The organism is Mesorhizobium sp. P2_B11, from assembly GCF_056404855.1.
The window spans coordinates 107,810-154,748 of sequence record NZ_JBFUDF010000010.1 but is presented as its reverse complement, the minus strand read 5'-3'; the positions used below and the strand labels follow the sequence as shown (position 1 = coordinate 154,748).

Annotated in this window: 51 protein-coding genes (1 of these 51 only partly in view); 23 read left to right on the top strand and 28 right to left on the bottom strand. The window is 63.8% G+C overall.

The genetic code is table 11. From position 1 onward, the window contains the following. The 5 genes from AC1DYJ_RS28685 to AC1DYJ_RS28665 form a co-directional block, all read right to left on the bottom strand. Positions 1-168 (bottom strand): helix-turn-helix domain-containing protein (locus AC1DYJ_RS28685; protein WP_477426028.1); only part of this gene is annotated, 168 nt, incomplete at its 3' end. A 172-nt stretch (positions 169-340) separates the two neighbouring features. Next, positions 341-832 (bottom strand): MarR family winged helix-turn-helix transcriptional regulator, encoded by a 492-nt coding sequence (locus tag AC1DYJ_RS28680; protein ID WP_477287276.1) that lies wholly within the window; start codon positions 830-832, stop codon positions 341-343. Between the two features lie 470 nt (positions 833-1,302). Further along, positions 1,303-2,742: a GMC oxidoreductase gene (locus tag AC1DYJ_RS28675; protein WP_477287274.1), complete on the bottom strand. Its 1,440-nt coding sequence runs from the start codon at positions 2,740-2,742 to the stop codon at positions 1,303-1,305. Further along, positions 2,739-2,909, bottom strand: a complete 171-nt coding sequence (locus AC1DYJ_RS28670; RefSeq protein ID WP_477287272.1) for a hypothetical protein — start codon at positions 2,907-2,909, stop codon at positions 2,739-2,741. The genes AC1DYJ_RS28675 and AC1DYJ_RS28670 overlap by 4 nt, the downstream gene beginning before the upstream one ends. Before the next feature lie 177 nt (positions 2,910-3,086). Further along, positions 3,087-3,848: a GGDEF domain-containing protein gene (locus AC1DYJ_RS28665; RefSeq protein WP_477287270.1), complete on the bottom strand. Its 762-nt coding sequence runs from the start codon at positions 3,846-3,848 to the stop codon at positions 3,087-3,089. Positions 3,849-4,023: 175 nt separating this feature from the next. Here AC1DYJ_RS28665 and AC1DYJ_RS28660 point away from each other — a divergent pair, with 175 nt between their 5' ends. Next, on the top strand, positions 4,024-4,731 hold the full coding sequence (locus AC1DYJ_RS28660) for a pyrimidine 5'-nucleotidase (RefSeq protein ID WP_477287268.1): 708 nt from the start codon (positions 4,024-4,026) through the stop codon (positions 4,729-4,731). Positions 4,732-4,802: 71 nt separating this feature from the next. Here AC1DYJ_RS28660 and AC1DYJ_RS28655 read toward each other — a convergent pair whose 3' ends face one another. Beyond that, positions 4,803-5,642, bottom strand: a complete 840-nt coding sequence (locus AC1DYJ_RS28655; RefSeq protein ID WP_477287266.1) for an LOG family protein — start codon at positions 5,640-5,642, stop codon at positions 4,803-4,805. A gap of 145 nt (positions 5,643-5,787) precedes the next feature. Here AC1DYJ_RS28655 and dapD point away from each other — a divergent pair, with 145 nt between their 5' ends. From dapD to AC1DYJ_RS28635, 4 genes are all read left to right on the top strand, one after another. Further along, complete coding sequence (gene dapD / locus AC1DYJ_RS28650) at positions 5,788-6,642, top strand: 2,3,4,5-tetrahydropyridine-2,6-dicarboxylate N-succinyltransferase (protein WP_477287264.1); 855 nt, start codon at positions 5,788-5,790, stop codon at positions 6,640-6,642. Between the two features lie 72 nt (positions 6,643-6,714). Further along, positions 6,715-7,068 (top strand): DUF805 domain-containing protein, encoded by a 354-nt coding sequence (locus AC1DYJ_RS28645; RefSeq protein WP_477287262.1) that lies wholly within the window; start codon positions 6,715-6,717, stop codon positions 7,066-7,068. Then, a complete protein-coding gene (locus AC1DYJ_RS28640) occupies positions 7,061-7,438 on the top strand; it encodes a DUF805 domain-containing protein (protein ID WP_477287260.1) in 378 nt (125 codons plus the stop codon). The genes AC1DYJ_RS28645 and AC1DYJ_RS28640 overlap by 8 nt, the downstream gene beginning before the upstream one ends. Positions 7,439-7,459: 21 nt before the next feature. Beyond that, positions 7,460-8,230 (top strand): hypothetical protein, encoded by a 771-nt coding sequence (locus tag AC1DYJ_RS28635; protein WP_477287258.1) that lies wholly within the window; start codon positions 7,460-7,462, stop codon positions 8,228-8,230. 74 nt (positions 8,231-8,304) lie between these two features. Here AC1DYJ_RS28635 and AC1DYJ_RS28630 read toward each other — a convergent pair whose 3' ends face one another. Next, positions 8,305-9,312, bottom strand: a complete 1,008-nt coding sequence (locus tag AC1DYJ_RS28630; RefSeq protein ID WP_477287256.1) for a 2-dehydropantoate 2-reductase — start codon at positions 9,310-9,312, stop codon at positions 8,305-8,307. A 115-nt stretch (positions 9,313-9,427) separates the two neighbouring features. On the opposite strand from AC1DYJ_RS28630, the gene dapE reads away from it, so the two are divergent. Beyond that, complete coding sequence (dapE, locus tag AC1DYJ_RS28625) at positions 9,428-10,621, top strand: succinyl-diaminopimelate desuccinylase (protein ID WP_477287254.1); 1,194 nt, start codon at positions 9,428-9,430, stop codon at positions 10,619-10,621. A 2-nt stretch (positions 10,622-10,623) separates the two neighbouring features. Next, complete coding sequence (locus AC1DYJ_RS28620; RefSeq protein ID WP_477287252.1) at positions 10,624-11,229, top strand: transporter; 606 nt, start codon at positions 10,624-10,626, stop codon at positions 11,227-11,229. On the opposite strand, the gene truA is transcribed toward AC1DYJ_RS28620, so the two are convergent. The 4 genes from truA to def are packed head-to-tail and all read right to left on the bottom strand — an operon-like array spanning position 11,226 to position 13,981. After that, on the bottom strand, positions 11,226-11,981 hold the full coding sequence (truA, locus tag AC1DYJ_RS28615; RefSeq protein WP_477287250.1) for a tRNA pseudouridine(38-40) synthase TruA: 756 nt from the start codon (positions 11,979-11,981) through the stop codon (positions 11,226-11,228). The genes AC1DYJ_RS28620 and truA overlap by 4 nt on opposite strands. 11 nt (positions 11,982-11,992) lie before the next feature. After that, complete coding sequence (locus AC1DYJ_RS28610; protein ID WP_477287248.1) at positions 11,993-12,499, bottom strand: GNAT family N-acetyltransferase; 507 nt, start codon at positions 12,497-12,499, stop codon at positions 11,993-11,995. Further along, the gene (gene fmt, locus AC1DYJ_RS28605; protein ID WP_477287246.1) at positions 12,496-13,446 is read right to left on the bottom strand and encodes a methionyl-tRNA formyltransferase; all 951 of its coding nucleotides are present in this window, start codon (positions 13,444-13,446) and stop codon (positions 12,496-12,498) included. Before fmt ends, AC1DYJ_RS28610 begins: the two co-directional genes overlap by 4 nt. A 4-nt stretch (positions 13,447-13,450) precedes the next feature. After that, positions 13,451-13,981: a peptide deformylase gene (gene def, locus AC1DYJ_RS28600; protein ID WP_477287244.1), complete on the bottom strand. Its 531-nt coding sequence runs from the start codon at positions 13,979-13,981 to the stop codon at positions 13,451-13,453. Positions 13,982-14,084: 103 nt separating this feature from the next. Here def and AC1DYJ_RS28595 point away from each other — a divergent pair, with 103 nt between their 5' ends. Then, on the top strand, positions 14,085-15,335 hold the full coding sequence (locus AC1DYJ_RS28595; protein ID WP_477287242.1) for a DNA recombination protein RmuC: 1,251 nt from the start codon (positions 14,085-14,087) through the stop codon (positions 15,333-15,335). 8 nt (positions 15,336-15,343) lie between these two features. On the opposite strand, the gene AC1DYJ_RS28590 is transcribed toward AC1DYJ_RS28595, so the two are convergent. The 4 genes from AC1DYJ_RS28590 to AC1DYJ_RS28575 form a co-directional block, all read right to left on the bottom strand. Beyond that, positions 15,344-16,156, bottom strand: a complete 813-nt coding sequence (locus AC1DYJ_RS28590; protein ID WP_477287282.1) for a class I SAM-dependent methyltransferase — start codon at positions 16,154-16,156, stop codon at positions 15,344-15,346. Positions 16,157-16,236: 80 nt separating this feature from the next. Beyond that, the gene (locus tag AC1DYJ_RS28585) at positions 16,237-16,641 is read right to left on the bottom strand and encodes a GFA family protein (protein WP_477287240.1); all 405 of its coding nucleotides are present in this window, start codon (positions 16,639-16,641) and stop codon (positions 16,237-16,239) included. Between the two features lie 85 nt (positions 16,642-16,726). Beyond that, complete coding sequence (locus AC1DYJ_RS28580) at positions 16,727-17,680, bottom strand: cation diffusion facilitator family transporter (RefSeq protein ID WP_477287238.1); 954 nt, start codon at positions 17,678-17,680, stop codon at positions 16,727-16,729. A gap of 111 nt (positions 17,681-17,791) precedes the next feature. After that, on the bottom strand, positions 17,792-18,601 hold the full coding sequence (locus AC1DYJ_RS28575) for a transglutaminase-like domain-containing protein (protein ID WP_477287236.1): 810 nt from the start codon (positions 18,599-18,601) through the stop codon (positions 17,792-17,794). 215 nt (positions 18,602-18,816) lie between these two features. Between AC1DYJ_RS28575 and AC1DYJ_RS28570 the strand changes: the two genes are divergently transcribed. Continuing rightward, positions 18,817-18,942, top strand: a complete 126-nt coding sequence (locus AC1DYJ_RS28570; protein WP_112559036.1) for a hypothetical protein — start codon at positions 18,817-18,819, stop codon at positions 18,940-18,942. A 213-nt stretch (positions 18,943-19,155) separates the two neighbouring features. After that, positions 19,156-19,470: a quaternary ammonium compound efflux SMR transporter SugE gene (gene sugE, locus AC1DYJ_RS28565; protein WP_477287234.1), complete on the top strand. Its 315-nt coding sequence runs from the start codon at positions 19,156-19,158 to the stop codon at positions 19,468-19,470. Positions 19,471-19,546: 76 nt separating this feature from the next. Here the strand turns inward: sugE and AC1DYJ_RS28560 are convergent, their stop codons facing one another. Further along, positions 19,547-19,975, bottom strand: a complete 429-nt coding sequence (locus tag AC1DYJ_RS28560) for a DUF6481 family protein (protein ID WP_477287232.1) — start codon at positions 19,973-19,975, stop codon at positions 19,547-19,549. A 243-nt stretch (positions 19,976-20,218) separates the two neighbouring features. Between AC1DYJ_RS28560 and AC1DYJ_RS28555 the strand changes: the two genes are divergently transcribed. Next, positions 20,219-21,277, top strand: a complete 1,059-nt coding sequence (locus AC1DYJ_RS28555; protein WP_477287230.1) for an LLM class flavin-dependent oxidoreductase — start codon at positions 20,219-20,221, stop codon at positions 21,275-21,277. Positions 21,278-21,352: 75 nt separating this feature from the next. Here the strand turns inward: AC1DYJ_RS28555 and AC1DYJ_RS28550 are convergent, their stop codons facing one another. Beyond that, complete coding sequence (locus AC1DYJ_RS28550) at positions 21,353-22,225, bottom strand: helix-turn-helix domain-containing protein (RefSeq protein WP_477287228.1); 873 nt, start codon at positions 22,223-22,225, stop codon at positions 21,353-21,355. Positions 22,226-22,342: 117 nt separating this feature from the next. Further along, on the bottom strand, positions 22,343-22,909 hold the full coding sequence (locus AC1DYJ_RS28545) for a carboxymuconolactone decarboxylase family protein (RefSeq protein WP_477287226.1): 567 nt from the start codon (positions 22,907-22,909) through the stop codon (positions 22,343-22,345). A 268-nt stretch (positions 22,910-23,177) separates the two neighbouring features. Here AC1DYJ_RS28545 and AC1DYJ_RS28540 point away from each other — a divergent pair, with 268 nt between their 5' ends. The 6 genes from AC1DYJ_RS28540 to AC1DYJ_RS28515 all read left to right on the top strand — a co-directional run bounded on the left by AC1DYJ_RS28540 (position 23,178) and on the right by AC1DYJ_RS28515 (position 29,780). After that, entirely contained in the window at positions 23,178-24,347 is a 1,170-nt protein-coding gene (locus tag AC1DYJ_RS28540) for an AI-2E family transporter (RefSeq protein ID WP_477287224.1), read from the top strand. Positions 24,348-24,428: 81 nt separating this feature from the next. After that, a complete protein-coding gene (locus AC1DYJ_RS28535; protein ID WP_477287222.1) occupies positions 24,429-25,256 on the top strand; it encodes an arylamine N-acetyltransferase family protein in 828 nt (275 codons plus the stop codon). A gap of 5 nt (positions 25,257-25,261) precedes the next feature. Continuing rightward, entirely contained in the window at positions 25,262-26,260 is a 999-nt protein-coding gene (locus AC1DYJ_RS28530) for an LLM class flavin-dependent oxidoreductase (RefSeq protein WP_477287220.1), read from the top strand. A 64-nt stretch (positions 26,261-26,324) separates the two neighbouring features. Then, positions 26,325-27,137 (top strand): inositol monophosphatase family protein, encoded by an 813-nt coding sequence (locus tag AC1DYJ_RS28525; RefSeq protein ID WP_477426322.1) that lies wholly within the window; start codon positions 26,325-26,327, stop codon positions 27,135-27,137. A 108-nt stretch (positions 27,138-27,245) separates the two neighbouring features. Next, complete coding sequence (locus AC1DYJ_RS28520) at positions 27,246-28,313, top strand: thioesterase domain-containing protein (protein ID WP_477426321.1); 1,068 nt, start codon at positions 27,246-27,248, stop codon at positions 28,311-28,313. Next, the gene (locus tag AC1DYJ_RS28515) at positions 28,314-29,780 is read left to right on the top strand and encodes a class I adenylate-forming enzyme family protein (protein WP_477287214.1); all 1,467 of its coding nucleotides are present in this window, start codon (positions 28,314-28,316) and stop codon (positions 29,778-29,780) included. A 17-nt stretch (positions 29,781-29,797) separates the two neighbouring features. Here the strand turns inward: AC1DYJ_RS28515 and AC1DYJ_RS28510 are convergent, their stop codons facing one another. The 3 genes from AC1DYJ_RS28510 to AC1DYJ_RS28500 form a co-directional block, all read right to left on the bottom strand. After that, positions 29,798-30,802, bottom strand: coding sequence for a Bug family tripartite tricarboxylate transporter substrate binding protein (locus AC1DYJ_RS28510; protein WP_477287212.1), 1,005 nt, complete (start codon positions 30,800-30,802; stop codon positions 29,798-29,800). 111 nt (positions 30,803-30,913) lie between these two features. Next, positions 30,914-32,884, bottom strand: coding sequence for a tripartite tricarboxylate transporter permease (locus tag AC1DYJ_RS28505; protein WP_477287210.1), 1,971 nt, complete (start codon positions 32,882-32,884; stop codon positions 30,914-30,916). A 7-nt stretch (positions 32,885-32,891) separates the two neighbouring features. After that, the gene (locus AC1DYJ_RS28500) at positions 32,892-33,875 is read right to left on the bottom strand and encodes a Bug family tripartite tricarboxylate transporter substrate binding protein (RefSeq protein WP_477287208.1); all 984 of its coding nucleotides are present in this window, start codon (positions 33,873-33,875) and stop codon (positions 32,892-32,894) included. A 305-nt stretch (positions 33,876-34,180) separates the two neighbouring features. Here AC1DYJ_RS28500 and dnaK point away from each other — a divergent pair, with 305 nt between their 5' ends. The 6 genes from dnaK to AC1DYJ_RS28470 all read left to right on the top strand — a co-directional run bounded on the left by dnaK (position 34,181) and on the right by AC1DYJ_RS28470 (position 39,843). Further along, on the top strand, positions 34,181-36,097 hold the full coding sequence (gene dnaK, locus AC1DYJ_RS28495) for a molecular chaperone DnaK (protein ID WP_477287206.1): 1,917 nt from the start codon (positions 34,181-34,183) through the stop codon (positions 36,095-36,097). 222 nt (positions 36,098-36,319) lie between these two features. Next, positions 36,320-37,450 carry a molecular chaperone DnaJ gene (gene dnaJ, locus AC1DYJ_RS28490; RefSeq protein ID WP_477287204.1) on the top strand — a complete coding sequence of 377 codons (1,131 nt, stop codon included), beginning with the start codon at positions 36,320-36,322 and terminating at the stop codon, positions 37,448-37,450. A 138-nt stretch (positions 37,451-37,588) separates the two neighbouring features. Further along, entirely contained in the window at positions 37,589-38,194 is a 606-nt protein-coding gene (pmtA, locus tag AC1DYJ_RS28485; RefSeq protein WP_477287202.1) for a phospholipid N-methyltransferase PmtA, read from the top strand. Between the two features lie 45 nt (positions 38,195-38,239). Continuing rightward, positions 38,240-38,830 carry an NADPH-dependent FMN reductase gene (locus tag AC1DYJ_RS28480; protein WP_477287200.1) on the top strand — a complete coding sequence of 197 codons (591 nt, stop codon included), beginning with the start codon at positions 38,240-38,242 and terminating at the stop codon, positions 38,828-38,830. Then, a complete protein-coding gene (gene pyrF, locus AC1DYJ_RS28475) occupies positions 38,827-39,528 on the top strand; it encodes an orotidine-5'-phosphate decarboxylase (RefSeq protein ID WP_477287199.1) in 702 nt (233 codons plus the stop codon). The genes AC1DYJ_RS28480 and pyrF overlap by 4 nt, the downstream gene beginning before the upstream one ends. A gap of 27 nt (positions 39,529-39,555) precedes the next feature. Beyond that, positions 39,556-39,843, top strand: a complete 288-nt coding sequence (locus AC1DYJ_RS28470; RefSeq protein ID WP_477287197.1) for a DUF1330 domain-containing protein — start codon at positions 39,556-39,558, stop codon at positions 39,841-39,843. Between the two features lie 15 nt (positions 39,844-39,858). Here the strand turns inward: AC1DYJ_RS28470 and AC1DYJ_RS28465 are convergent, their stop codons facing one another. The 7 genes from AC1DYJ_RS28465 to AC1DYJ_RS28435 form a co-directional block, all read right to left on the bottom strand. Next, a complete protein-coding gene (locus tag AC1DYJ_RS28465) occupies positions 39,859-41,103 on the bottom strand; it encodes a low temperature requirement protein A (protein WP_477287195.1) in 1,245 nt (414 codons plus the stop codon). Positions 41,104-41,193: 90 nt separating this feature from the next. Next, complete coding sequence (locus tag AC1DYJ_RS28460; RefSeq protein ID WP_477287193.1) at positions 41,194-42,261, bottom strand: D-alanine--D-alanine ligase family protein; 1,068 nt, start codon at positions 42,259-42,261, stop codon at positions 41,194-41,196. A gap of 120 nt (positions 42,262-42,381) precedes the next feature. After that, entirely contained in the window at positions 42,382-43,257 is an 876-nt protein-coding gene (locus AC1DYJ_RS28455) for an SMP-30/gluconolactonase/LRE family protein (protein WP_477287191.1), read from the bottom strand. Beyond that, on the bottom strand, positions 43,257-43,898 hold the full coding sequence (locus tag AC1DYJ_RS28450) for a 2-dehydro-3-deoxy-6-phosphogalactonate aldolase (protein WP_477287189.1): 642 nt from the start codon (positions 43,896-43,898) through the stop codon (positions 43,257-43,259). Before AC1DYJ_RS28450 ends, AC1DYJ_RS28455 begins: the two co-directional genes overlap by 1 nt. A 22-nt stretch (positions 43,899-43,920) precedes the next feature. Then, the gene (locus tag AC1DYJ_RS28445; RefSeq protein WP_477287187.1) at positions 43,921-44,871 is read right to left on the bottom strand and encodes a 2-dehydro-3-deoxygalactonokinase; all 951 of its coding nucleotides are present in this window, start codon (positions 44,869-44,871) and stop codon (positions 43,921-43,923) included. Next, positions 44,868-45,635 carry an SDR family NAD(P)-dependent oxidoreductase gene (locus tag AC1DYJ_RS28440; protein ID WP_477287185.1) on the bottom strand — a complete coding sequence of 256 codons (768 nt, stop codon included), beginning with the start codon at positions 45,633-45,635 and terminating at the stop codon, positions 44,868-44,870. Before AC1DYJ_RS28440 ends, AC1DYJ_RS28445 begins: the two co-directional genes overlap by 4 nt. A 147-nt stretch (positions 45,636-45,782) precedes the next feature. After that, positions 45,783-46,939, bottom strand: the 3' portion of a protein-coding gene (locus tag AC1DYJ_RS28435; protein WP_477287183.1) for a putative bifunctional diguanylate cyclase/phosphodiesterase. The gene runs 193 nt beyond the window's last position; only the last 1,157 of its 1,350 coding nucleotides appear in the window; its start codon lies off the right edge, out of view; the stop codon is at positions 45,783-45,785.

Genomic DNA, 46,939 nt, shown 5'->3' with positions numbered 1-46,939 from the left:
GACCAGGCCAGCCTCGCCATCGACCCGATAGCGCGAAAGCAGCTTGTGACCACAGGTCCGGCCAATGCCAAAACGCCGGCACAACGCACTCACATTCGCTCCCGGCGCCACCGCCAGACGAACAAACTCTTCCTTCTGTCTCATCGCGCTTCTGTCCTCGAATGGCATCCCGAACCTCCTCGCGCAAAAAGCGCAAAACTGTTCGCGATGTCCTCGCACACCTGTTCGCGATGTCCCCGGTCCAAACAGTGGGGAGGGTTAGGGTGGGGGTCCTCTTCGCAAAAAAATCATATCGTGCCCGTGCGAACGGTGTCGCGACAGCCGATTTCCAGCCTGCCCTTCAGGCGGCGTCCGCACCCTCGGCTTTCAGCCGCGCCAGCTGGTCGCGCTGCAGGTCGAGTGCGGCGTGGACGAAGCGCGATATGGTGGCCAGTTCCGCGTCGCTGAAGGTGGCGACGACTTTTTCGCCTTCGCGCGCGATGGCGCCGTAGTAGCGCGCCGACAGGTCTCGCGTCGCCTCGGTCGCCTCGATCACCACCTTGCGCCTGTCCTCGAGACTGCGCGTCCGGGTCAACAGCCCGCGCGCCTCCAGCCGGTCGATCAGCGCCGTCACCGCGGCCGGCGTCAGGCCGGTTGCGATCGCTATGGCGCCGGCCGATTGCGGGCCGCCGTAAAGCAGGCCGATGCAATGGCGCTCGGCCATGTTCAGCCCCAGCCTTGCCCCCACCGCTTCGTCATAGGCCTGCGTGGCGTCCTGCCACTGCATGATGGCCAGGCCGATGGCCGTCGTCATATCCGCACGATTCTGGCTTGACGAATTTATTTCGATCATCTAACTATCAATCTGCCTAACATTTAGACCATCGCATCAATATGCGGCTCCAGCCCGGACATAGCAAGGGCATGCCGCCGACAAGGAGTGAAAAATGAGCTTGATCCAACAGCGTGCGCCGCTCTCGCATGAGGAAGAGTACAAATACGCCGAGATGGCGATGAAATGGTAAGGCTGGGGCTCGCCCATCGGCCTCGGCATMTTGCTGGTGGCGCTGGCCGCCGCGGCGGTGCTGGTACGCATCGCCGTCTACGGTCTCTAGAGGCTGTTCCATCCCGATGGGCTCGGGATGGCTTTATCTCCCGCTTGAGCGTGATCCTTCTGAAAACCGGTTTTCAGGGATCCCGCTTCCGGCCAGATCAGAATCCACCCAAAGGCGCGCCAGGGCGGCGCCGGCAGCAATCCCGTCGGCGCCGTCCGCTTTTTGGCGGTCAGATGGGGGATGACTGCGTCACCCCGGGATGACTGCGTCACACCGTGATGACTTTGGTCAGATGGTCGCCAAGCCGGCAGGCAAGCGCTGTGATCGTCGTCGTCGGGTTGCATTCGCCCGAGGTGCAGAACACCGAGGAGCCGCCGACATAGAGATTTTCCATGCCGTGCACCTTGCAGTTGGCGTCGACCACGCTTTTGGTCACATCGGTGCCCATGCGGGTGCCGCCCATATGGTGGTGGCCGGCCAGTTCCTCGTCCGTCGGGTAGTCCTGGCCGTTGGCAAGCCAGTCCATGATGCGGACGCGGCCGAGGTCCTTCTCGATCAGCGTCTTACCGAACAGTTTGAGCCCCTCCAGAATGGTGCGGCGCTCCAGCGGCGACTTCTTCCAGTGCAGCTCGATGCGCGGCACGCCGGCATGGTCGACATCGGTCTTCGACAGCTCGATCTGGTTCGAAGCCAGCGGCGCCTGTTCCCAGGCGACATAGAGCTGGGCCGCGCAGCGTAGATTCTGGCTGAGCTGATAGGCGACCCACTCGGCAGCGTCGGGCGCGGTGCAGGCGAGGTCGGCAATCAGGCTCTTGACGCCGGCATAGGGCGTTTCGATCAGTCGGATGCCGAAATTCATGATCTGCAGCCGTTCCATGGCGGCAAGCGTCGGCGAGAAGAAGGCCTCGTTGACGGCGTCGACCTCGAACTCGCTGTAATCGGCCAGGATGGCATTGCCGCCCTCGAAAGTCGGATGTTCCATCCAGTAGCGGCCAAGCGCCGTGGCATTTGGCACCACGCCGCCGTTCGAGCGTTGGTTCGACCATAGAAGCAGCCGTGAATTCTCCAGCCCGCCGGTGCAGACGATGAAATAATCGGCGCTGAAGGCGCCGGCATCCTGGCCGTTCGACCACAGCTTGGCGCCTGTCACCCGCTTGCCGTCGCCGGCGAGTTCGGTGGCATAGGTGTTGAGGACGAGCGCGATGTTTCTGCTCTTGTCGAGCTCGTCGGCGAATTTCTCGCCAAAGCGCACGGCCGGGCTTTTGATCAGCTGCACCCAGCGTATGTCGTCCGAAATCGGCACATCGGGCTTGAAATCGGGAAGCTCGAGTATGTCATGCACCTCGGGCAGATAGGGCTCGATGTCGGCCCGGCTGATCGGCCAGCCGGTGTCCGGGGCCCAAGCCTTGGGCTCGAAGTCTTGGCTGTCGAGCACCCGGCACCAGCCGGCCCAGTGGTTCGACGAACCGCCCATGAAGCGCAGCCGGGTGATGTCGAGATCGAAATAGGGATCGCCGACCGTGGTGCCGCGGTAGAAATCCTGCGACTCGTCGCTGAATTCGCGCGAGCCGGCCTCCAGCACCACGACCGGAATGCCGGCGGCGCCAAGCTTCCTGGCGATGGTGGTGCCGGCAGGACCTGAGCCGAGAATGCAGACCTTGGGCTTGAAATCCGAGGCGCGATACGCCTCCAAACTGTCGAAGATCATGCCCGGTCGCTCCGCTTCAGGATCCAGCCATTGACCTCGACGATCTCGTCGGGATCGGCATGGGGGCGGTCGCTGTCAGGCAGCTTGCGAAACAGCTGCAACGCCGGCATCGCAATCAGCGCCTGCACGATGGTGCGGCGCGATATTTTCTTGATGAAGAAACTCATGACACGTCTCTCGATGGGGGCCTTCGATCCACGCATGGCGTTCCCTGAACGGCACACGTGCCGGCCAGACAGGCCATTTCCGTGCCAGTCCTAGCGGTAAACGGCTTACAACCGGGTAAACGGCGCGGTTGCGTAAAAACAATGTTAGCAAATCCCTAGCGAGCATGGGCGGGAGCCTCAGGCGGCCTCGGAAATGTCCCGATCCAGGATCGACAGATTGCGGCCACGGTGCTTGGCCTCGTAGAGCCGCAGATCGGCAGCGCGCATCAGTTCCGAAACATTGGCGTCCTCGCCGCAAGTGATGCCGCCAATGCTAACGGTCAGCGGCACCGTGCGCTCGTCGACCGGGCGGAAGCGGATCAGCTCGACTTCGCGGCGGATGCGCTCGGCAACGCGCCTGGCCTCCGCTTCCGTGGCGCCGACCAGGAAGGCGCCAAACTCCTCGCCGCCGATGCGGCCAAGCACGTCGCCGCTGCGCACGCCACGCTCGATGGCGCTGGCGATCAACAGCAGCGCATCATCCCCGGTCAGATGGCCAAAACTGTCGTTGATCGCCTTGAAATGGTCGGCGTCGATGATCAGCAGCGCGCCGCGATCGGATTTGCGCCGCGAGCCGTCGAGCGCGGCAAAGAAGCTCTCGCGGTTGAGCATGCCGGTCATGTCGTCTCGGCTTGCCTTCTCCGACAGGCGCCGGTGCGCGGCGGCAAGCTGGGCATGCGCGCGGGCAAGGTCGCGATGCGCGCCTTTCAGCCTGTCGCTCTGCCAGAAGGTGCTGGCGCAAGCGATCCAGGCGAGCGCCAGCGGACACACCGTCGACGTCAGCCAGATGGTGCGACTGACCGGAAAACCCATGGCCGGAACGATGATAAGCGTCAGCAAAAGCGAGACGGCTACCGAGCCGAACGCGACGGCGGCGGACTTTAAAACTATGCGACTCATCGCTGGCTCCCACTGAACCGTCTGTCTGCCAGCAAGCCCTGAAGGCCACCTTTCGGGGATGGCTAAAATTTGAATGGTGAGGCCATTTTTACAACTCTAGATGCACATAGGTTGTGGATAAGCCTGCCGTCAGAAAGGGGTTCGAACGGCCGATATTTCGTGCCATAAGGACGCCATGACCACGTCGCCCGATCCCGCCCGCTTCGCCCATGTCACCGACTGGGTGTTCGACCTCGACAACACGCTCTATCCGCACCATTCGAATCTGTTTTCGCAGATCGACGTCAAGATGACGGCCTATGTCGGAGAATTGCTGACGCTGCCGCGTGACGAGGCCCGCAAGCTGCAAAAGGAACTCTATCTCGAATATGGCACGACGCTGAACGGGCTGATGACGCGTCACGGCATCGACCCCGACGACTTCCTCGAAAAGGTGCACGACATCGACTATTCGTGGCTGGTGCCCGATCCGGTGCTCGGCACCGCCATCCGCCAGCTTCCGGGCCGCAAGTTCATCTTCACCAACGGCGACCGCAGGCATGCCGAGCGGACCGCGCGCCAGCTCGGCATCCTCGACCATTTCGACGACATATTCGATATCGTCGCCGCCGGCCTTAACCCCAAACCGGCGCGCCAGACCTACGAGAAGTTTGCCGAATTGCATGCCGTCACCGGCCACAATGCAGTGATGTTCGAAGATCTCGCCCGCAATCTGGAGGTGCCGAAATCGCTGGGCATGACCACGGTGCTGGTGGTGCCGCGCAATTTCGAGCCGACCTTTGCCGAGATCTGGGAACGCGACCCGGCCAATGAGGACGACGTCGATTTCGTAACCGACGACCTTGCCGGTTTTCTCACCGCAATCGTCGAGGTCGACGCCTGAAGCGTCTCACCTCCGTCGAGGAGCGGATCGATACCGCCGCTCATGGCGTGCTCGACCCGCTGCCGGCGCACTCAGAGCTTGTAGAACCGGCTGATGATCCCCCACGCCTCGTCGGCGGTGTCGACGAAGTCGATAATGTCCTGGTCGCCGGGCGTGATGGTGCCCTGTTCGGCCAGGAAATCGAGATTGATCGCCTTTTTCCAGAACGCCTTGCCGAACAGGATCACCGGCACGCGCTCCATGCGCCCGGTCTGGATCAGCGTCAGCGTCTCAAAGAACTCGTCCATGGTGCCGAAGCCGCCCGGAAACACCGCGACGGCCTTGGCGCGCATGACGAAATGCATCTTGCGGATGGCGAAATAGTGGAAGTTGAAGCACAGCTCCGGCGTCACATAGGCGTTCGGCGCCTGCTCGTGCGGCAGCACGATGTTGAGGCCGATCGACGGCGCGCCGACATCGTCGGCGCCGCGATTGCCCGCTTCCATGACGCCCGGCCCGCCGCCGGTGACGACGACGAATTCACGGTAGTAGGACGTCGCCGACTGCTGCGAGCAGAGGCGGGCGAATTTGCGCGCCTCCTCGTAATATTTGCTGTTTTCCTCGAGGTTCTTCTTCTGCGTCTCGTTCTTGGCCGCCCAGGCCTCACCGCCGGGTTCGGGAATGCGCGCGCCGCCGAACAGGATCACTGTCGAGCGGATGCCGCGTTCGGCCAGGATCATTTCGGGCTTCAACAGTTCAAGCTGCAATCGCACCGCGCGCAATTCGCGACGCGTCATGAAGTCGGGATCGTTCCAGGCCAGACGATAGGTGTCGGCGCGCGTCTGCGGCGTATCGGGTACGCTTTTCGAGCGCTCCAGATCCTCGTCCGAATGCGGCAGCGGCGTCCATCCCGCCTTTTCCATAGGAGTCATATGCTTTACCCGTCCCAACAGTTCACTTGCGCCGTCCCATGGCGCACGCGCGATTGACCCCCAATACGCCTTAACATAGGGTCCGCGCGATTTTCAAAACAAGGTTAAGGCGATGGCCTTAACAGCGCGGTAACGGAGCGAATTCATGTCGAAGCCTGATCTGGCGAGCCTCGAAAAGACCATCGAGAAGGCTTTCGAGGAGCGTGACACGATTTCGACCGCGACCCGAGGCGAAACGCGCGACGCTATCCAGTCCGCGCTCGACCTGCTCGACCGCGGCACCGTGCGCGTTGCTGAGCGCCAGGATGACGGCAAGTGGCATGTCAATCAGTGGCTGAAGAAGGCGGTGCTGCTGTCGTTCCGTCTCAACCCGATGGAGATCATCAAGGGTGGCCCGGGAGAAGCGGTGTGGTGGGACAAAGTGCCGTCGAAGTTCGACGGCTGGGGTGCCGTCGATTTCGAGAAGGCCGGCTTCCGCGCCGTGCCGTCGTCGATCGTGCGCCGTTCGGCCTATGTCGCGCCGGGCGCGGTGCTGATGCCGTCCTTCGTCAATGTCGGGGCCTATGTCGACAGCGGCACCATGGTCGACACCTGGGCCTCGGTCGGTTCCTGCGCCCAGATCGGCAAGAACGTGCATCTGTCGGGCGGCGTCGGCATTGGCGGCGTACTGGAGCCGATGCAGGCAGGCCCGACCATCATCGAGGACAATTGCTTCATCGGCGCGCGCTCGGAAGTGGTCGAGGGCTGCATCGTGCGCGAGGGCTCGGTGCTCGGCATGGGTGTGTTCATCGGCCAGTCGACCAAGATCGTCGACCGCGCCACCGGCGAGGTGTTTTACGGCGAAGTGCCGCCCAATTCCGTCGTCGTCGCCGGCTCGATGCCGGGCAAGGCCTTTCCGAACAACGAGCCAGGCCCTGGCCTCTACTGCGCCGTCATCGTCAAACGGGTCGACGCCAAGACCCGCTCCAAGACCTCGATCAACGAATTGCTGCGCGATTGATCTTTTCTGCAAACGGACGCACCTTCCGCCGGCGCGACATTCCGTCGCGCCGATTCAGCATGGAGGGGTGACATGGACTGGAAGTATCTTCTGACGAGCTATGAAGGCCGCATCAACCGCGCCAAATTCTGGGCTTGCGTCGGTGTCGTCTTCGCGGGCGCCATCGTGGCGTCGATCATCGACAACATCATCGGCACGACCTTCAACAACATGCCCTACGGTTTCGTTTATTTCCTTTATTTGCTCGCCTCACTCTATTCGGTCTTCGCCGTCTATGCCAAGCGCTGGCACGATCGCAACAAATCGGGCTGGTGGTCCCTGATCCTCCTGGTGCCGGCCGTCGGGGCGATCTGGCTCCTCATCGAATGCGGCATTCTCGAAGGCAACAGGGGCGCCAATCAATACGGACCGGATCCACTTGCCTGAAAAAATAGACTTCATCTGGTTTTTTCTGAAAACCTCGGGCCGCGTCAGTCGCGCGGCCTATTTTCTTGGGCAATTGCTGCTGTCCATCATACAGGCTTATCCCGTCTATCGCGCCACGGTGCTTCCCCAAGGCAGCCAGGAAAGCGATATCTGGTGGTTCTTTTCAGCTGTGGTCATTTTGGGCACCCTCTGGCCGATGATCGTGCTTGCGATAAAGCGTCTTCACGATCTCGACAGGCCCGGCGCCATTGTCCTGGTGCTGTTCGTGCCTGTGATCTCCATCATCGCATTCATTGTGCTGTGCCTGTTTCCGGGGCAAGCTGGCGCGAACCGCTACGGCAGGTACACCAATGCCTCGGCAGAACAATGAGAGCCGGTCAGACGTTTCGCCATGCGCTACCGCACGCTTGATCCGAAACTGATCATCGACACCGCCGAGCGGCTGGAAGGGCGCGTCGCCGAGCGTTTTCCCGAGGCCGGCCTGCGCGGCGTCGCCGCCGAACTGGTGTCGCTGTCGCGCGACCTGGCCAAGGCGGCGCAGACGCTCGAAGCGCCGATCTGGTGGCTGCGCGGCGCCATCGTCGCCGCCGTACTTGCCGGTGCGCTGATCTTCCTGTTCGTCGGCACCATCCTGCCGCTCATCCACATCTCGCAGGCCGACGACGCGGTGCAGTCGGTGCAAGGCATCGAAGCCACCATCAACATGATCATCCTTGCCGTGCTCGGCCTTTTGGCACTGATCCGCACCGAGGAGCGCATCAAGCGCAAGCGGGTGTTTCGCCAGCTGCATGGGCTGAGATCGCTGATCCATGTCATCGACATGCACCAGCTGACCAAGGATCCGGCCGCATTGTCTGCCAATTTCAGGCCGACCGCGCATTCGCCGGCGCGCATTACCAATGCCGCGGACCTGGCGCGTTACCTCGACTATTGCTCGGAAATGCTGTCGATCACCGGCAAGATCGCTGCGCTGTTCGCGCAGTCGGTCAATGACGATGTGGTCATCGACGGCGTCAACGACATCGAGAACCTGGCGTCCAACCTGTCGCGCAAGATCTGGCAGAAGATCACGCTGATCGAGAACCATCCGGCGGTGCAGCCGCTGCCGGCGCCACGTCCGGTGAGCAAGGCGCCAGCACCGAGGCGCGCGCCAAAGCTGTAACGCGGTAGTGCCGGCGTGCCTGCTTTTTTCCGGGCCCATGTGCGGGCCAAAGTCTGAGGCTTGCGGCGAGCCGTCTATCCAGCGACTGCTTCCGGCGTCAGCCCGGGTGACCCGCGCTTTTCCCGCTCGGCCTGCCGCACCAGCGCGGTGACCCGTTTCAGCAAAGGCGCCGGCGTGCCGGCCTTTTCGGCGAGGCTCAGGACCGTTCCCTGCAAATCGTCGATCTCGGTTGTCCGGCCGCGCTGGAGGTCGTCCCACATCGACGAGCGCGCCTGCGGATCGATGGCGAGCATGCGCCGCGCCACCAGCCGGAACAGCCAGTCCGGCAGCCGGAGCAGTTTCGGCAGCAGGCCGGGGCGCAGGCCGCCGATCCGCGCCGGGGCGATGTGCGATGCCTTCATCGCCGCCAGTGCCTCGTCGATCTGACCGGCAAGGATCAGCCGCCAGCGGCGGTCGGCAAGCTCGCTCGCCAGCGGCAGGCCGGACAGCGCGACGAGCGCATTGTTGAGGTTGATCAGCAGCTTGCCCCACTGCACTGCCTTGATGTCGGCATGGGTTTCGACAGCAAGGCCTTCGACATCGAGAAGGCCGGCAAGGCCGGGCGCTTCGATCATCACCTTGCCCTCGCTGGCGCGATGCACATGAAGCGGCAAGTCGCCTTCTGCCGACTGGACAACATTGAACGGCACCATGCCGGCGAGCACCGGTCGAGAGCCCAGCCCGACGCGCAACCGGTCGGCATTGCCGACCCCGTTCTGCAGGCTGACCACCACGACATCGGCGCGAGCGTGTGCGGCAACAAGCGCCGCCATCTCTTCAGTGGCGCCGTTCTTGACCGTCACCAGCACCACATCGGCATTGGCCAGGGCGGCGGCCGGGTCGGCGGTGACGGACACCGGCCTGATGGATCGGTCGCGACCGTCGAGGTCGGTGACGCGCAGCCCACCGCCCTGCAAGGCCTCGGCGATGTGCGTCCGCGCCAGAAACACCACCTTGCGTCCGGCCAGCGCCAGGCAGCCGCCGACATAGCAGCCGATGCTGCCGGCGCCGGCAATGACGATGGTCTTTTCGGCGTTGGCCATGCGATAATCCCGTGCTGGCCTGCACTATACGACATGAAAACCATAATGTCGGCGGCAGGACCGGTCATCATCTCTGACCGTGACAGGCCTTTCGCTTTCGATTATCGCTTTGCCCATGACATTGCCGACCGATCCCGCCGCCAACCTTGCGACCCTCATACGCTGCGCCTCCGTAACACCCGCCGAGGGCGGTGCGCTGGCCGCGCTGGAAGGCATGCTGAGGCCGCTCGGCTTTTCCGTCGAACGACCGGTGTTTTCCGAAGACGGCACGCCCGACATCGAGAACCTTTATGCGCGCCGCTCCGGCAATGGGCCGCATCTGATGTTTGCCGGTCATACCGACGTGGTGCCGGTGGGCGATGAGGCGTCATGGACGCATCCGCCCTTCGCCGCCGAAATCGCCAAGGGCGAGATGTATGGCCGCGGCGCCGTCGACATGAAGGGCGGCATCGCCTGTTTCATCGCCGCCATTGCGCGCCATGTCGAGACAAAGGGCGGCCCGAAAGGCTCGGTATCGCTGCTGATCACCGGTGACGAAGAGGGCCCAGCCATCAACGGCACGACAAAACTGCTCGACTGGGCGGCGGCCAAGGGCGAAAAATGGGATGCCTCGATCGTCGGTGAGCCGACCAATCCGGACGCGCTCGGCGACATGATCAAGATCGGCCGGCGTGGCTCGATGTCGGGCAGCGTCACCGTCAATGGCCGCCAGGGCCATGTCGCCTATCCCTTGCTTGCCGACAATCCGGTGCGCGGCCTGATGAGCCTGGTTGACGCTCTGCTGTCGCCGGTCTTCGACAAGGGCACCAAGGATTTCCAGCCGACCAATCTGGAAGTGACCTCTATCGATGTCGGCAATCCGGCGACCAATGTCATCCCGGCCAAGGCGACAGCCACCTTCAACATCCGCTTCAACGACACCTGGACGGCCGAGACGGTGCAGGCCGAGATCCATAACCGCCTCGACCAGGCGGCCAAACGCAAGAAATACCGGACCGGCAAGAAGACCCCTGTCGACTATGAGCTCGTGTGGCGCGACCGGCCGAGCCATGTCTTCCTGACGCGCGACGACAAGCTGATCGACACGCTGCGCGGCTCGATCAAGGCGGCGGTCGGCAAGGAGCCGGCGCTGTCCACCTCCGGCGGCACCTCGGACGCTCGTTTCATCAAGGATTATTGCCCGGTGGTCGAGTTCGGGCTGGTCGGCAAGACCATGCATATGGTCGATGAACGCGTCGCATTGGCCGACCTCGAAACGCTGACCCAGATCTACCAGCGCTTTATCGAAGACTGGTTCGAGCAAGGCTGATCATGCTTTCGGTTGACGAGACCTCTTCATCGCTTACCGGCGCCTGGCGGCTGATGCTCGGCAAGGCCGACGGATTGCGGCTGCTCGACCTGTCGGCGGACGGCTTCTGGAACTCCTTCTTTGCCATCGTCGTCGCCGCGCCGGCGATGATCGTCGGCTGGGTCGGCACGGCCAATGAGATCGGCGACCCCAATGCGTTCGCCGGGCGGCTGGGCATGTTGATCCGCCTGGCAACCGTCGACCTCGGCTCGTGGCTGCTGCCGCTGGTCGCGCTTGCCCTGGTCGCGTCGCGCGCCGGCATCGGCGACCGCTTCGTCCACTATGTCGTCGCCAGCAACTGGGCGTCGGCAATCACCGCCTGGATGCTGCTGCCATCGGCGCTGATCCGGCTGTTCCTGCCGTCCGGCAACCCAGTCGCCGAATTGGTGTGGCTGGTTCTGGTGGTGCTGTCGCTGGTCCTCACTTGGCGGATGACCAACGCCTCGATCGGCAAGGGCGCGGCTGTCGGCAGCGCGGTGTTCGCAGGCATGTTGGTGGTGTCCCTGGCCGTCTTGTTCGGCCTGGTGGCGCTGCTCGGCATCACTGTACCGACGGCTGCGCCGGCTTAGAACTCATCCGGGTAATCGACACCGACGAGAAAAAGCCCATCGGGCGGCGCCACCTGGCCGCAGGCGGCGCGGTCCTGCGCGTCGAGCGCGGCCTTGAGGTCGGCTGCCGTCCAGCCGCCGTCGCCGACACGCTTCAGCGAGCCGACCATGGAGCGCACCTGGTTGTGCAGGAACGAGCGCGCCGAGGCCCTGACCTCGATCAGGTCGGCGTGGCGGGTCACATCGAGCCGCTCCAGCGTCCGCACTGGACTGTTGGCCTGGCACTGGGTCGAGCGGAAGGTGGTAAAGTCATGCCGGCCAAGCAGGACTTTCGCCGCTTCGTGCATGGCGTCCGCATCGAGCCGTTTCGGCACCCACCAGACCTTGCCTTTTTCCATCGCTGCCGGCGCGCGCCGGTTGAGGATGCGGTAGAGATAGTGCCGCCCCGTGGCCGAGAAACGGGCGTCGAACTCGTCGGGGACAAATGTCGCCTGCAGGATGGCGACATGCGCGCCAGCCGCCTGCAGATGCGCGTTGATGGCGTCGCGCACCTTGTCGTTGGGCCATGCCTTGGCGAGATCGACATGCGCCACCTGGGCGGTCGCATGCACGCCGGCGTCGGTGCGGCCGGCGGCGCGCAACCGCACCGCCTCGCCGCTGAATTTCTCGATCGCCTGCTCTATCGCCTGCTGCACCGAGGGCTGATCCGCCTGGTGCTGCCAGCCGGCGAAGAGGCTGCCGTCATATTCGATATCGAGACGAAAACGCGGCATACACTCGCCGTTTAGGCGGCGAGTGCGGTAAAGGCCTGGGCATAGACCAGTTTGCCTTTTTCGGGTGCGTCACCCCAGGCCAGCGCCTGCAGCGCTTCGCCCTGGTATTCGCTCTCGAACTTTTCGGCGCGCGCATGGCTGTAGCCGAAGCGGCCATAATAGGCCGGATCACCCAACACAACGGCGAGCACTTCGCCGGCGTCCTTGAGGCGGATATGCGCCTCGCGGATCAACGCACCGCCAATGCCCGAACCATGGAAAGACGGCTCGACCGCCAACGGCGCCAGCGCCACAGCCGGGAAGCTCTTGCCGCCATTCTGCACATACAGCCTGGAGAACAGGATGTGGCCGACCACCTGGCCGTCTTCTTCCGCCACCAGCTCGACAACGGCGTCGCCGCCGGTGACCAGCGCGTCGACCAGACCGGCCTCCGCCTGCTGGCCGAATGCGTGTTCCTCGACGAGGCGAATAGCCTCGCGGTCCCGCGGCGTCGCCGCGCGTATCGACATCATGCTCATGAGAATTTGATTCCTTTTTCGATCTTGGCCCCGCGCAGAAACTCCTGCGCGGCAGCGGGCCTTCCGCCCGCCCGTTGAACTTCGACCAGTCTGACCGCGCCTGTTCCGCAGGCGACCGTCAGCCGGTCATCGAGAATTCCTCCCGACTCGCCCATGCCTTCAGAAAGCGTGCCTTCAGAAAGCGTCGAGCGAAGCAGTTTCAGCCGTTCTGTGCGGCCGCCAATGTCGGCCTCGCACCAGGCGCCAGGGAATGGCGACAGGCCGCGAATGTGATTGTGGACCTCGCCAGCCGGCCGCGTCCAGTCCACACGCGTCTCCGATTTATCGATTTTCCTAGCGTAGGTCACCCCGTCAGTCGCCTGCAAGGTCGATGCCAGCGTATTTGTCTCCAATCGGGACAGCGCTTCCACCATCAGGGTAGCGCCAATGTTCATCAAGCGATCGTGCAGATCGCCGGCGGTCATATCGGGTCCGATGGCGCATTTTTCAACCAGTGCCACCGGGCCGGTGTCCAGGCCCTCTTCCATATGCATCACCATCATGCCGGTCTCAGTATCGCCGGCCATGATGGCGCGCTGGATGGGAGCAGCACCACGCCATCGCGGCAAAAGCGAGGCATGGCCGTTGATACAGCCCAGCCGCGGGGCCTCGAGAATAGCCTTCGGCAACAGCAAACCATAAGCGACAACGACGGCGACATCGGCCTGCAAGGCGCGGAAAGCGGCCTGATCACTCTCGCTTTTCAGTGAAATCGGCGTGCGTACCGCGACATCAAGCCGCTCGGCCTCGCGCTGCACCGGCGACGGCGTCAGTTCCAGCCCACGGCGGCCCGCGGCGCGCGGCGGCTGGGTGTAAACGGCTGCTATCTCGTGTCCGGCCTCGGCGATCGCGCGCAGCACCGGCACCGAAAACTCCGGCGTGCCCATGAAGATGACGCGAAGCGACATCTTCCTATCCCACCAGCTTGCCCGGCGCCTTGTCCTTGGCGAGCTTCTTGAACTTCTTGACCACCATGTCGCGCTTCAGCTTCGAGATGTGGTCGATGAACAGCACGCCGTTGAGATGGTCGATCTCGTGCTGCAGGCAGGTTGCCATCAGGCCTTCGGCCTCGATCTCCTGCAGCTTGCCGTCGCGGTCGAGATATTTCACCCGCACCGAAGCCGGCCGCTCGACTTCGGCATAATAGTCCGGGATCGACAGGCAGCCTTCCTCGTAGACCGAGCGAGCGTCGCTGCTGTCCAGGACTTCAGGGTTGATGAAGACTTGTGGCGCCGGCGTCTCGTCTTCCTTGGCGAGGTCGATGACCAGCATGCGCAGCGGCTCGCCGATCTGGATCGCGGCAAGCCCGATGCCCGGCGCGTCATACATGGTCGCCAGCATACTGTCGGCCAGTTTGCGCACGGACGCGTCGACGCGTTCGAGCGGTTTGGAAACCTGGCGCAGGATGGGGTCGGGAAGGATGATGAGCGGCTTGATCGACATGGCGTCTCACCTAAGACGTCATGCGAAAAGCGTCAACCGGGGCGGTTTGCGCCCGTTCACGTTTTGATCTGTGCCAGGCCTGCGAATCGGCTATGCTGGCGGGATGGACGACCTGAATTCCATCTTTTCCGAGCCTGTTGCCCGGCTCGGCGCCACCACGATCACGCTCGGCCATGCGCTGGCCTTCGGCGCGATCGTGTTTCTCGGCCTGTTCCTGGCGCTGGTGGTCGCCCTGTGGCGGTCGGCCAAAGCGCGCACGATCGCCGCCGCGGAAGCCGCCGACCACGCCCGCGACGCCGAGGCGCGGATGGCCGGCATTTTGCAAAGCCAGGCGGAGATGCAGGGCCGCATGGGCGCCATCGCCGATGTGTTCGGCGCAAGGCAGGCCGAACTCAACCAGTCGATCGGCCAGCGGCTCGACGCCATGACCGGCCGCCTCGGCCAGACCATGACCGAGCAGACCAAATCGACGCATGAGAGCCTCGCCAAATTGCAGGAGCGGCTGGCGGTCATCGATACCGCGCAAGGCAACATCCAGTCGCTCGCCGGCCAGGTCGTGCAATTGCAGGCGATCCTGTCCAACAAGCAGACGCGCGGCGCCTTCGGCCAGTCGCGCATGGAGGCGATCGTCGCCGACGGACTGCCGATGGGCGCTTACGAATTCCAGGCGACGCTGTCGAACGGCAGCCGCCCCGACTGCCTGGTGCGGATGCCCAACGGCGCGCCGCAGCTTGCCATCGACGCCAAGTTTCCGCTTGAAGCCTGGAACGCCATCCGCGCCGCCGATGGCGCCGAACTGCAGAAGGTCGCGGCCCAGGCCTTCCGCCGCGACATCGAAATCCATGTCCGCGATATCTCGGAGAAATATCTGATCCAGGGCGAGACGCAGGACACCGCCTTCATGTTCGTGCCGTCGGAATCGGTGTTTGCCGAAATCCACGAGAATTTCGACGCGCTCATCCAGAAGGCGCACCGGGCCCGCGTCATCATTGTCTCGCCATCGCTTTTGATGCTGTCGATCCAAGTCATCCAGGCCATCCTCAAGGACGCCCGCATGCGCGAACAGGCGCATCTGATCCAGGGAGAGGTGATCCGGCTGATGGAGGATGTCGCACGCGTCGACGAACGCGTGCGCCGGCTGCAGACGCATTTCGGCCAGTCGGCCAAAGACATTGACGAGATACTGGTGTCGACATCGAAAGTGACCCGGCGCGGCCAGAAGATCGAAGCGCTGGAGTTTGGCGAAAGCGAAGCCGAAGCGCGCGGCGGACCCGCCAAGGCCGAACCCGGGGTGCGGGTGGCGGATTCCAAGACGGGTCAGCTCAGGCTGCGTGTTGTCGAAGGCGACGATTAGAGCCTGCTCTACACTGTAGCCACGATTACGTGTGCCTGAATTTTGGCCGCAACCTCGCCGCTGCCATGCCTGGCTGCAATCACGGCTGCGGCATGGTCGGTTGCCGCTTCCAGTTTTCCTGCATCCCTGGCCTCGATCTCGGTGCGAAGAAGCGTTCCCTGGCAATAGGCAACCGCCGCAAGCCGCGGCGAGGATGCACGGCTTTGCTCGGCCCTCGTCTCGATCAGCACACGGGAGAAACCTGCGCCTTCCACGTCACTGCGGATCAGCGCCGTGTCATGGTAGCCGTGCGGCGTGCGGGCGAGAAAACGCGGCGGATCGTCCGGAAAAATCTCGGCAAGAGCGTTCGTCACATCATTGGCGAACACATTCTCTTCGATGCGATCCCATACGTTGAACAGGAAATGGCCTCCGGGCTTGAGGACCCGCTTTGCTTCGCGATAGCCGGCGGTCCGGTCGGGAAAGAACATCGCGCCGAACTGGCAACAAACGAGATCGAAGGTCGCATCGTCAAACGGCAGCGCCAAGGCATCCGCCTGGCGCCATTGGATGCGGTCGTCGGGCGCTTGCTGGGAAGCCGCAAAGTCGAGCATCGGCTGGTTGAGATCGGTCACGACATAGCTGGCGCCAGGCGATAGTTTTGGCGCCAATGCGCGGGTGACGACCCCGGTGCCTGCAGCGACCTCAAGGACGGCGCCAGGAGACAGGGACGCTGCCCGTCGTGCCATATCCGCGGCGAACGGCTCGAAAATCAACGGCACCATGTAGCGGTCGTAGTTTTCCGGAATCGAGCCGGCAAAGATCTTGTCTGTTTCCAGCATCGCTACCACCCGACATCCGTTTGATGGCGAGCCTACCACACAATCGTCCGGTTTGGGCTCGTTTGACCGGGAGGCAAGAGCTACTGCGCCTCCACGATGCTTACGCCCTCGAATTCTGGAAGCCAGTGCAGGGCCGAGCGGTGCCATTTCTGCTGGGTCGGAACCAGATCCTCGCGTTGCCGCGCAGTCCCCGCCCTGATCCCATAGACCTTCGGGCCGTCGCCAACCGATGTCGCGTAAAGATGCGAACCGCAGTCGCCGCAAAAGGCCTGGGCGCGCTTGGCGCCGCTCGATCCTGTCTTGATATAGACCTTCGGCGTGCCCTTGGTGATCCGGTAGTGATCCTCAGGCGCGGGAACGGTGACACGAAAGGCGGTGCCGGTCAGTTGCTGGCAGTCGGTGCAATGACAGATGGAGGTCTTTTCCGGGTCGACCTCGGCTTCATAAGTGATGGCGCCGCAATAACACCCACCGTCGATTTTCATGGTTGCTCCTCCGAAATCAATCGGATGATCTTAGCGGGACAAGGCGACCGGGCCAACGGTGGACCTCTGGTCCAGCGCTAGAGCTCTAATCCGATGCCGCCTCGACCTGTTTGCGCCGGTGTTCCCAGGTTCCCGTCGTCTGCGGCTTGACGAACAGCCTGGTGATCTCGGGCATTTCCTTCTTCAAGAGCGCCTCCAGGCGCTCGACGCAGGCTTCGATCTCGGGCGCCGTCAGATGGTCCTCGAACTCGATGCTGAGGCCGGCGACGATCTGTTGCGGTCCGAGATGGACGGTGAGCACGCCGTTGGCCCGCTGCACCGCCGGATCCTGCTGGGCGATGGCCAACACTTTTGCCTGCACCTCCGGTGAGGCCGGCTCGCCGATGAGCAGGCCCTTGCTTTCACGCGCGAGGAAAATGGCGGTGGCGCCGAGGATCACCGCAATGCCGATGGAGGCGGCGCCGTCGAGCTCGGGCATGTCGAGGAGCTCTGCCGCCAGGATCCCGGCGAAGGCGACGACAAGGCCGAGAAGGGCGGCGCTGTCCTCGAACAGCACGGTGTAGACGCTCGGATCCTTGCTCGATTGCACGGCCTGCAGCCAGCCTTGCTTGCCCTTCTCACGGCGGAATTCCTTCAGCGCCACATACCAGGAGCTGCCCTCGAACAGGACGGAGAGACCGAGCACGATGTAGTTGATCTTGGGATTGGCGACCGGCTCAGGCGCCATGATGTGGACGACGCCTTCATAGAACGACACGCCGGCGCCGAGCGCAAAGACCAGCAGAGCGACGATGAAACTCCAGAAATACAGCTCGCGGCCATGGCCGAGCGGATGCGTGCGGTCCGGCGGGCGGGCGGCGCGGTGCATGCCGTAGAGCAAAAGGCCGCCATTGCCGGTGTCGACCAGCGAGTGCACGCCTTCCGACAGCATGGCCGAGGAGCCGGTGAAGAAGGCGGCGGCGAATTTGGTCAGCGCTATGGCGAGATTGCCGGCGAGCGCCGCGTAGATGACCGTCTTCGACCCGCCATGCGCTGCCATGCTGTCCCTCCAAGGCACCCAATGTAACGGCCCTGCGACCGAAGCTCCACGGGCATCACAACGCGCCAGACGCCCGGTCGTTCAGGTTTTTGAAGGCAAGCTGGCGGAAAACTACTCGATGATCTCGTCCGTCCACACCTTGAAACCGGCCAGCGTGCCCGGTCCGAAAATATGGGTCAGCGGGACGTCGGCGGCATCGCGGCCGGAGGCGATCAGGATGCGGCCGATGCGCGGGGAATTGTTGCGCGGATCGAAGACATGCCAGCGGCCGCCGAGATAGACCTCCATCCAGGCAGCAAAATCCATGCTCGCCCAGGGCTTCGGCAGGCCGATGTCGCTGATGTAGCCGGTGCAGTAGCGGGTCGGGATGTTGAGCGCGCGGCAGAAGGTGACGGCGAGATGGGCAAAGTCGCGGCACACACCGCTTTGCTCGCGATAGGCTTCGGCAGCGGTGCGCGTCGGCCGCGCATTGCCGTAGCTGAAGACGATATGGTTGTGGACGAAGTCGCAGACCGCCTGGACGCGCGCAATGCCAAGCGGCGTGTGGCCGAACAGCCGCCAGGCCTCGCTGGCCAGCAGATCGCTCTCGCAAAAGCGGCTAGGCAACAGGAACAGCAGCGTGTCCGACGGCAGGTCGCGCACCTCGTGCTGCCAAGCCATCAGGTCGCCCATCTCGAAGGTGCCGGGGTCGCGGATCACGGAGTCGGTGCCGAAGGTGAAGCGGCCGGGCGGGGCGACGAAGCGGTTGCACCAATTGCCGAAACTGTCGCGATAGCTCTGGATCGGCACCGGCGGGTTGGAGGTGAGGAAATCCGGACGCTCGAGATCGGAGGCTCTGGAATAGTGAACGTTGAGCATCGCGATCAGCGGCGTTTCCTGCGGAAAATCGAAGCTCATCTCGCAGCCGATGTGGATTCGCATCTGTGTCCTGACCGGCCTGCCTGATCATCGCCCGGCAGGAAGCGCGGCCTGATGCTGCAGTGCGAAGACAACCATGGCACGGACCGGCATGGTTTACGAGCAAATTAGAAACCGGTTGAAAGCGGCCCGCCGGCGCCGGCGACAGGCGCCAGCCCCCTTGCAGTCCGGCGTTTCTCTTGTTTCACTTGGCGTCCCAGCAATTGGAGGACCGAATCATGGCTAAAGGTGCGATGAAGGCGGGCAAGGAAGCCCGCAAGCCGAAGAAGGACGCCAAGAAGCCCGCCGCGGCTCCGGCGCTCAAGGCGCCGCCCGTCAAGGCTATAAGGCTCAAGGACAAGTAAGCCTGCCTTGGATCGTTGAGATCTTGGGGCCGTTGATCTCCGGCAATCCGTTTCGGCGCAGATTTTGACACCGGCGGCATCGACAATGCTGCCGGTGTTTTGTTGATCGGGCAGGCGAAGCCGCCTATATCGAAGCCGCGAGGACGACCTCGCGCCTTCCCCGAAAAACCGGCCGGGACGACCCGCCATCCCTACGGAATGGAGTGCATCCCGATGTCGTGGATTTTTCTGTTTTTCGCCGGCCTGTTCGAGATCGGCTGGGCGATCGGCCTCAAATACACCGACGGCTTCTCGAAGCCGCTGCCGACGGTGCTCACCGTCGCCTCGATGATCATCAGCCTGGGGCTGCTCGGCCTGGCGCTGAAGACGCTGCCGGTCGGCACGGCCTATGCGGTATGGACCGGCATCGGCACGGTCGGCACGGCGCTGCTCGGTATCTGGCTGCTGGGCGAGCCGGCAACCGCGATCCGGCTCGGCTGCATCGCGCTCATCGTCTGCGGCATTATGGGGCTGAAGCTCGCCGCCTAAAGCAGTTCACCGGCGCACAAATACGTTCAGGGCCGCTGGAAGGCGACCCTGATGTCCGATCGTTTCGATCGAAGCGTTAGCGGGCGGAGAAGCCCGGAGGCGTCCTGCCGGTGCGCTGCTTGCGCGCCGCATAGCGTGCGTCGCGCTTGGCCTTGCGTTCGGCTTCGTCGGCCAGCAAACGAGCAATGCGCTCGTTCTCTTCGGCTTCCTTGATCTTCGCTTCAGCCTGCGCTGCCTCTTCGGCCGCAATACGCGCCGCTTCGGCTGCTGCCTCGCGCTCGGCCTTCTCGACCGCTTCGCGTGCCAGCTTTTCCTGCTTCAGCCTTGCCTTCTCGGCCTCGCGAACTTCGCGCGCCTCGAGGATCGCCTTGCGTTCGGCCTGTCTGGCCAACACTGCAGGATCATCTGCCGCCGGCTTTGACTTGAAGCGCTCCAGAAGCGCCTTCTTTGCCTCGTTCGCGGCATTGCGCCGCTCGAAAATGTCTTTTTCCCTGTAGATAGCCAAGTCCACTTCCCTGAAGTCAATTCGCGACGCTTACATACGCGCGAAAACCGAGAGTTCAAGCGCCAAAACGGTATGCCAGCCATGAAATTCTATGCTGTTGCAGCCGGGAGACGCGCTTTTGCTGACCAAAGCCGACAGAAGCTGGCCAAAACCGACATGCACTGTTCACCATCCGCCCCTCTGGCGGCGAGGCGGTTCGGTCGCTACCTCTAGCCGTAAATCAGAACATTTGGATGACAGATCATGGAACTCGGTCTCTACACTTTTGCCGATGTCAGCCCGGAGCCCGGCCCAGGTGCTGTCGGCCCGCATGAGCGGCTGCGCAACCTGATCGAGGAGATAGAGCTGGCCGACCAGGTCGGCCTCGATGTCTTTGGTCTCGGCGAACATCACCGCCCCGACTATGCCGCATCCGCACCGGTGGTGGCGCTGGCCGCCGCCGCCGAACGCACCAAGCGCATCAAGCTGACTAGCGCGGTCACTGTGCTCTCTTCCGACGATCCGGTGCGCGTCTTCCAGCAGTTCGCAACGCTCGATCTGTTGTCGGGCGGCCGGGCCGAGATCATGGCCGGGCGCGGCTCGTTCATCGAATCCTTCCCGCTGTTCGGCTACAATCTCGAAGACTATGACGAGCTGTTCGCCGAAAAGCTCGACCTGCTCCTGGCCATACGCGACAGCGTGAAAGTCACCTGGTCCGGCAATCTGCGCGCGGCGATCAACGATCGCGGCGTCTATCCGCGGCCGCTGCAGGACAAATTGCCGATCTGGATCGCCATTGGCGGAACGCCGCAGTCAGCGGCTCGAGCCGGCGTGCTCGGCCTGCCGCTGGCGCTGGCCATCATCGGCGGCGAGCCGGCGCGCTTCGCGCCGCTGTTCGACATTTATCGCGAGGCTGCCAAGCGTGCCGGCACAGACCCCACGGGGCTCGCCACCAGCATCAATGTGCACGGCTTCATCGCCGAGACCACCGAGCAGGCGGCCGACGATTTCTACGGGCCGCAGGCCGAAGTGATGAACCGCATCGGCCGCGAGCGCGGCTGGGGGCCGACGTCGCGGGCGCATTTCGACCAGTCGCGCGGCCCGAACGGCGCGCTGTTCGTCGGCAATCCTGAACAAGTGGCGGAAAAGATCGTCGCCCAGCACAAGATCTTCAACAACGACCGCTTCCTGCTGCAGATGGCGATCGGCACAATGCCGCACGCCAAGATTATGAAGGCGATCGAACTCTACGGCACCAAGGTGGCGCCGATCGTGCGCAAGGAAACGGCGAAGGCGGCTGCGATTACCGCACCGGCCGCCTGACCGACAGGCTGGCGGCTTGTCATTAGAGCGTTTCACCGTTTCTCGGAAACGGCGAATCGCTCTATCTCTTTGTTTTTACGCAATTCCGGACGGAAAACCGCTCACACTTTTCCTGGAATTGCTCTTGCCGGCGGCCGCCATCATCTCGGCATGATGGGCTTCTGTCGCTTCGTCGGCCGGGAACATGCACTCGATGCGCAGTTCCTGGGCGGCGACGGTCTGGGGCGTGCCGACCGTGGTGACCATTGAAAAGTAGTTGAGCACCCGGTCTCCCCTGACAAAGCTGAGCGGGATCGTCGGCATGAAGCCGATCGCCACCGGGTTTTTCCATTCACCTTTCACGTCGGGATAGGCGAGCAGTTCTGCCAGCAAAGCCTTTGTCCTGTCGTCGACGACGCGACCGATGGATTCGCGGTAGACACGCTCGAACAAACTCCTCGCAACATCGGGCCAATTGGCCACGAACGGGCGCATGCCCAAGGGATCGAACATCAGGTGTAAAATGTTGCGCGGTCCCTGGCGGGCGTCCATGTCGATGAAACAGCCAAAGAAGCGCGGTGCTGACTCGTTGGTCATGAGCACGTTCCAGTATCGATCCATGACCACGGCTGGAAACGGCTCGTGCTGTCGCAGCATACGCTTCAAGGCATTGGTCACGCTGGTCATCTCAGCGGAGTCCCACGGGCTCTCGGAAAACATCGGCGCGTAGCCTGCGGCCAGCAGCAAAGTGTTGCGGTCGCGCAAGGGGATATCGAGCGCCTGGGCAATGGTCATCAAGGTCTGGCGGCCGGGAACGCTGCGGCCGCTTTCGACAAAACTGATCTGCCTTTGCGAAATGCCGGTATCGAGCGACAGGTCGAGCTGGCTTCGTCCGCGCAGATCGCGCCAGTGGCGCAAGAGCACGCCCAGATTCGGTGTGATGTTCGGCCTGAGACTAGACGATGTCATTGATCATGTCCTCGCATCCCGACTGACCATACGCGGCGACCTGCCCGCGGTGCCCGACATCGCATGGATGGCATCCCGCCAATCCATGCAATGTCGATCGGCGCAATGTCGATCGGCTCAGGCCGCTTTTGCCAAAGCTGGCGACCAGGCCTGCGGCTGGAAACGTTCCTCGATCGGCGTGCCAGCCAGATTGGTGGTGGTTGCCGCCATGGTGGAAACGCCTATTCCGGCTACCACTTCCAGGATCTGGGCCTTCGAGTAGCCCGCCGACGTGAACGCGTCGATATCTTCATCCGTCACGTTGCCCTTGTTCTCGATCAGCGCCTTTGTCAGCACCGAGAGTGCCGCATATCTAGGATCTTTCGGCAACCTGCCTTCACGGATCGCCTTGACCTCGCTTTCGTCGATGCCGTCCTCGATGGCGAACGTCGAGTGCGCCGCAACGGTCCAGGGGCATTTGATCGTGACGGCGTTCGTCAGCAGCAGGACCTGCTTTTCGATCTCGTCGAAACTCCCAGCGTGGAAACTGCTGAAGTTGCCGACGAAGCCATTGAGAAGAACCGGATTGTTCGCCATCGTTGCCAAAGCGTTCGGAAGGTAGCCAAATCTCTCTTGCAACGCCTTCAGCGCAGGCTTGGATTTTTCCGGCGCCGACTCGGTTGTCTGAAGGTTGAACCTTTGCATCGTATTATCCTCTTCCAAGATCAGTTCTGACCGTCGCTTGCCTCTGGCATTGCGAAGGCCTGCCCGTAGTAGGCCTGCCGAGGGCGTGGTCTCAATTACACGCCATGTAATATTTCATTTCGTGCGCCAGGGCCGTTGCACCAGACTTGTTGGCTGGCTGCCGATGGACCAAAGCCGGCTCATGGAACCTTGCCCGGCACTCCGCGTTTGGGGACAGCAGGCAGCCACGCGTCTGATGGCGCTTGGCTGACTGGGTGAGGGGGTAACCATGAAAACCGAACCCGCTGCTCCGGGCGCCGGCACAGCCATATCGGACGACCCGCGAGTCGTCGCGCGCGCCGACACGCATCTGATGCGTTCGTTGCTGATCGGCATTTTCATCCTGATGGCCATCTACGCGCTCTATTTCGCTCGCGCCTTCTTCATGCCGGTCATCCTCGCCTTCCTGCTGACACTGACGTTGACGCCGATCGTGCGCTTCCTGCGCAAGCACGGCGTGCCCGAAGTGGTGTCGGCGACGCTGCTGGTGGTGCTTTCTGTCTGTTTCTTTGCCACTGCCGGCTATCTGCTCAGCGGTCCGGTCATCGACCTTGTCAACAACACCTCCTCGATCGGCCAGCAGCTGAGCGAGCGGATGGCGCAGTTCCGCCGCCCGTTCGAAAGGATGATGCAGATCGCGCATCAGCTGGAAGGGCTGACCGAAACCTCGCAGGAACCCGACGTCCAGAAGGTTACGGTGGCGCAGACCGGCATGCTGTCGTCGGCCGCGGACAACATCCTGTCGGCCGGCACCTCGATCACCATCATCTTTGTTTTGTCGCTGTTCCTGCTGGCGTCCGGCACGATGTTTTACGAAAAGATCATCCAGTCCTTCGCCAGGCTCAGCGAAAAGAAGCGGGCGCTGCGGGTCGTCTATGACGTCGAGCGCGAAATCTCGCACTATCTGCTCACCGTCGCCGTCATCAATGCCGGCCTCGGCACGGCGATCGGCCTCGGCCTGTGGGGGCTCGGCATGCCCAACCCGCTGGTCTGGGGAGCAATGGCGGCGCTGCTCAATTTCCTGCCCTATGTCGGCGCGCTGATCACCATCGTGCTCGTCACCGTCATTGCGCTGATCAGCTTCGATTCGATCTCCTACGCGCTGCTGGCGCCGGCCTTCGTGCTGTTGTGCGACATCGTCGAAGGCCAGTTCGTGACGCCGATGGTGGTCGGCCGGCGCCTCGAGATCAACGCCGTGGCGATCTTCATCGCCATCGCCTTCTGGTCCTGGCTGTGGGGCTTTGTCGGCGCGCTGATGGCGGTGCCGCTGCTGGTCGTCGTCAAGGTGTTCTGCGATCACTTCGAAGGCCTCAGCCCTGTCGGCAACTTCCTCGCCGCACAGCAGACGGTGGTGGTGGAAGAGGACACGGTCGAGGAGACCGGCAAGGCCAAGGCATAGAAGCCGGTATTCGATTGCCGCCTGTTGTTTGTCGTCTTCGGATCGAGTGCCTATATCGAGCCGGTCAAGCCGGACCCTGCCATGACCGATGCCTCCTTCGACCTCGATGCCTATTTCGCCCGGATCGGCTATCGCGGTCCGCTCGATGCGTCGCTCGATACGCTGACGGCGTTGCATCGTCAGCACCCGCAAGCGGTCCCGTTCGACAATGTCGACACGTTGCTGGGCACGCCGGTAAGGCTCGACCTCGCATCGCTGCAAGACAAGATGGTGGCGAACCGCCGGGGCGGCTACTGTTTCGAGCACAATCTGCTCTTCATGCATGCGCTGAAAGCGGTGGGCTTTGCAGTCAGCGGGCTTGCCGCGCGCGTTCTCTGGAGCCAGCCGGCCGACACTGTTACCGCACGCACGCATATGCTGCTCAGGGTCGAGATCGATGGCCGGACCTATCTTGCCGATACCGGCTTCGGCGGCCTGACGCTGACAGCGCCGCTGCTGCTTGAGCCTGGACCGGCGCAGAAGACGCCGCATGAGGACTTCCGCATCGTCCCTGCCGACAGCGACCTTATCTTGCAGGCCGAACTCGGCGGCGACTGGCGCTCGCTTTACCGTTTCGACCTGCAGCCGGCCTATGAGGTCGATTACGCCGTCGCCAATCACTACGTGTCGACTTACCCCAACTCGCACTTTCTGTCTTCCGTCATCGCGGCGCGCGCTCTGCCCGACCGGCGCTACGCGCTGCGCAACGCCAGGCTGTCGACACACCATGTCGGCGGCCGGAGCGAGCAATACGAGATCGCCACGGCAACCGAACTCGCCGACATTCTGGAAGGCCAGCTCGACATCATCCTCCCCGACCGCGCCGCCTTCGAGACCAAGGTCCGGCAGTTGAACATCGTAAAGGCTTGAGGCCCATGACCGCTCTTTCCGTACTCGACCTGTCGCCGATCGTCGAAGGCAGCAACGCCTCGCAATCGCTGGCCAATTCACTCGACCTTGCCCGCCATGCCGAGCGGCTCGGCTACAAGCGCTACTGGCTGGCCGAACACCACAACATGCCGGGCATCGCCAGCGCGGCGACCGCGGTCGTCATCGCCCATGTCGCCGGCGGCACCAAGACGATCCGCGTCGGCGCCGGCGGCATCATGCTGCCCAACCATGCGCCGCTGGTGATCGCAGAGCAGTTCGGCACGCTGGCGGCACTGCATCCCGGCCGCATCGATCTCGGCCTCGGCCGCGCCCCCGGCACCGACATGGGCACGGCGCGCGCGCTGCGCCGCAACCTCGAGGCATCGGACAATTTCCCCCAGGATGTCGTCGAGCTGATGGGCTATTTCCAGCCGGCCGAAGAGGGCCAGCGCATCCACGCCGTGCCCGGCGAAGGCCAGACGGTGCCGGTCTGGATCCTCGGCTCCAGCCTCTATGGCGCGCAGCTCGCCGCCATGCTTGGCCTGCCCTATGCCTTCGCTTCGCATTTCGCGCCGGCCGAGCTCGACCATGCGCTGGAGATCTACCGGTCGCGCTTCCAGCCGTCCGAACAGCTGGACAAGCCCTATGTCATGCTCGGCCTCAACGTCTTTGCAGCACCTACCGACGCCGAGGCAAAACTGCTGTTCACCTCGCTGCAGCAGGCCTTCGTCAATCTGCGCACCGGACGGCCTGGCCGCCTGCCGCCGCCCGTCGATGGCTATGACCAGACGCTGGAGCCGATGGCCAAAACCATGCTCGGTCAGGCGTTGTCCTGCGCCGTCGTCGGTTCGCCCGAAACCGTTCGGCAAGGCATCGACGCCTTCGTGCGCCGCACCGGCGCAGACGAGCTGATGGTGACCGCACAGATCTTCGACCATGCGGCACGGGTGCGTTCGTTCGAGATCCTCGCCGAGGCGCATAAATCGCTGTCGCAGGCCGCGTGAACCGCTTTTGCCTGACATGTGCGTCTGCTAAGGGCAGGCGCTTTCCTCAGCCAAGAGCCCTGCCGTGACCCATGACCTAGACCTGCGCATGCAATTTGCCATCGACCTGGCGCGCCGCGCCGGCGAACTCGGGCTGAAGTATTTTCGCGATCTCGAAAACCTGACCATCGAAAGCAAGGGCCATCAGGACCTGGTTTCCGATGGCGATCGCGAGGTGGAACTGTTCATTCGCGCGGCAATCGCCGCCGCCTATCCTAGGGATGGCATCGTCGGCGAAGAGCATGCCGCGGTTGCCGGGTCGACCGGTCATGTCTGGGTCATCGACCCGATCGACGGCACGGCTAATTTCGTTCGCGGCATCCCGGCTTGGTGCRTGGTCATCGCCTGCGCCAAAGACGGCGAGGCGGTCGTCGGCGTCATCCACGAACCGTCGACCGGCGAGACTTTCCACGGCCGCCGCGGCGGCGGCGCCTTCGTCAATGGCAGGCCGATCAAGGCCAGCACCGGTGCCGGTCTTGGCGAAGGATCTGTCGGGACCGGGCTGTCGAACCGCGCCGAAACCAGCCATGTCGCCGTGCTCGTTGGCCTGATCATGGCGGAAGGCGGCGTCTTCTTCCGCAATGCATCGGGCGCGCTGATGCTGGCCTATGCGGCCTCCGGCCGGCTGCTCGGCTATGTCGAGGAACACATGAACGCCTGGGATTGCCTGGCCGGCATGCTTCTGGTGGAAGAGGCTGGCGGCACGGTGCTGAAACCCGACCCCAAGACGGTGCTTGCCCACGGCACGCAGGTGATTGCCGGCGGTGTCAATGTCTTTCCCAAGCTGCAGGCGCTGTGCGCGCAGGCCTTCGGACCCGCGCCTGCCGGTATTGCGTAGGGCCAAGCTACTTGTTCAACGCATAGGCTGTGGGTTAAAAGCGGACAGGCATTCAGGCGGATGCTTTGTTGCCGGTAGCGGCAATTCCATCGGTTCAAGGGCTTGCCGATGAACATGCATAACACCGTCCGGGCAGACCGAACCGCCCCAGACCGAACCGCCTTGGGCAGCGGGCCGGCGCAGGCGATTGCCGGCATCTTTGCGCAAGAATTGCAGCTGGCCTCGGTCGGCCTCGACGACAATTTCTTCGATCTGGGTGGCGATTCGCTGGCGGCCGAAACCCTTGTCCTTGCGGTGCAGAGCCGGTTCGGCGTGAAGCTGCAGACCTCGGTGCTGCTGGAAGCGCCGACGCCGCGCGAATTCGGCCGGCTGATCGCATTGCAGTTGCCCGAGCATCCGGCGCGGCGGCTGGCGGTGCAGGTTTCCGGCAGCCACGGCCAGGAGCCGATCGCCATGATCCATGGCATTTCCGGTTCGGCGCTGTTTGCCAACCGTTTCGGCAAGGCGCTGAAGCAGCGCTATTCCATCATCGCCGTGCGCGGCATGGGGCTTGAGCCTGGCGAGACGCCCTATGACAGCGTCGAGGAAATCAGCGCCAATTATTTCGACGGCTTGAGTTCGGCCACCGGCCAGCACCCGCGCGTCATCGGCGGCATCTGCCTCGGCGGGCTGCTGGCGATCGAGGTCGGGCGGCTGACGCATGAAGCGACCGGCGAGCGACCGGCCTTGCTGCTGATCGATCCGCCGCCGCTCGGCTCGGCCTGGCTGAAGCCGATGGCCGACAACCGCATGACCGCGCAAAGACGGCGGCAGATCACCCGCAAGGTCGTCTACTGGCGGGCGTTGCGCGATGGTCTTGCGGCGGTCGGGCTTGGGCAGTCCAAGCTCGGGCGCCATACCAGGCAGAAGGCCTTCAAGAGCATGCTGGTGCGTGCTGCCGCGGGTTTTTCGCCGTCTTCCTACCCGTGCGACATGCTGGTCATCGCCAGCTCCGAATGGAGCGCCACCACGGTCGAGCAATACAAGGACTGGGCGAGCGAGAACACGCGGGTGGAAACGGTCGTCATGCCGGGCACGCATGACAAGTTCCGCGCCGCCAACGTGGACGCGATCGACGCCGCCATCATCGCCTTCCTCGACGCCAGGCGCGCGCCGGCCGCAATGCCGGTCCGCTAGATGGGTTTTGGCCGCGACGTCCTGGCTGCCTTCGCCGGCCATGGCGACCGCGTGGCCATGGTCAGTGGTCGTGACCAGATCACCTACGCGCAAGCCCTGACCCAGATCGACCATCTCGCCGCCAATTTCAGCGCGCTCGGTATCCGCTCCGGCGATCGCGTCGGCCTGGCCATGATCGGCAACATTGATGTCGTGCTGTCGATCCTGGCCTGCTGGAAGCTCGGCGCCACGGTTTCGATTGCCGACTTTCGTGCGCCGCGTAGCCAGCGGGCGCAGTTTGCGCGCGACTTCGTGCTGACGCTGATCCTCGAAAGCCGCAGTCCGCCAGGTGAGGATGTCTATCCCGGCGTGCTTTTCCAGGACGACTGGAAGCACAGCTCGTCTGCGCCCCTTGCGGGAGACGGCGGCGACGACAGCAATCCGGCGTTCCTGATGTTCTCGTCGGGCACGACCGGCGATCCAAAAGGCTATCTGCAGTCGCATGAGGCGCTTGCCGGACGCGTGACGTCGCACCGGCGCGGGCTGAACGGGACGGTTATGCGCCTTTTGACCCCGATGGTGATGTCCTATTCGGCGACGCGCCACCAGGTGTTCAGCTATCTGCGCTATGGCGGGACGATCAACTTCTTTCCGCCGCTGTTCACGCCCTCGGAGCTGATCGAGGGCCTGCTGTCGTTCCAGGCCACCGGATCGGCATTGCCGCCGCCGGTGATTACGCGGCTGGTGCGCGAAGTGGGCGAACGCTCGACCCGGCTGCTGCCAGACCTGGCGGTGCTCTTCAGCATCGGCGGACCGGCGACGGTCGAAGACAAGCTGGCCGCTTACCGCAACCTTTCGCCGGGATATCGCATCAATTATGCGTCGAGCCTGACCGGCGGCATCACCACGCTGTCGGGCGCCGATGTGCTGGCCAAGCCCAGCACCGCCGGGCGCCCGTTTGCCGATGTGCGTGTCGAAATTCTCGATGCGGACGGGCGTGTGCTCGGCAAGGGCGAGAGCGGACTGATCAAGGCCTGGACGTCGACCATGGTTTCAGCGGTGGTGTCGGCAGGCAACAAACCGTTCGTCGACCCCAAGGTGATGGGTGCAGGCTGGGGCATTCCCGGCGACATCGGCTTCCTCGACGATGACGGCTTCCTGACCATTGTCGACCGCGAGGCCGACATGATCGTGCGTGGCGGCGTCAATGTCGCGCCGCAGGAACTGGAGAAGCTGATCCGCGCCCATCCCAAGGTCAGGGATGTCGCGGTCGCCGGCTTTCCCGATGCGACGATGGGCCAGGAGATCGCCGCCTTCATCGTCGCCGACCAGGGCAGCGTGGCCGAATTCGAGGCCTTCCTGCGCGCCAACATCTCGCCCGACCGGCGGCCGCGCGAGGTCAGGCTGGTGAGGTCGCTGCCCTACAGCGACAATGGCAAGCTGCTGCGTCGCCGCCTTGTCGAAACCCTGTCGCCGGCCAGGTCGTAGCCTCTTACTTCAACAGGTTACTTCAGGAGATTTCTGGCGGCCTCGAACACCGCCGGGTCTGCCTTGAGCTCCTGCGCTACCTGAGTGGCTATCTCCTCGCCCGGCGTGATGTCGACGGTGATGCCGCCCATTTTGGCGGCATCGGCCAGGAAATCCGGATCGCTGCTCATGTCGACATAGGCTTTGCGCAGAGCGTCGAGCGTGTCGCGCGGAATGCCGGGCGGCGCCATCAAAGGCAAATAGAAGCCACGCGAGAACTCGATGAACTGGGCCGCCTGGCGCGTCAGCGGATCCTTTATCTGCTCGGAGAAACGCGGAAGCGTTGGCACTGCTGCGACTTTGCCCGGGCCGATCGTGCCGAGGATGTTGAACTGGTCGAGCTTGTCGGCAATGCCGTAGTAAGGCAGTGCGCAGAGGCCGGCGACCTCGCCGCGCTGGCTGGCGACGAGGATGTCGGCTGAGCCCTCAAAGCCGGTCACGATGCCGAACTTCGCTCCGAGGCCGTTCTTCACCAGCGCCGCGGCGATGTAGCTCAGGCTGTTCTTGCCGGAGGCGCCGATCAGGAACTCCTGGGCCAGGAATTTTTCCACCGTGTCGATGCCGGACGCCTTGCTGGTGACGCACAGGCAAGGTTCGGACGACAGCGCCCCGATCCATTGCATGGTGAGCGGATCGAAATTGGCGTTGGCCGGATCGAATGTCGGCGCGAAGGGCATGGCCTCACTGACCGAAGCGATGACGCTGCCGTCGGCGGGCTCGCTGCCCAGCATCATCTTGGTCAGCTTGAGACTGCCGCCGCCGGGAACGTTCTGGACAATGATATCGGGGTGGCCAGGCAGGAAGCGGCCGAGATGGCGCGCGATGAGGCGCGACGACAGATCGTAGTTGCCACCCGCGCCATAGCCGACCTTGATGGTGACCGTCTTGAACTCAACGGCTTGCGCTGCCGCCAAACCGGCGAGCATCCAGACCAAGCCAAGCAGAAAAACGCGCGGCAGCCGCGCAACCGTCGGACAGGTCATGTCGCACCCCCAAATAAGCCCGGCGATATCATAGCGGTGGGGAAAGCGATGGGAAGCGCCTGCACGAAATAAGCCTCGCCGGTTCGCCGCCCTGCGCGAGCGGGCTGTCTTTCAACAGGCTTTGAAAAGACCCGCCAGCCAGGGCGCCGGCCAGGGCTGCGACGCCAGCAGATCGAACACAGCATAGATGCAAAGCGTCGTGCCCGCGGCGACAGCCAGCACCGTCTTCGGCGATCGCGATCCGAGCTTCCAGATGCCGCCGGCAACAAAGACGAAGCTGGCGGTGAGGTGGCCGGCCAGCAAAACCAGAAGGGCGAGCACCAGGCAGAGGCCAAGCACGGTGAGATTGCCTTTCAAAGCCGGACCATCGGAGGGCTGCCATTCGCCGGCCGGCGTCATATCGGCTCGGGTGGCGGGGACCGGCTTTCGCCAGCGCAGCACCGTCTGGATGGTGGTCAGAAGGGAAAACAGCGCCAAGAGGCCGGCGGTGATGGCCGGGAAGATGGCGGCCTCGAAGGGAAAATCGAGCAGCGCGGTGACCAAGGCCGCCAGGCCAAGCAGTGTCAATGCGCTGCTGGCGGCGATATCGGGCAACGCCGGCGGCAAGGCGCCGGCATTGCCGCGAGCCTTGATCCAGGACACGGTCTGCCTGACCACGCCGGCAATGGCGAGGCCAAGCAGGATCAGCACCAGCGGCTGTTTCAACCATGCCCAGCCGGAAATCTGGTAGGCGAGGAAGAAGTAGTTTTCGAGGCTGGGGCCGAGCACGAAGCCGAGCGAAAAGGCCGAGCGCGGCCAGTTGAGCTCCTTCATTCCCATGCCGACCGCGCCGACCAGCATCACCAGCAGGAAGTCGAAGGCACTCATATTGGTCTGGTAGGCGCCGACGACGATAAAGGTGACCACCAGCGGCACCAGGATCGCTGCCGACACTTGCGCGATGCGCGCCAGTTGCCTGGTCAACAGCAGGCAGGTGACGGCCCCGAAGATGTTGGCGACGGCGATCGACAGCACCATCGAAACGGTGATCGCGGCGTTCTTGCCGAGCATGTCGGGCCCGGGGACAAGGCCGTGGATGACAAAGGCGCCGAGCAGGATGCTCATCGAAGCCGACCCCGGCACGCCGAAGGCGATGGTCGGGATGAGCGAACCGCCCTCCTTGGCGTTGTTGGCGCTTTCCGGCGCAATGACGCCGCGCACATTGCCCTGGCCGAATTTCGGCCCCGAACCCGGCCGGCGCGAGGCATGGCCGTAGGCGATCCAGTCGAGCACGGCGATGCCGATGCCGGGCACGGCGCCGAGCAGCGAGCCGATGGCGCTGCAGCGCAGCACCAGCGGCCATTCGCGCAGCGTGTCCCTGATGCCTTGCCACATGCCGGCATAGGTCGGCCGCTCGGCGTTGCCCTGGATGGAGCCGCGCATGAGCAGCGAGGCGAGTTCGGGCAGGCCGAACAGGCCGAGGAAGACCAGCGAGATCGGCAAGCCGTCCCAAAGGTAGATCTGGCCGAAACTCCAGCGCTCGATGCCGGCAATGCTGTCGATGCCGATGAACGAGGCGAGCATGCCGAGCATCGCCGCCGCCAACCCCTTCAGCGGCTGGCTGCCGGCGAGGATGGCAACGATGGACAGGCCGAAGGCGCAGATGGCGAAGAAATCCGGCGTCTTGAGGTAGAGCACCAGCGGGCGCATGACGGGAATTGCCGCCGCCAGCACCAGCGCGCCGAACACGCCGCCGATCATCGAGGCCGAGTAGGAAGCGCCGAAGGCGCGCGCCGCTTCGCCCTTCTTGGCCATGGCATGGCCGTCAAGCACGGTCGCCGCAGCGCCGACCGAACCCGGAACGCCGAACAGGATCGCCGGAATGGTGTCGGAAGTGGTGGTGACCGAGCCCATGCCAAGCAGCAACGCGAAGGCGGCGTAGGGATCCATATTGTAGGTCATCGGGATCAGCAGGGCCATCGCGAACAGGCCGCCAATGCCCGGCACGACGCCGACGACGAGCCCTGCGAACACGCCGGTGACCAGCATGAGCATGCGGAAGGGCTGCGCCATCTCCGCAATGGCGCTGAGGATCAAATCCACTGGCGGCCTATTTTACAAGTTCCCGGGCGGCGGCGAAGACCGCAGGTGTGGTTTTCAATTGTCGGGCGACCAGCTGGCTGATCGCCTCGCCAGAGGTCGGCTTGACGGTGAGGTCGCCAAGCTTTTTGGCGTCGGCGAGAAAATCCGGGTCCGCGGCCATCTCCGTATAGGCCTTGCGCAGCGCGTCGACGGTCTCTTTCGGCGTTCCCGGCGGGGCAACCAGCGGATGGTGGATGTGCAGCGCCGATTCGATGAGGTCGGCGGCCTGGCGCGCCGTCGGGTCGACGATGCTTTCGGTAAGGCGCGGCACGCTGCCGCCCTGTCCGAACATGCCGATGATGTTGATCGCATCGCGGTCGCTCCTGAGCAAAGAGCTTGAGACCCCGCACATGCCGGCGATTTCGCCGCGCTGCATGGCGAGTTCGATATCGGCGGTTCCCTCAAAGCCGGTGACGATCTTGTAGCTGGCCTTCATGCCGTTTTTGGCGAGAGCGGCGAAAATATAGGTCGTGCTGTTCTTGCCCGTCGCGCCGATCAGAAAATCCGATTGCAGGAACTTTTGCATCGTGTCGATGCCGGAGCGCTTGGTGGTCAGGCAATAGGCCGGATCGTCGACCAGCGAGCCGATCCACTGCAAGGCAAGCGGGTCGAACGTCGCGTTTTCGGGGTCGAGGATGGGGGCGTAGAACATCGCTTCGCTGATCGAGGCGATGACGCTGCCATCGGCCGGTTCGCTGCCGACAAGCATCTTGGTGAGCTTGAGGCTGCCGCCGCCCGGCACATTTTGCACGATGACGGTGGGCTGCCCGGGCAGAAACCGGCCGAGATGACGGGCAATCAACCTCGAAGTCTGGTCGTAGCCGCCGCCCGCGCCATAGCCGACCTTGATGGTGATTGTCTGGAATTCGACCGCATGGGCCGACAGAGTCAGCGTAAATGGCAAGCCGACAGCGACAAAGAGGGCGCGCAATCGCCTGAAAATAAAGCCCATTATCAATTTCCCCAAGGTGTAGCGGCACTATATCTGGCGGGAAAACGATTTGAAGCCGCGCTTTCGTCCACCTTGGCCCATCGGCAGTCCGTTCGGACCGCCAGGCGGCCCATCCGGTGCGACAAGCAGCGCATCGTGGACGCCATGCGCAGAATGCTTGCGCCCGATGCCGGCTGTTCTTATATACGCGCCAAGCCGCCCAGCGCCGGAATGCCGGTTGCCGGGGCGGAATTTCTTGTGAACAGGGGCTTTCGTCGGAACGCCTTACGGGTCCTGAGAGCCTGCTTAGCGGAGAGACTAGAAAAATGGCAAAAGTAATCGGTATCGATCTCGGCACCACCAACTCCTGCATCGCCATCATGGATGGCAAGGAGCCCAAGGTGATCGAGAATGCGGAAGGCGCGCGCACGACGCCTTCCATAGTCGCCATCTCGGGCGACGGCGAACGTCTCGTCGGCCAGCCGGCCAAGCGCCAGGCGGTCACCAATCCTGAAAACACCATCTTCGCGGTCAAGCGCCTGATCGGCCGCCGCTATGACGATCCGGTGACGGAGAAGGACAAGAAGCTTGTCCCCTACAAGATCGTCAAGGGCGACAATGGCGACGCCTGGGTCGAAGCCGGCGGCAAGAAGCAGTCGCCCTCGCAGATCTCGGCCATGATCCTGCAGAAGATGAAGGAAACGGCGGAAGCCTATCTCGGCGAGAAGGTCGAGAAGGCGGTCATCACCGTTCCGGCCTATTTCAACGACGCCCAGCGCCAGGCCACCAAGGACGCCGGCAAGATCGCCGGCCTGGAAGTGCTGCGCATCATCAACGAGCCGACGGCGGCAGCCCTTGCCTACGGCCTCGACAAGAAGGATGGCAAGACCATTGCCGTCTATGACCTTGGCGGCGGCACGTTCGACATTTCGGTGCTCGAGATCGGCGACGGCGTGTTCGAGGTGAAGTCGACCAATGGCGACACCTTCCTCGGCGGCGAAGACTTCGACATGCGCCTGGTCGAGTATCTGGCGGCCGAGTTCAAGAAGGAACAGGGCATCGACCTGAAGAACGACAAGCTGGCCCTGCAGCGCCTCAAGGAGGCGGCTGAAAAGGCCAAAATCGAGCTGTCGTCGACGACGCAGACCGAAATCAACCTGCCCTTCATCACCGCCGACGCGACCGGCCCCAAGCACCTGACGCTGAAGCTGACCCGCGCCAAGTTCGAGCAGCTGGTCGACGATCTCGTCCAGCGCACCATCGAGCCCTGCAAGGCGGCGCTCAAGGATGCCGGCCTGAAGGCGGCCGAGATCGACGAAGTGGTCCTGGTCGGCGGCATGACCCGCATGCCCAAGATCCAGGAGATCGTGAAGCAGTTCTTCGGCAAGGAGCCGCACAAGGGCGTCAACCCGGATGAGGTCGTCGCTTTGGGCGCCGCCATCCAGGCCGGCGTGCTGCAGGGCGACGTCAAGGACGTGCTGCTGCTCGACGTGACGCCGCTTTCGCTCGGCATCGAGACGCTGGGTGGCGTGTTCACCCGCCTGATCGAACGCAACACGACGATCCCGACCAAGAAGAGCCAGGTGTTCTCGACCGCTGAAGACTCACAGTCGGCCGTGACCATCCGCGTCTTCCAGGGCGAGCGTGAAATGGCCGCCGACAACAAGGCGCTCGGCCAGTTCGACCTGGTCGGCATCCCGCCGGCGCCGCGCGGCGTGCCGCAGATCGAGGTCACTTTCGATATCGACGCCAACGGCATCGTCAACGTTTCGGCCAAGGACAAGGGCACCGGCAAGGAGCACCAGATACGCATCCAGGCCTCGGGTGGTCTTTCGGACGCCGACATTGAAAAGATGGTCAAGGACGCCGAAGCCAATGCCGAGACCGACAAGAAGCGTCGCGCCGTGGTCGAGGCCCGCAACCAGGCCGAGGCGCTGGTGCATTCGTCCGAGAAGTCGCTGAAGGAATATGGCGACAAGGTCTCGGAAGCCGAGCGCACGGCGATATCGGATGCAATCGCGGCGCTGAAGACCGCCGCCGAAGGCGACGACGCTGCCGATATCGAGGCCAAGTCGCAGACGCTTGCCGAAGCTTCGATGAAGCTCGGCCAGGCGATGTACGAGGCCTCGCAGAAGGAAGCGGCGGAAGCCGACGCCAAGGCGGATGCCGCCAAGGATAGCGACGTGGTCGACGCCGATTTCGAAGAAATCGACGAAGACGACGACAAGAAGAAGTCGGCCTGAACCGGTTGACGGCAAGATAATGCAGAAAGCCCGGCGCAAAGCCGGGCTTTTTTGCAACCCTCGCTGAAAAAAGTGCGGGTCCTGCCGAAAAAGTCGCCGAAAAACACGGACAAATCCGCGCCGGCCCTAGCATCCGGGCAGCACCGCTCCTAAATCGAGACGACGTGCCGGCAAACGACGCAACATGCATCAAGACGTTGAGCATCCGGACTGCGGGAAAAAATGAAAGCTGATTTCTACGAAACGCTGGGCGTGCAAAAGGGCGCCGACGACAAGGAGCTCAAGAGCGCTTTCCGGAAGCTCGCCATGCAGTTCCATCCCGACCGCAACCCCGGCGATCACTCCTGCGAGCACAAGTTCAAGGAAATCAACGAAGCCTACGAGACGCTGAAGGACCCGCAGAAGCGCGCAGCCTATGACCGTTTCGGTCACGCCGCCTTCGAGCAGGGCGGCATGAATGGCGGCGCGCAAGGCTTTGGTGCCGGCGGCTTCGCCGATATCTTCGAAGACATTTTCGGCGACATGATGGGCGGGCGCCAGCGACGCTCTTCCGGCGGCCGCGAGCGCGGCGCCGACCTGCGCTACAATATGGAAATCACGCTGGAAGAGGCGTTTGCCGGAAAAACCGCGCAGATCCGCGTGCCGGCCTCGATCTCATGCACGGAATGCTCGGGCAGCGGCGCCAAGCCCGGCACCCAGCCGGTGACCTGCTCGATGTGCCATGGCCACGGCAAGGTGCGGGCGACGCAAGGCTTCTTCTCGATCGAGCGCACCTGCCCGCAATGCCAGGGCCGCGGCCAGACGATCAAGGACCCGTGCCCGAAATGCGCCGGCCAGGGCCGCGTCACCGAGGAACGCTCGCTGTCGGTCAACATTCCGGCCGGCATCGAGGACGGCACCCGCATCCGGCTTGCCAACGAGGGCGAAGCCGGCCTGCGCGGCGGGCCATCGGGCGACCTCTATATTTTCCTGGCGGTCAAGCCGCACGAATTCTTCCAGCGCGACGGCGCCGACCTCTATTGCAAGGTGCCGATCTCGATGACGACGGCGGCCCTTGGCGGCTCCTTCGAGGTGACGACGCTGGACGGCAGCCAGACCAAGGTGAAAGTGACCGAAGGGACGCAGAACGGGCGTCAGTTCCGTCTCAAGGGCAAGGGCATGCCGGTGCTGCGCCAGCCCAATGTCGGCGACCTCTACATCCAGACCGCGGTCGAGACGCCGCAGAACCTGACGCGGCGCCAGCGCGAACTGCTGGAAGAGTTCGAGCAGCTGTCGTCAAAAGACAATTCGCCCCAATCGAGCGGCTTTTTCGCCCGCATGAAGGACTTTTTCGAGTCTTTTGGCGAGCGGTGATTGTCTCGTAGGGGGCCGTGGCGGGTGAGCGCGCCCAGGCGCTTCCCGAACGTCATCAACATCTTATGCCAGATCGCGCCTTGCCTTGGACCTGTTAGCTGCTAAGTAGCGTTCGGGGGGTGGCTGAGGAGAACTTGCATGACACGTGGTCCGGGATTGCGGAAGGCGCTGGCGGAAAAGTTCGACGACGAACTCAAATTCTTCAAAGGCTGGATCGACAAGCCGAAGACGGTCGGCTCGATCGTGCCGACAAGCTCCATCACCGCCCGCAAGATGGCTTCCATCGTCAATCCGAAGTCCGGCCTGCCGGTGCTTGAGGTTGGCCCCGGCACAGGCGTCATCACCCGCCAGATCCTTGCCTTGGGTGTGAAGCCCGAAAACCTCTACGCGGTCGAATACTCCACCGATTTCGTGCGCCATCTGCGCCAGCTCTATCCCGGCGTCAACGTCATCGAGGGCGACGCCTTCAATCTCAATGCGACGCTCGGTGACAAGCGGGACATGGTGTTCGACTCCGTCGTCTCAGGCGTGCCGCTGCTCAACTTCCCGGTCGCACAGCGCATCGCCTATATCGAGAGCCTGCTCGACCGCATCCCGGTGGGACGGCCGATCGTGCAGTTGACCTATGGGCCGCTGTCGCCGATCCCGCCCGGCCGCGGCGACTACACGGTCAAGCATTTCGACTTCATCTTCCGCAACATCCCGCCGACGCAGCTGTGGATTTACCGGCGCGAGAAACATTGATTTGAGTTGCCGGCGGCTGTACCTGTCCCGAGACAAGGTTGGCCAATGGCAGTGATTCCGAAAATCCTCGTCTTTGCCGGCTCGCTGCGCAGCGGCGCCTTCAGCGGCAGGACCGCCGATGTGGCGCAGAAGGAGCTGGCCATGCAGGGCGCCGAGGTGACCCGCATTTCGCTGGCCGACTATCCGCTGCCGATCCTGGACGAAGATCTCGAAAAGGAAAAAGGCGTCCCCGACAATGCCGTCAAGCTCGGCCGGCTGATCATCGCGCATGACGGGCTGCTGATTGCGACGCCGGAATACAATGGCTCGATCCCGCCGCTGCTCAAGAACACGATCGACTGGGTAAGCCGGGTGCGCACGGATAGCGGACGCACGTTCAGGCCGTTTGCCGGCAAGGTCGCCGGACTGTGCTCGTCTTCCAACGGACATTTCGCCGGGATACGCTGCATCAACCACCTGCGCGCCGTGCTGGTGCGCTGCCAGATGGAAGTGGTGACGCCGGAATGCTCGGTAGCCGATGGCGGCAGTGCCTTCGACGCCGACGGCAATTTCAGGGATCAGAGACTGAACAAATCGATGGAGCACCTATGCCGCACGCTGATCGAAACCTCGCATATGCTGTCGACCCGGGCATGATCCACGCGACCACAATGCGGGACCGGCTGATCGTCGGCCTCGACGTGCCGACTGTCAGGGAGGCCGAGCAGGCGGTGCGCGAACTCGAGGGCGTCGTCTCATTCTACAAGATCGGCTACCAGCTGGCTTTCGCTGGCGGGCTGGAATTCGCCAGGGAACTGGCCAGCGGCGGCACCAAGATCTTCCTCGACATGAAGCTGCTCGACATCGACCACACGGTGGCCAAGGGCGTCGAGAACATCGTGCGCATGGGCATGACGATGCTCACCATCCACGCCTATCCCAAGGCGATGCGGGCCGCGGTGGAGGCCGCCAAGGGCAGCGATCTCTGCCTGCTGGCGGTCAGCGTGCTGACCTCGATGGACGAGCAGGACGTGATCGACGCCGGTTATGAATACGACCCGCACACGCTGGTGCTGCGGCGCGCCGAACAGGCGCTGCATGCCGGCATGGGCGGCGTCGTCTGCTCGGCCGAGGAGGCGGAAGCGGTGCGCCGTATCGTCGGACCTGACCTGGCCGTGGTGACACCCGGCATCCGGCCCAAGGGCAGCGACCATGGCGACCAGAAACGCGTGGTGACGCCGGCCCAAGCGATCCGCAACGGCTCCAGCCATCTCGTCGTCGGCCGCCCGGTCGTCGCGGCAAGCGACAGGCGCGCGGCGGCGGAAGCCATTCTCGATGAGATGCGCTCGGCATAAACCCAGGAACAATTTTGGAGAAAAAGCATGCCCAAGGGATACTGGATTGCCCGCGTCGAAGTGCGCGATGCTGAAGGCTACAAGGAATATGTCGCCGCCGCCAAACTGGCCTTCGACAATTTCGACCTGAAATTCCTGGCACGCGGCGGACCCTACGAATTCGCCGAGGGCGCCGGGCGCGCCCGCAACGTCATCATCGAGTTTCCGTCGCTTGCCGCAGCACATGATTGCTACCACTCGCCCGAATATCAGCGCGCCGCCGCCATCCGCCAGAAGGTGGCCGACGGCGAAATCGTGCTGGTCGAGGGTATCTGACGCCGAATTCGCCGCTTAGCGTGGCGTTGACAGAACCTGCGCCTGATGGCGGTGCCCGAGCATCTCATAGCCGACCACGCTGACGGCCGGCGCCAGCGTCAGAATGATCAGGCAAACCGCCATGTCGACGCCGGCAAGCACGGCGATGACGGCAAGGGCCAGCATGGCGGCGGTGCCCGCCAGCAGCCAGATGTGCAAGGGATCGAAGCGCCGCACGAGGTAATAATGCAGCGCATAGATCGCGCCCAGGAACACGGCCAGCGGAATGGCGACCGATAGCAAGGTCGCCAGCGGACCGATATGCGCCTTGTGCTCGATGAAATAGGCCGCGACATGCAGCCCGGCGCCGGTGGCGACGATGGCAGCGACGGTCAGCATCTGGCCATAACCCCAGACGAATCCGCGGTTGCGATGCTGGTGCAGCACCGTCGCCGAAGGCAGCATGTAATAGACCCACCACATGCCGAAGGTTAGCCCCATGCCGGCGATACCGACCAGCGCGGCATCGACGTTCCAGCCCTGCTCCTCAACCACGGCCGACAATGTCGCCAGCGTGCCGACCACGCCTTCGCCAAGCGCGATGATGGCGAACAGGCTGTAGCGCTCGGCTACGTGATGCGCATGCCAGGGCGTGCCGCCATCCCTGCGCTCGGCGATCACCGGCCCGGCCATCTCGATGAGCAGCAGGACCGCGCCGAAAGCCAGGCTCGCCTCAAGCGAGAAATCGACCAGGATCTGCACCACCCAGCCGATCTGCGCCACCGCGATGGCAATGGCGTAGGTGGAACAGGCGCCCCGCCGGGCGGGATCCTGCCGCGCCGCGCGCAGCCACTGGAAGATCATGGCGACGCGCATGATGACGTAGCCCAGCACCATGATGGAGTTGTCGAGGTGTTCGCCATGCTCAATGGAGGCAAACAGGCGCGGCAGGCCAATGGCCAGCACCAGCACGCCGATCATCTGCACCATGGTGACGAGGCGGAAAACCCAGTCGTCGGTGTCATAGGCGGAGGAGAACCAGGAAAAGTTGATCCAGGCCCAGCAGATGGCGAAGCTGGCAAAGCCGAAGCCGAGCAGCGCCGCCGCATAGTGGCCCTCGGCCACGCCATGCGCCAGCTGTGACGAGGCAAGGCTGAAGGCGGTGACGAAGGTCAGGTCGAACAGCAGCTCGAGCGGGGTGGCAACACGATGGACCTCATGCGGGTCGCGCCCGGCCATGCGCCGGATGTGATGGTGGAGGGTGCTTGCTGGTGTGCTCATCGCGCGGCCTTGCCTGAGGACTATTCCGCGACACTAAAGGTGAAGCAACAGCGGTCAAGGCGCAGCTGTCGTACCGGTCACCGTGACCGTTCAGATCGTCTTTCCGCTCAGCCGGTTCGCAGCTGTTGCCGCCATCGCATCGGCCAGCGTCATGCCCCATTGCTGCCGGCAATAGGCACGGAAATCGAAGCAGGGCAGGCCGGGGCAGACCTCGAACTCGATGAGGTGGACGTGATCGTTGGCCTCGACCCGGAAATCGATGGAAAACACGTCGCGCAGGCCAAGCCCACTGACCAGCCGCTCGGCGATGCGGCGGATGGTTGCCGCGGCTGCCGGCTGGGTGTCGGCGACCGGCTCCAGCACCGGCTCGCTGTAGAGCCCGGCCGCCTTGGCGGCCTCGCCGGTGTCACCGTAAAGCGCCATTGAGTCGGCCATGGTCTGGAAATCGCCGCCGGAATCAACGAAAACGATGCCGAGCGCTTCCGCGCCGGTGTCCGGCTCAAGGCCGAGGAAACTGGCGCGCACATTGCGACCGGCGACATAGGGCTGGACGACGACATCGTCGCGGTAGGCGGCATAGACACGCCGGCTAAGTTCCAGCGCGTGCTCCAGCTCGTGGCAGTGCGAATCCGGCCAGATGCCGACCTTGGAGCCGAGCCGGTTCGGCTTGACGAACCAGCCGGCGGCTGACGGCGGCGGCTCGGCCAGCCAGCGGCCGTCGCGGGCAAGACCGGCCTGCGGCACCGGCAGGCCAAGTGCGCCGAGCACGGCGCCGGAGCGGAACTTGTCCTGGCAGAGCGCAAACAGCGCATCGTCGGCACCGATGGTTTTAAGCCCATTCAGCCGAGCGAGAGCTGGTGCGGCGGCGCCGCGGAAATAGGCGATGCCGTCGGTCAGCGTCCAGACCAAGGTGGTTTCAGGATCGACTTTCGCCAGAACCGTCGCCGCATCGTCGAGTTCGACCGGCATGAAGGTGAGGCCGCTCTTTTCACAAGCGGCCGCCAGCTGATCGAATTCAGGAGCGATATCGGTCGACTGCGCCAGATAGGACGAGATTTCGAGCGCACGTTCGGCCGGAAAACCATCCGCGATCAGCCAGTCGAGACAGGCCTTTTCCGGCTCGTGGACGAGAATCAGGGTCGGCTTCTTCTGCGGCATGGAATGGAAGGCTCCGGGCGATAGAGGCGGCTAGCTTCGCACGGCCGGCGCGATCGGCTTGCATGAAACCGACCGGCCCGGGCGGTTGCGTGACAACCGTCAACGAAGCACTGGCGCCTCTCAGGCGATCAGTACGCGCGGCTCGAAGCGTCCGTTGACCGGGATGTCGAGCAGGAAGGTCATGCCGGCCTGCGGGTCGAGCTTGCGCTGCTTGTCGTCCTTGCCCTTCCAGGCCGAGGTCACAGCCAGCCGGTCGGCCTTGGCGCCGACAAAGGCCGGGCACGAGGATTGCCCCGCCGGCATGGCAATTTCGCGCAACAATGTGCCATCGGGCGAATAGGCCTTGACCGCCTTGCCGCCCCAGACGGCGTTCCACAGCACACCGTCGCGGTCGACGACGGAGCCATCGACATAGCCTTTCGACTGGCGATGGTCGACGAAGACTTTCGACTCGCCGACCGGCAGACCGGTCGCCGGGTCGCAGGCGACGCGCATCAACAGGCCGGTCGCCGTGTCGGTGTAGTAGGCGATCGAACCGTCTTCAGAAAAACAGATCGAGTTCGACACGGTGATGCCTGTGTAAAGCGTGCGCAACTCGCCTTTGAAGAACCAGTAGATCGAGCCAGCGCCTTTGCCCTCGTCCTTGGCCATTGTGCCGACCCAGAAGGCGCCGCAAGGGTGGACGCGCGAATCGTTGGAGCGCGTCAGCGCGTTGTCGGCCTCGATGGCCGTATGCAATGTCAGCTTGCCGGTCGCGACATCGCGGACCTGCAGGCCGGTCTCGGTGGCGATCAGCTGGCGCTTGTCGTCGATGATGGCGATGGCGCTGGCCATCTGGCCGAGGTCATGGACCTTCAGCGCGCCGGAAGTGACGCCCTGCTCCAGCAACAGCCCGTTGACGATATCGAACCAGAACAGCGCATCGGTGGCGGGATCGTAGCTCGGGCCCTCGCCGAGCTCGCAGATATGGTCGGAAAAGACCGAAACGTTTTCCATCATGCCTCTCCGCCGAATGCCGCATCCCAAGCCGTCACCGCCGCCCTGGCCCGCGTGGCCACCTCGTCGACGCTCATGCCGGGTTTGAACAGGCTGGAGCCAAGGCCGAAAGCAGTTACCCCGGCGGCTTTGTAGCCGGCAAAGTCCTTTTCCGAGACGCCGCCGACGGCCCCGACCACGGTGTCGGCCGGCAGCACGGCGCGCATCGCCGAAATGCCGCCGGCGCCAAGCACGCTTGCCGGGAAGAATTTCAGCGCCGAGGCGCCAAGCCGGATCGCCAGAAACGCTTCCGTGGGGGTGAACACGCCGGGCATCGTCACCATGCCATGATGCATGGCGCGGGCCATCACTTCGGCATCGATGTTGGGGCTGACCAGCAGCCTACCGCCGGCCTGGTGAAGGTTGTCGACATCGGCCGCCGTGAGCACCGTGCCGGCGCCGACCAAGGCGGTCTTCGGCAGAACTTGAACAATCCTGGCGATGGACGAAAACGGCTGGGGCGAGTTGAGCGGCACCTCGATCGCCTCGATGCCGGCATCAAACAGTGCCTGGCCTATGGCGATCGCCTCGGTTGCCTTAAGCCCGCGCAAGATGGCGACGAGGCCGCGCTTCAGCTTCGGGAAAGGGGCTGTCTGGGTCACGCGCTCACTCCATATACTGCGATCATAGTGCGGGAATCATGCCATTTTCCCGCGCCGCCTCGATCAGGCCGGCACGCACCGCCTCGTCGGCGTCGACCACCCGTACTGCAAGCCCGGCCAAGTCGAGCGCCTGCCGGTAAAGCGCCGCAAGCGAACCCGAGGCGACCAGCACGATTGCGGTGGCGCTTTCGCCATAACGGCGGCCCGCCGAAGCGATCTCACCGCCAATCAGCAGACCGGACAGGCAGGCGGCGGCATCGTCGGCCTTGAGGTCCTGCAACAGACCTGCGGCGCGGATCGAAAACAGCCGCGAGGTGACGTCGCCACCCTCGGCCAGCGCCTTGCGGCACCAGTCCTGGAAGAATGGATTGTCCGGGGTCACCGGCTTCGGGCTCTCGCCCAGCGAATGACGCAGGATCGAATGCTGGGCGAGCACCGAGAACAGTTCGCCGGTCGGCCAGGTGCAGAAGCCATCGACCGCGCCATTCTCGACCAGAACCCATTTCGAATGAGTGCCGGGCATGCAGATGAGATGGCGACCGTTAGCCGGCAAACCGGCGCCGGCCAGCTGGGTTTCCTCGCCACGCATCACATCCGGCGCATCGGCCAGCCGCTGCGCCAGGCCAGGCACGATGCGGATGTCACGGCTGACGCCAGGAATGCGGGCGGCGCCCGCGAGGATGGCGCCGATCGGCGCCGATACGGTGACATAGGGCGCCTCCAGCCACCCTTGGCGGGAGCCTGCCATGCCGCAGATGATGACCGGCAACGAAGCCGGCGCGCCGAGCGCCGTCAGATGGCCCTCGAGGATGGTGGCAAAGCCCTTTTGCTGCGCGGTGATCAGGCCGTCATCGCCGCGGCGTTCAGCCAGCACCCCACCCGCCTCGTCGATCAGCCAGACCCGCATACGGGTCGTGCCCCAGTCGACGGCGGCGACGGCCGGCGCTTTGCTTGCCTGGTTTGCCGGGCTCACAGGAACCCCCCGTCGACGATCAGCATTTGTGCCGTCAGCATACGCGAGGCGTCCGAAGCCAGGAACAGCACGGTGCCGACCATGTCGTCGGGCTGCATGACCTGCTTGATGCACTGCTTGGCGACATGGGCGGCAAGCCTCTCCTCCGTGACCCAGAGTTCCCGCTGACGATCGGTGATCACCCAGCCCGGCGCAACAGCGTTGACGCGGATGCCGTCGACGCCAAGCTTGCCGGCGAGGCCCTTGGTCAAGCCCAGTATGCCGGCCTTGGCGGCGGTGTAGGCCGGCATGTCGGGGTGGTTGATGAGATACGAGGTCGAGGTAAAATTGATGATCGAACCGCCGCCGGCCCGCTTCATGCCCGGCGCCACCGCCTGCGCGGTGAAGAAATGCGGGCGCAGATTGATGGCGAGGTTGTTGTCCCAGAACTCGACGGTGACGTCGGCGACATCGTGGCGTTCGTCCCAGGCGGCATTGTTGATCAGCACGGTGACGTCGCCATGCGCCTCCGCCGCCTGGGCAGCAGAGGCGCGTAGCGCCTCGACGTCGCGCAGATCGGTCTTGAGGTAGAGCGGCCGCCGGCCAAGTTCCTTTTCAACGCGGTCGGCGAGCAGCGTGCTTGGGCCATCGGCGACGTCGATGAAGGCGACATGGGCGCCCTGGCGAACAAAACCCTCGGTCAGTGCCGCGCCAATGCCGGAACCGCCGCCGGTGATCAGCACCGAGGCGCCCCTAAGGTCGGCAAAATCCGCCGATGGCATCATATTTTTCTCTCCCGGTCCCGGTCGGCGCGCATCCTAGCCAGCCAAGTCCGGGGGGCAAGGGTGAAAACGGCGATATATTCGGCTTATGTCAGACAAAAGGACGCAAGCCGACGAGCAAAGCCCGCTCGGCGCACGGCAGACCGGAGATCAGATCGCCTTGGCGTAGAGGGCGCCGCGGTAGGAATCGCGGAGATAGCCGAGCGTGGCGTCGGCATCGACCGGCTTGCCGAACAGATAGCCCTGCCCGCCGGCGCAGCCGAACTGGACGAGGCGGTCGGCTTGCGCCTCCTCCTCGATGCCTTCGGCGACAACATCCATGCCGAGCCCCTCGCACATGGCGAGAATGGCGCGGATGATGTGCTCCGACGGACGGTCGTCGAGGATCGAGGAGACGAAGGCGCGGTCGATCTTGAGCTTGTCGAAGTGAAATTCGCGCAAGCGGCCGAGCGAGGACTGGCCGGTGCCGAAATCATCGAGCGAGACGCGGATGCCGACGCGGCGGAGATCCTCGACGATCTTCTCGGCCGAGGCCGGATCGTTCATCAGGCCGGTTTCGGTGATCTCGATCTCGAGCCGGCGCGGATCGAAGCCGGTGCGGTCGAGGATCGACAGTATGTGCAGGCCGGTGTTCTGGTCGACGAGCTGCGAGGGCGACAGGTTGAAGGACAGGAACAGGTCCTTCGGCCAGCTGCGCGCCGCTTCGGTCGCCTTGCGCAGCACCAGCTGCGACAGCGGGCCGATGATGCCGCGCTCCTCGGCAATGGGAATGAACACGGTTGGCGGGACGACGCCGAGGTCGCGATCGGTCCAACGCGCCAGCGTCTCGAAACCAATGGTGCGGCGGGTGTTGAGATCGACGATGGGCTGGAAGTGCGGCTCGACCTCGCCGGCCGAGACGGCGCGGCGCAGCGCCTGTTCGATGCGGGTGACGCGCTTGGCCGCCTCTTCCATCTCTCTGGTATAGACGACGACGCGGCCACGGCCCGAACGCTTGGCGTGGTAGAGCGCGGTTTCAGCCTTGTGGACGAGGATTTCGGTGGTTTCGTCGCCGGAATAGAACAGCGAGCAGCCGACAGAGGCCGAGAGCCTGGCGGTGCGTTCGCCGACATCATAAGGCGCCGACAGGATTTCGATCATCATGCGCGACTTCTCGGCCGCGGCTTCCTCCGAGAACACCATCGGATAGAGGTAGGCGAATTCGTCGGCGCCGATGCGGCAGACGGTGGAATGGCTGTCCATCGAGGCGCGCAGCCGCATCGCCACCTGGATCAATATGTCGTCGCCGGCCTTGTGGCCGAACAGAT

What these genes read in the sequence shown, in the direction of transcription:
- AC1DYJ_RS28465 (WP_477287195.1), bottom strand. Translation starts at nt 41,103, where the DNA reads ATGAGCACACCAGCAAGCACCCTCCACCATCACATCCGGCGCATGGCC.
- AC1DYJ_RS28555 (WP_477287230.1), top strand. Translation starts at nt 20,219, where the DNA reads ATGGAACTCGGTCTCTACACTTTTGCCGATGTCAGCCCGGAGCCCGGC.
- AC1DYJ_RS28665 (WP_477287270.1), bottom strand. Translation starts at nt 3,848, where the DNA reads ATGAGTCGCATAGTTTTAAAGTCCGCCGCCGTCGCGTTCGGCTCGGTA.
- dnaJ (WP_477287204.1), top strand. Translation starts at nt 36,320, where the DNA reads ATGAAAGCTGATTTCTACGAAACGCTGGGCGTGCAAAAGGGCGCCGAC.
- AC1DYJ_RS28455 (WP_477287191.1), bottom strand. Translation starts at nt 43,257, where the DNA reads ATGGAAAACGTTTCGGTCTTTTCCGACCATATCTGCGAGCTCGGCGAG.
- pyrF (WP_477287199.1), top strand. Translation starts at nt 38,827, where the DNA reads ATGATCCACGCGACCACAATGCGGGACCGGCTGATCGTCGGCCTCGAC.
- AC1DYJ_RS28645 (WP_477287262.1), top strand. Translation starts at nt 6,715, where the DNA reads ATGGACTGGAAGTATCTTCTGACGAGCTATGAAGGCCGCATCAACCGC.
- sugE (WP_477287234.1), top strand. Translation starts at nt 19,156, where the DNA reads ATGTCGTGGATTTTTCTGTTTTTCGCCGGCCTGTTCGAGATCGGCTGG.
- AC1DYJ_RS28675 (WP_477287274.1), bottom strand. Translation starts at nt 2,742, where the DNA reads ATGATCTTCGACAGTTTGGAGGCGTATCGCGCCTCGGATTTCAAGCCC.
- AC1DYJ_RS28470 (WP_477287197.1), top strand. Translation starts at nt 39,556, where the DNA reads ATGCCCAAGGGATACTGGATTGCCCGCGTCGAAGTGCGCGATGCTGAA.
- AC1DYJ_RS28460 (WP_477287193.1), bottom strand. Translation starts at nt 42,261, where the DNA reads ATGCCGCAGAAGAAGCCGACCCTGATTCTCGTCCACGAGCCGGAAAAG.
- AC1DYJ_RS28585 (WP_477287240.1), bottom strand. Translation starts at nt 16,641, where the DNA reads ATGAAAATCGACGGTGGGTGTTATTGCGGCGCCATCACTTATGAAGCC.
- def (WP_477287244.1), bottom strand. Translation starts at nt 13,981, where the DNA reads ATGTCGATCAAGCCGCTCATCATCCTTCCCGACCCCATCCTGCGCCAG.
- AC1DYJ_RS28515 (WP_477287214.1), top strand. Translation starts at nt 28,314, where the DNA reads ATGGGTTTTGGCCGCGACGTCCTGGCTGCCTTCGCCGGCCATGGCGAC.
- AC1DYJ_RS28590 (WP_477287282.1), bottom strand. Translation starts at nt 16,156, where the DNA reads ATGCTGGAAACAGACAAGATCTTTGCCGGCTCGATTCCGGAAAACTAC.
- AC1DYJ_RS28480 (WP_477287200.1), top strand. Translation starts at nt 38,240, where the DNA reads ATGGCAGTGATTCCGAAAATCCTCGTCTTTGCCGGCTCGCTGCGCAGC.
- AC1DYJ_RS28680 (WP_477287276.1), bottom strand. Translation starts at nt 832, where the DNA reads ATGATCGAAATAAATTCGTCAAGCCAGAATCGTGCGGATATGACGACG.
- AC1DYJ_RS28440 (WP_477287185.1), bottom strand. Translation starts at nt 45,635, where the DNA reads ATGATGCCATCGGCGGATTTTGCCGACCTTAGGGGCGCCTCGGTGCTG.
- dnaK (WP_477287206.1), top strand. Translation starts at nt 34,181, where the DNA reads ATGGCAAAAGTAATCGGTATCGATCTCGGCACCACCAACTCCTGCATC.
- AC1DYJ_RS28660 (WP_477287268.1), top strand. Translation starts at nt 4,024, where the DNA reads ATGACCACGTCGCCCGATCCCGCCCGCTTCGCCCATGTCACCGACTGG.
- AC1DYJ_RS28670 (WP_477287272.1), bottom strand. Translation starts at nt 2,909, where the DNA reads ATGAGTTTCTTCATCAAGAAAATATCGCGCCGCACCATCGTGCAGGCG.
- dapD (WP_477287264.1), top strand. Translation starts at nt 5,788, where the DNA reads ATGTCGAAGCCTGATCTGGCGAGCCTCGAAAAGACCATCGAGAAGGCT.
- pmtA (WP_477287202.1), top strand. Translation starts at nt 37,589, where the DNA reads ATGACACGTGGTCCGGGATTGCGGAAGGCGCTGGCGGAAAAGTTCGAC.
- AC1DYJ_RS28535 (WP_477287222.1), top strand. Translation starts at nt 24,429, where the DNA reads ATGACCGATGCCTCCTTCGACCTCGATGCCTATTTCGCCCGGATCGGC.
- AC1DYJ_RS28595 (WP_477287242.1), top strand. Translation starts at nt 14,085, where the DNA reads ATGGACGACCTGAATTCCATCTTTTCCGAGCCTGTTGCCCGGCTCGGC.
- AC1DYJ_RS28520 (WP_477426321.1), top strand. Translation starts at nt 27,246, where the DNA reads ATGAACATGCATAACACCGTCCGGGCAGACCGAACCGCCCCAGACCGA.
- dapE (WP_477287254.1), top strand. Translation starts at nt 9,428, where the DNA reads ATGACATTGCCGACCGATCCCGCCGCCAACCTTGCGACCCTCATACGC.
- AC1DYJ_RS28620 (WP_477287252.1), top strand. Translation starts at nt 10,624, where the DNA reads ATGCTTTCGGTTGACGAGACCTCTTCATCGCTTACCGGCGCCTGGCGG.
- AC1DYJ_RS28550 (WP_477287228.1), bottom strand. Translation starts at nt 22,225, where the DNA reads ATGACATCGTCTAGTCTCAGGCCGAACATCACACCGAATCTGGGCGTG.
- AC1DYJ_RS28630 (WP_477287256.1), bottom strand. Translation starts at nt 9,312, where the DNA reads ATGGCCAACGCCGAAAAGACCATCGTCATTGCCGGCGCCGGCAGCATC.
- AC1DYJ_RS28635 (WP_477287258.1), top strand. Translation starts at nt 7,460, where the DNA reads ATGCGCTACCGCACGCTTGATCCGAAACTGATCATCGACACCGCCGAG.
- AC1DYJ_RS28510 (WP_477287212.1), bottom strand. Translation starts at nt 30,802, where the DNA reads ATGACCTGTCCGACGGTTGCGCGGCTGCCGCGCGTTTTTCTGCTTGGC.
- AC1DYJ_RS28545 (WP_477287226.1), bottom strand. Translation starts at nt 22,909, where the DNA reads ATGCAAAGGTTCAACCTTCAGACAACCGAGTCGGCGCCGGAAAAATCC.
- AC1DYJ_RS28530 (WP_477287220.1), top strand. Translation starts at nt 25,262, where the DNA reads ATGACCGCTCTTTCCGTACTCGACCTGTCGCCGATCGTCGAAGGCAGC.
- truA (WP_477287250.1), bottom strand. Translation starts at nt 11,981, where the DNA reads ATGCCGCGTTTTCGTCTCGATATCGAATATGACGGCAGCCTCTTCGCC.
- AC1DYJ_RS28610 (WP_477287248.1), bottom strand. Translation starts at nt 12,499, where the DNA reads ATGAGCATGATGTCGATACGCGCGGCGACGCCGCGGGACCGCGAGGCT.
- fmt (WP_477287246.1), bottom strand. Translation starts at nt 13,446, where the DNA reads ATGTCGCTTCGCGTCATCTTCATGGGCACGCCGGAGTTTTCGGTGCCG.
- AC1DYJ_RS28500 (WP_477287208.1), bottom strand. Translation starts at nt 33,875, where the DNA reads ATGGGCTTTATTTTCAGGCGATTGCGCGCCCTCTTTGTCGCTGTCGGC.
- AC1DYJ_RS28580 (WP_477287238.1), bottom strand. Translation starts at nt 17,680, where the DNA reads ATGGCAGCGCATGGCGGGTCGAAGACGGTCATCTACGCGGCGCTCGCC.
- AC1DYJ_RS28540 (WP_477287224.1), top strand. Translation starts at nt 23,178, where the DNA reads ATGAAAACCGAACCCGCTGCTCCGGGCGCCGGCACAGCCATATCGGAC.
- AC1DYJ_RS28570 (WP_112559036.1), top strand. Translation starts at nt 18,817, where the DNA reads ATGGCTAAAGGTGCGATGAAGGCGGGCAAGGAAGCCCGCAAGCCGAAG.
- AC1DYJ_RS28655 (WP_477287266.1), bottom strand. Translation starts at nt 5,642, where the DNA reads ATGACTCCTATGGAAAAGGCGGGATGGACGCCGCTGCCGCATTCGGAC.
- AC1DYJ_RS28575 (WP_477287236.1), bottom strand. Translation starts at nt 18,601, where the DNA reads ATGCGAATCCACATCGGCTGCGAGATGAGCTTCGATTTTCCGCAGGAA.